The organism is Arthrobacter sp. (assembly GCF_031179985.1).
Classification (GTDB): domain Bacteria; phylum Actinomycetota; class Actinomycetes; order Actinomycetales; family Micrococcaceae; genus Arthrobacter.
This window is the reverse complement of sequence record NZ_JAPSHJ010000003.1, coordinates 113,190-159,070: the sequence shown is the minus strand read 5'-3', so window position 1 is coordinate 159,070 and position 45,881 is coordinate 113,190. Positions and strand designations below refer to the sequence as shown.

Sequence of the window (45,881 nt, the reverse complement as noted above, 5' to 3'; positions counted from 1 at the left end):
CGCTTGAAGGGCAGCTGGATCAAGGAAAAAAGCTAGGGATGCTCAATCTTGCCGCTTCGCCTTGAGCCCGCCGTGCTCAGGGCCCGCAGGACGCACGTTTCTCCCCGCACCCGAGCTGGAACGCCGGTACGTTGGCAGATGTGAGTATTTTCTTGGTGGGAGGCGGCCCCGACACATTACGTACCGCTGCTGTTTTGGCACAATTTGCTGCCGAAACAGGCCGGAAGACCGGACTGAATAGGGTGCCGCGGGTTGCAGTGGTGCTGTTCGACCATGAAGGAAGCGGTGCCCATTTTCTACCCTCGTATGTAGATCCACTAAGAAGTAGAGCCAGTTGCCTCATCGCAGAGAGTTACATCCGAGCTGATCAACCGGTGGATCCTGCACTGTTTGCCGATGTCGATGCAATCGTTGTGGGCGGGGGGCTGACGCCCGCCTACTTACAGGGGCTGAAGGGTGCGGCGAAAGAAATTCGTCGAGCCGTGGCATCGGGTGTGCCCTACCTGGGATTCTCTGCTGGAGCAATGATCGCCCCGGACTACGCGTTGATCGGCGGATACAGAAGCCACGGTACTGAAGTCTGCCCGCAGGAATGGTCAGAGGGCTTGGAAGAGCTGACTTTTCGTCCTGGCTTGGGTCTGGTTCCCTTTGCTGTAGATGTTCACGCAGCTCAGGGAGGCACCTTGGGGAGAGCTGTTGCGGCAGTCCATCACGGCCTTGCGGACTCGGTGATGGCAATCGATGAAGATACGGCTCTTGTTGTGAATCCTGCAGAACGGACCAAACCGAAAGTCATAGGGTCCGGCAGTTGCTGGACCATCGTCAAGAGTGACGGGAAGACAACAGCGTCCATTGCCGGATCTTGACCACACCGGTTGACAGCGGTACCCGCCTCAGGGGCTCGTTTCCACCTTTTTCGATTCCCGTGAAACCTTTCCTAAGTTGCCGGACAATACAGGGCATGGGAAGTTCTGAGTCCGGCGAAGCGGCCTTGTGGCTGCGAAGCCTGAATGGCGACGGCGAAGCCTTCGGAAGGGTGTTCGATCGGCATCGTGGCCGGGTCTTTCGCCATGCCTACCGCCTCTGCGGGGAACGGCACGATGCTGAGGACGTGATGTCCGCAGCGTTCCTGGAACTTTGGCGGCGCCGGGACAGCGTGCGTCTTGTTGAGGGATCAGTTCTTCCCTGGTTGCTGGTCACGACGACGAACCTGGCACGCAACAGTAAACGTTCGGTTTTCCGCTACCGCAGGCTCCTCAATTCGCTCCCCAGGACCGAGGACGTTTCCCAGGTGACAGGCGAATCTGTTTTCCTGGACGCCATGGAGAGTGACGTGGCAAATGCCCTTCGGACCCTGAATGCCTTGGACATGCAGCTGGTGAGCCTTGTGGTCTTTGAGGACTACACCCTCGCAGCTGCCGCAGCCGTGCTGAACCTGACACCAGGAGCAGCCAAGACGCGTATGCACCGGGCACGCCAGCGGATGAAGAAGGCCATCGTGAGAGAAGGCAAACCTGTGCCCGCTGCGGAGTTGGAAGGAGAGCTGTCATGAGGCAACCAGAGTTGGATGATCGGTTCAGCGACGCGCTGCGGGCGGAACTGGTGTCCCGCGTTCAGCAAACAGCCTCCCGGCCCGAGAGACGCGCCCGCACCTGGGCTGCGGTCGGGGTAGCAGCCGGGGTCCTGTTGCTCGGCGGCTTGGGGGCCGGGGCTGCAGGGCTGTTTGCGCCATCCGGCCAAGAGCAGGCCAGCCCTCAGAGTTCCGTGCTCGCCTCCTACAAGCCCGAGGACACTTTGGCAGCTTTCCGTGGCCAAACCCCTGAAGGAGCCCCCGGCCAAATCGTTGGCCGCCAAGCACGGGACTCCAATCGGCTGCCAACCACTGAGGCGCTCGCCAGCGTGAGCGGCGTGGTTGTTAAGGGAACCGTGGCGGGGATCCGGGAAGGAAGGACGGACACGAACGCCATTGGCTCGATCGTCGTGGTTGTAGATATCGAAAACGTCGTCCAAGGAGAAATGCCTAAGGGCAATGACGGAAGGGTCTACGTTGAACTGCCCGTCATAGGGTATCCACAGCCGTCCGACTACGCTAAAGCGTTGCCCGACGGCGCCGTCGTCGTCGCGTATTTATTGCCGGCCCCGAATTCTCATCCCCCCGCTGGCCTTCCTGAAGGGCAGGCTTCGTTCGTTCCGGCAGGGCAGCAAGGCTTCGCCCTTCAGGTAGGGGACCACGACATCGTGTGGCCCCTGACAGGTGCACGAGAGCCGGGGGAGATTACCGAAACGCTCCCTGGTGGGACGTTGGTTGGATAGCCCGGCCGATAGGTTTGGTCTGTGAAGAACCCCCGAGAACTGGAAATTGAATCCCTGCCGTTTACTCTCATGGGTGAAGGGCCGCAATCACAGGTTGCCCCGCTCCTTCAAGGAGGGATGCTCACACTGACTGCTGATGCGGGTGCAGACATGTTCCTTGACCCCGCCGGATCCGCAGGCACAGCTGATGCGGAAAGATATGTCTCGCCGGTACAGGGCGACTTCCGGCTCAGCGCGTTCGTAAGCCCCGTGTTTGTGAGTGACTTCGACTCCGGAGTCCTGATTGGCTACCTGGATCCGTTGAACTGGTTCAAGATCTGCGCGGAGCTGGACCCGAGCGGAACAACCAGAGTTGTCTCGGTGGTGACCCGCGACGGTAAGTCCGACGACTGCGACAGTTGGCCCATCGACAGGGCCGGGACCTACCTGCGGATCTCCCGTCTTGGCGCGGCGTTCGCGCTCCACGCTTCCGTCGACGGAGAACGGTGGAACATGGTCCGGTACTTCGCCATGGGGGACCCGGCACCCGAGTCGGTGAAAATCGGGTTTGCGGCGCAATCCCCGTCAGGAGAAGGCACGACGGCAACATTCAGCCATATCGCCTTCGATGCCAAGACGCTCACTCAGGTGAGGGACGGCTCCTAGCCAACTCCGGAAGCGGCGTTACCTGATTCCCTGGATCGATGAGTTCCGCGAGATGGCTGGAGGCACCGTTTGAGTGGTTATCAAGGACTTGCCGCACCTGCATGTGGCAGCTGAATCCGTCGGTCAGGATGGGTGTTCCGTCGGACGTTCCCTTCAGAGCCGGGGCGAGTGACTGTTCGGCGACTGCCATGCTTACGTCGTAGTGCTGTGCTTCGAAGCCGAAGTTTCCTGCGACGCCGCAGCAGCCCGTGGCTTCCTTGACCGTGGTGATGCCCAGCGCGGCCAACGCGTTGGCCTGGGTTCCGGAACCGAAGACGGCGTACTCATGGCAGTGGGTCTGGACGGTTACCGCGGCCGGGACCGACGCCGGTTGCCAGCCTGTTTTAGTCTGCTCTATGACCGCTGTGGCAAAGCTCTGGATACGCTTTGCCACGCGGTGTGCCGCTTCTGTTGGAACCAGTTCCGGCAGGTCTTTGCGGAGGGCAGCCGCACAGCTGGGTTCGATGACAACGATGGGCCTGTCGGTTCCGTCGTCCAGTGCCTCTGCCGTCCGCGTGAGCATCTTGCGGGCTGTGTCCAGCTGACCTGTTGAAATCCAGGTGAGGCCGCAGCACATGTCCGCGCTGCACTCCACGGTCCGCCGGGCGTCTTCGAGGACGCGCTTGGCTGCACCGGCGACTGAAGGGCGAAAACCCCGGGTGAAGCTGTCGATGAACAGTACTGTATCGGCCGGAGCCTTTTCGGTACCGCGGGCAGGTTCGTACGCGATCTCCTTGAGCAACTGTGCCCGGGAGGCGAAGTCCGGCATCCTGCGATGGGTGGTGATGCCGGAGATCCGAGCAATGAGTGGCCGCAGCGGTGATGCAAGGGCGGCGTTAACCAAGGGAGCGATCCGGCTGGTTATTTTGAGCCAGGTGGGCAACCAGCCCAGGGTGTAGTGGGCTATGGGCCGTAAACGGCCTTCGTAGTAATGATCGAAGAATTCGGATTTGTACGTGGCCATGTCCACGCCGGCAGGACAATCGGTGGAGCAGGCCTTGCAGGAGAGGCACAAGTCCAGGGAATCCCGGACGTCTTCTGATTTCCAGCCTTCCTTAGCGCTGGCCGATCCGCTGATCATGTCCTGGAGAACGCGCGCCCGTGCCCGGGTGGAGTCCTTTTCGTCCCGTGTCGCTCGATAGCTGGGGCACATCACCCCTCCGCCCGAAGTGGTCCTGCACCTTCCGACGCCAATGCAGGTCTGGACGGCGTCCGTGAACCCCTCCCGGCCTGAGTCTGCCGGTTCCAAGGCAAAGGACGTCCGGAAACCGCGGGCAGGGGCGGCTGCAAGGGCAAGGTCGGCCATTACTGGAGCAGGGTCAGTGATGATGCCCGGATTGAGGACCCCGTCCGGGTCCCAGACCGCTTTGTAGCGGGCGAAGGCTTGCAGCGCTGCCGGGCTGTACATGATGGGGAGAAGCGCGGAGCGGGCCCGGCCGTCGCCGTGTTCGCCGGATAGGGATCCGCCGTGGCGGGTTACAAGGTCAGCAGCCGCGCGCAGGAATTTATCCATAACCGCCCTCCCGGACTCGGTCCGGGGGTCAAAGGTGATTCGGACGTGGGTGCAGCCGGCGCCAAAATGGCCATACATCACGCCCCGGAGCTGATGCTCGTCAAGAAGCCGGGTGAAGTCGCCAAGGTAGGCCGCCAGATTTTCCGGCGCGACGGCGGCGTCCTCCCAGCCTGCCCAGGACTGGACACCGCCGGCGAGTCGCGAGGACAGACCTGCACCGTCTTCCCGGACACGCCAAAGGTTGGCCCTGTCCACGGGATCGGATACCACAACGCCGTCAACCACGTTGCCCCGCTGCTTCAGCGTCTGCAGCAGATCTTCGGCCTGGGCCCGAACGTCGGCGGGATCGCTGCCGTCCAGATCCACATACAGATAGGCCGTACCATCAGGCAAAGCACCGACGGAGTCCGGACCGCGCCGCTCACGCATGGTCTGCACAATGGCGTCGTCGATGCCTTCGACAGCTGCGGGGTTGAACCGGAGGATCTCCGGCACATCGGTTGCGGCAGCGACGACGTCGCGGTATCCAAGGCAGACAAGCAGCGCGGCGGCAGGCACGTCTACCAGCTTCACTGTGGCGGAGACGATGACAGCGCACGTACCCTCGCTTCCGGCGAGGGCCTTGGCGGCATCAAAGCCGTTCTCGGGAAGGAGGTTGGCCAGCTGGTAGCCGGAGACCTGCCGCGCGATGCGCCCGAACTCCGTGCGGAGGAGCCCCAGGCTCCCATCCCGCAGTTGGGTCAGGCCGGCATCGATGCGCGCAGCTTCGGCGACGGCGCCCTCGTCGGCCTGGTCAATGGGACGCACCCCGCCAGGGCCGGCAGTCACAAGATGCCCTGACGCCGTCACCAGGTCCACCGAAACGACGTGGTCTACGGTCCGGCCGTATCTGACGGAGTGGTTTCCACAGGCGTCGTTACCAATGGCTCCGGCCACTGTCACCCTGCCCATGCTTGACGGATCGGGGGCAAAAGTCAGGGCTCCGCCGGTAGCGGCCTGCACTTGTTTTTGCAACGTGGTCAGAACCATGCCCGGCTCGACGGTGACTGTCCGGGCCTCGCGGTCCAGCTGCAGAAGCCTGGACATGTGGCGGGAGAAGTCAATAACGACGCCGCTTCCGATGGCGTTTCCTGCCATGCTGGTTCCGCCGCCCCGGCTGGTGAGCGGGATGCCGTGGCGCCGGCAGGCGCGGATGACTGCAGCGACATCCTGGCTGGAGCGGGGAAAGGCCACAGCCATGGGGCGCACCTTGTAGTTGGACGCGTCATAGGAGTACTCCGACAGCCTGCGGCTGCTGATATCCACCTCGACGCCGTCCGTGGTCAGGTCTCGCACGAGGCTGTCAGTTCCGGCACGGTTCATCTGGTTCAGCTTTCGATTCGGCGGGGCGGACCAGGTGGCGGGGCTTTACTCGCTTTATGCTTCCTGTCGAACCAGTTTACGGATTAATAAAGCCACGAGTCTGCGATTATAGGTAAGGCATTGTTTCTTCAAGTGAAAGAAGTGCGCGATGGACCTGGCAACAGTGGACGACCTCGAGTTCTTTGAACAGATTTCCCGTTCGAGGAGCCTGACTGAAGCGGCGAGATTCTGGGGAATGTCTCTGCCCTCGATCAGCAGACGGCTGACGCAGTTGGAATCGCGGCTGGGAGTCCAGTTGGTCCGCAGGAGCACGCGCAAACTCAGCCTCACTCCGGAAGGAGAGCACTATGCGGCGGGGGTGCTGGCGATCCTTCAGCAGAAAACGGATCTTGAGGAAGGAATGTCACCACAACACGGCGAGCTCCGCGGCCGGATTGCTGTGCACTCCACAGTCGGCCTCGGCCGCATCCATATTGCCCCGCTGCTGGGTGCGTTTATTCGTGACCACCCGGGCGTTTCAGTCGACCTGCAGATGTCGGCGCTTCCGCTCAACATCGCCGTGAGCCCCTTTGACATCGGGATCCGTGTAGGCAGTCTGGAGGATTCCCGGCTCAAATTCACCCGCCTCGCTGAAAGCCGGAGGGTGGTCTGCGCTTCGCCGCAGTATCTCGAAACCCACGGGAGCCCACAGACAACTGCCGACCTTGAACAGCACAATTGCATCGTCCTGCGGCAGGACAACAGTGACTACGCTGTGTGGCGCTTTGGGGCAGACGGCCGGGAACACAACGTCCGGGTGAAGGGCAATATGGTCAGCGACGACGGCGAAGTGGTTGCCGGCTGGTGCCTCCAGGGACTCGGGTTGACGATGCGCTCCACCTGGCATGTGAACCCGATGCTTCGCCAAGGGCTGCTGCAGCAGGTTCTTGCAGATGTACCAACCCCTGCGGCGGACATTCACGCCGTGTACCCGGCCGCCGTGCATACTCCCCGTCGCGTTACCGCCCTTATAGAGCACTTGCGGAGTGGGCTCGCGGAACACCTGGAAGACGACGACGGCGACTACCGGCCTTCGTGACCGATGCACCTGCCGCCAGGCTCACTCAGTCGTTTCGATGAGTTCCTTGATCCGGCGGAGGCTGTTCTCGATCATGCTCGGATCGGGCGAGGTGTCCATAGCAGGAATGTCCAGATGAAGAGTCAGTTTTGTGCCGCCTCCATCGACGGGATCCAATGTCGCCCGGGAATGGATTTCCAGCGGCCCGTTGGGCGTTTGATCAACAATGAGAGCACCGAAGGCGCGTGCGGGCTCGAACTCCACTATGTCCATCACGCCTTCGATGGGAGGGCCCATACGGGTCTGGCGGCGTCGTATTTGAGTGCCGACGCCGATAGGTCCGTCGGAAACCTGCTGCAGTTCCATATGTGGATCCCATCGTGGATGGTTGTGCACATGGTTCACCGCGAAGAACTCAAACACAACATCTGGAGGCCTGTTGATGACAGTCGAGAGCACTAGTTTCATGACTGGTCCTGTTGACTCCGGCAAGGGTGGACAAGCGCAGTCTATGCCTCGCGTCCTCCAGGCACCACCGCTATACGACTGCCTCCGACTCCTTCAGCCCGGCAAGCAGCTCTTCGACAGTCGGGGGATTTGCGCCGGCCCTGCGGACAGTGATGGCGGCAGCCTTGGATGCGGTACGTCCCAGAGATTCCAGGACCTCGGACGAAAGCCCGTCCACGCCCCGTGACAGCAGCCCGTAAATCAGCGCCGCCATATAGGAATCACCGGCACCAATGGTGTCCGCCACTACGGAGGGCACCGATGGAACGTGGAGCTGGGTTGTCGGGGTTGCCAGAAGCGAACCTTCCGAACCCTTCGTAATGACAGCCAGCCCGGCGCCGAGCTGCAGGATCCGTGCCGCAGCTTCCTCCAGCTGTTTGCGCGGGTAGAGCCACAGCGCGTCCTCATCGCTGAGCTTGACGACGTCGGTCAGGGGAACCAGTTCCTCGAACAGGGCGGTCGCTTCGGCCTGACTGCCCAGCAAGGCCGGGCGGATGTTGGGGTCGTAGGTGATCACGCATTCCCGGTGGGCCTGCTCCAGCAAGGACCGCACGGAGGCTGCCCCGGGGGCCAGGAAAGTGGCGATGGAACCGGTGTGGATCACCTTGGGGAGATATGAAGGCGGAACGGGCTGCAGCTCCCAGCTGATGTCGAACTCGTAGCGGGCCGAGCCGTCTGCGGCGAGCGTCGCGGTCGCAGACGCCGTGCGGCCCGGATGCTTGGAACCGGGCAGCAGTGCGACTCCTGCCCTCCCGAGGTGCCGTTCGATCGCAGAGCCACGTTCGTCGTCGCCGATTGACGTGAGCAGTGCAGTACTGATTCCGAGACGTCCCAGCCCGTAAGCCACATTCGCCGGAGACCCGCCCGGGTGCTCCACCGTTCCTCCGGAAGAGGCGACGACATCAATCAGGGCTTCGCCGATAACAACGACGTCGGAGTGTGCTGCGGCCCCTGCAGGGCTGGGGGAGCTGGGCATGAGGAGGCCTTTCGTGGAGCCGTCCGCGGACCTGTGGCAGGTCCGCGGACGGAGTGCAGGACGAGATGGGTGGACTCGGGGCTGCCGCCGGAATCAGGCGGTGGCTGCGCCGGTCATGATGGCGACGGCGTCAGTCATGGTGTGTGACTCGGGCGTAATGGTTGCCGCGCATTTTCCGAGGCGCTGGATATGGATCCTGTCAGCCACGTCGAACACGTGCGGCATGTTGTGGCTGATCAGAATTACCGGCAGCCCCCTGTCCCGCAGGTCCCTGACGAGCTGGAGCACCTGGTTGGACTCCCGGACGCCGAGTGCCGCCGTCGGCTCATCCAACACCACTACCTTGGAGCCAAAGGCCGCAGCCCTTGCCACCGCAACAGCCTGCCGCTGACCGCCGGAAAGGTTCTCCACGGGCACAGTGACATCCTGAAGTGTGGAGATTCCCAAGCGGGTGAGCTCCTCTTTGGCCTTGCGCCGCATGCCCTTGGTATCCAGCATCCGGAAGATCGTGCCCAGAGGACCGGGCAACCGCTCCTCCCGGCCCAGGAACAGGTTGGAAGCGACATCCAGCGCCGGCGATACTGCCAGGTTCTGGTACACCGTTTCGATCCCATGCGCACGGGCATCCTGCGGGCGTTTGAAATGAACAGACTGACCGGAAACCGTCAGTTCGCCCGAATCCGGGATTTCCGCACCCGTAAGGCACTTGATGAGTGTCGATTTTCCCGCGCCGTTATCGCCAATGATGGCCAGGACTTCACCGGGGTAGAGGTCCAAACTTACGCCGTCCAGGCCCACCACCTTGCCGAAGGTCTTGACGAGGTTCCTTGCCTGCATGATTGGCTGGCGCACTTTGGTGCCGGTGCTCTCGAGATCTGCGGCCGTCATGATTTCACCTTTCGGATCCACTGGTCGATGGACACTGCGACGATGATGAGGACGCCCACAGCCAGTGTTTGGTAGAGCACATCCAGCCCGGCGAGGGACAGACCATTGCGGAAAACACCCACAATGAGTGCCCCGAGGAGCGATCCCCAGACGGAGCCACGCCCGCCGAACAGGCTCGTTCCACCGATAACGACGGCGGTAATGGAGTCCAGGTTCAGGTCCACGCCGCCGTTGGGGCTGGCGGCGTTGGTCCGGCCGATCTGGATCCAGGCACCGACAGCCAGAATGGCCCCGGCTGCCAGATAAACGCTCATGAGGACGCGGTTCACGGGGATACCGGCCAGACGGGCAGCCTCCTTGTCGTCACCCACGGCATAGACGTGCCTGCCCCAGGCCGTCTTGCCAAGGATGAAGGCCATGGCCACGTAGAGGAGCAGCATCATGACGACGCCGGTGGAGATCCGGACCTGGCCCACCGGGAAAGTGCTGCCCATCCAGGTCAGCAAGTCAGGCATGCTGGAGCCGCGGACAGTTGAGCCACCTGAATACAGGAGAGTCAGCGCGATGAAAATGTTCAGGGTTCCCAGCGTCACGATGAACGGCGGGAGCCGGAATCTGGTGACCAGGAAGCCGTTGAGAGCTCCTGCGCCGAGTCCCACCACGAGCCCTATCAGAAGGGCCAAGGGGGCTGGCATTCCGCTGCCGACGGAGATCTGCGCAACCACCATCGAGGCGAGAATCATGACTGCACCGACCGAGAGGTCAATTCCTGCCGTCAGGATGATCAGGGTCTGCGCGATGGCGAGTGTTCCCACCACCGAGACCTGCTGGGTGATCAATGACAGGTTCTCAACCCGGAGGAACCGGTCATTGAGAAGCCCGAAGACGACCACTGCAATGAGCAGGACAATTGCCGGACTGAGGGCGGGGTAGCGGTGGAGGACGTTCCTGACCCGGCTGAGCGGGGTCTGGCGGTCCAGGAACTCCTCGGCCAGATCAGCGCTCCCCGTGGCAGGGGGTCCTGCGGTCTGCTGCTGTGTCATGCTTACTTGCCCCAGCAGATATCGGCGGCAGCGGCGGTGGTGATGCTCTTGACGCCGTCGGCGGGCTTGTCCGTAACCAGCTCAACACCGGTGTTGTAGAAGTCCAGGCCTTCCGAGTTGGCCGGCTTCTTGCCGGTCTTGGCAATCTCCACAATGGCCTTGACGCCGAGTTCCGCCATCTTCACCGGGTACTGCTGGGCTGTCGCGCCGATAACGCCGGACTTGACGTTGTCCACGCCGCTGCAACCGCCGTCGACCGAGACCACCAGCACGTCCTTTTCCTTGCCGGCTGACTTGAGCGCTTCGAAGGCCCCGGCAGCTGCAGGTTCGTTGATGGTGTAAACAACGTTGACGTTCGGGTTCTTGGCCAGCAGTGTTTCCATGGCCGTGCGGCCACCGTCTTCTGCACCCTGCGAAGCCTGGTTTCCGACGATTTCGTACTCGCCGCCCTTGCCGCCGGTGTACTTGCCGGTCTTGGCCTCGTCGCCGTTCTTCTTGGCGTCTGCCGTGTCCACCCCGAGGCCGGACAGGAAGCCCTGATCACGGTTGTAGTCAACAGAAACAACCTTGTCGTCAAAGAGGTCGAGCAGCGCGATGGTGGCTTTCTTGCCGCCGAGCTGGGCGGCGGTCCACTTTCCGATCAGCTCGCCGGCGGCGAAGTTGTCGGTGGCGAAGGTGATGTCTGCAGCATCTGCCGGGTCCGGCGGAGTGTCCAGGGCGATGACGAACAGCCCCGCGTCCTTGGCCTTCTTCAGCGCGTCAACAACCGAGGGGCCATTCGGGGTGATGAGGATGCCCTTGTCGCCCTTGGAGATGGCGTTTTCGATGGCCTGGATCTGGGTTTCCTCGTCGCCGTCGGCCTTGCCTGCGGCAAGCTTGAGGTCAACGCCTTCTGCTGCGGCTGCTTCTTTGGCGCCGTCCTGCATGGAGACGAAGAAGGGGTTGCTGGTGGTCTTGACGATCAGCGATACGCCGATCTTCTCAGCGGAACCGTCAGTGGAAGTGGCTGTTGAGCTCCCTCCGCAGGCACTAAGGCTAAGGGTGGCGAGCGTCAGGACAGCGCCTGCGGCAAGCGTACGGATGGCTGCTGAACGCGGAGCTTTGGAACTCAACATTGAATCTCCTGGGTTTGAGGCGTGTAGTCATGACAACGTTGTCAGCCATCATGTAATCAGGATCACAGGGTAGAGTCAAGGGAAAGTCGATGATGAAGGACGAGGTTGTGACAACGATGTCTAATCGTTACCAGGCTGAAGTGGGAAAGAGCCGGCCCACGATGCGACACGTTGCGGCGCTGGCCGGCGTCGGAATAAAGACTGTCTCGCGCGTCATGAATAACGAGCCGGGTGTCTCCGAGGCCACCCGGCTGCGCGTCGTCGGTGCGTCCCAGCAGCTGAACTATCAGTTGGACATGGCCGCAGGAAGTTTGCGCAGGTCCGGACGGCAGACGCTCTCGGTGGGGCTGCTGCTGCCGAGCGTCTCCAACCCCTTCAGCAGTGAGATCCACCGGGCCATGGAAGATGCCTTGTCAGTGCGGGGCATCGCTGTATTCGCCGCCAGCCTGGACGATGATCCTGAACGCGAAAAGGCCCTGGTGGCGGCCTTCCTGGGCCGGCGCGTGGACGGGTTGGTGCTGACGCCCATCGCCCGGAGCCAGGCCTACGTTATTCCGGAACACTCCAGGGACCTGCCCACCGTCTTCATTGACCGTGAACCCGTCGGGGTCGAGGCGGACGCTGTGGTTACGGACAACGCTGCCGGAGCCGCAAAGGCAGCAGCCCATCTGATCAGCCGGGGGCACCGGAAACTTGCTTATCTCGGAGACCGGACGGACATCCAGACTGCACGCGAACGTCGTCGGGGATTTCTTGAGTCTCTGGCCGCGGCGGGCATCGCGACGTCCGCCGTTCCCATCCGCGAGGGCCTCCACGACGAGGAGTCTGCCCGGCAGGCAACACGTGGGCTACTTGGTTCTGATGATCCCCCCACCGCCATTTTCTCGAGCCAGAACCTCGTCACTTTCGGGGCGATGCGCGGGTTGAAGGAGCTGAACGCCAATAAGAGGATCGCCTTGGTCGGGTTCGACGATTTCGCGCTGGCGGACATGATGGACCCCGGAATCACGGTGGTTGCACAGCACCCGGAAAGGATCGGGAAACTGGCTGCGGAAAGAATTCTGGCCCGTATCGACGGCGACCAGTCGGCTCCGCAAACCTATGTGGTGCCCTCGGAACTTATTGTTCGGGGGTCCGGCGAACTCGCCCCTCCGGGCTTACCGGCCCCGCATCTCTGACAAATCAACCTTGCCTCACCCTGCAACCTCCAAGGAGTACATGATGACCAAAACCCTCTATGCCGAGTTCACCGTAAAATCCGGAAGCGAGGTGCGGGTGGCGGAAATGATGCGCGAACTCACCGAAAAAGTCCGGCAGGAACCCGGCAACCAGCTCTTCCTGCCGTACACCCGGCAAACGAATCCACGTGAATACTTCGTCTTTGAGGTTTATGCGGACGATGCCGCGTTCCAGGAGCACATCACCGCAGACTACGGTGCAAAGTTCAACGGAGAGCTCGCTTCACACATCGAGGAGGACGGCTCCGTGCTGACCTGGCTGGACGCTGTGGACTGACCGCACTTGTAGGTGTGCAAACCCATGCCTATTGGATTGTTCACCGGCTGTTCGGCGGAAAGGCAGCGGGCCGAACATTGTTAGGGTGGATGGATGAAACGTTCCCTTGCCCTGCTGTCCATGATCCCGCTTCTAGTCCTCGCTGCCGGCTGCGGCCAGGTGCAGGAAGCGGCCCAGAATGCCGCCAGCTCCGCAGTAACGGAAGTTGCCAGCGCTGCCGCTGACCAGGTGAAGGGGCAGGTGTGCGCAGTCATCGAGGACGGAGTTGTCAGCGTTGAGGACAAGAAGCTGCTCGTCGGCCTGGTCGCTGGGGCAGAGACCGCCGGAGTGCCAGCCGAAATCACAGACCCCATGAAGCAGATCGCCGAGGCCGGCGAGGAAGTTCCCGCAGCCTCCGTCAGTGAGCTGAAGAAGGCCTGCGCGGCCTAGTCCGAGAGAACGCTGGGCACCTGCGCCGCCAGTCAAAGCGAAAGGGAGGGGCTGGGATCCGAAGTCTGGATCCCGGCGCCTCCCTTTGTGTTGGATTGGCTATCTGACTGAAGTCAGTTCGGCTTTTCCAAGACTTCAGCAATGTCGTTGTGATGCTGCGATTGAAGGCGTGCCGCCTTGTCGTGGCTGCGGCCCAGGACGGCGGTGGCGATGGCGTTGCCAAGGATGTTGGTGGCTGTCCGGCCCATGTCCAGGAGTTGATCAATCACCAGGAGCACGGCGATACCGCCAGCGGGGATACCGAAGGCAGGTACGACGGCGGCCACGATAACCAACGAGCCCGGGCCATGCCTTTTGCTGCTCAGCAACAGCATGGCGGTCATGGCAATCTGCTGACCAAGGTCCATGTCAATGCCGTAGGCATTGAGGAGGAACACGGACGCGAATGTCATGTACACATGGAGCCGTCAACGTTGAAGGAGTATCCCAGCGGGAGGACGAACTCCGTCGTGCTCTTATCGACACCAAATTTCGTCAGCCCTTCGATGAGCTTGGGGAGCGCCGCCTCACTGCTGGAGGTAGCGAACGCGATAACCATGGGCTCCCGGACGGCACGTATCAGGCGGAAGGCTGCTTCCCAAGGAAGGCCACAGCTACGGCAATCATGATCACCCAGTGGGACTTTGAGCATGACTTCCATCAGTGTTGGTGATGAATGCCTGGTAATCCATGGGTTTTGACTCAATGCCGCCATCTCCCGTGGGAACCAGGCCTAATCCGTCGCCGACATTGAGAGCGTGGGCCGTGACGAAACCGCACGTGCCACCAGGGCCGATGCAATGACGAACCACAGCAGCGAGCGTGCAATATATTGCATACCAAGGTCAAGCGGTATGTAATATACTGGATACAGACCCGCTACCTTAGAAATGACTCCAATGAAGACTCGAATTGGCGCCCGCATCTCACCGCCGGCACCCTTCTTCTCTCTGCCTCCACTTGCGGCTCCTGGGTTGAAGGCCACCTTGCGCCAGCGCTGCGTCGTGGGGATCCTTGGAGGGATGGGTCCTGAAGCGACGGCGGATTTCTACCTCAAATTGGTGCACGCCACCCCCGCCACGCGCGATCAGGAGCATCTTCAGGTCCTGATCTGGTCCGACCCCACGATTCCTGACAGGACAGACGCGCTGTTGACGCACGGTGAGGATCCAACACCGGCCCTCATTGCCGGGGCCAGGCTGCTGAAAGAGGCCGGGGCCAGGATGCTTGCCGTTCCCTGCAACACGGCTCATGCCTTCCTCGCAGCCGTGCAGGCAGAGGTCGATATCCCCATCGTTCACATGATTGAAGAGACGGCAAAGTACGTCCGGCAGCTCTCACCAACCGTTCAAAAGGTGGGACTGCTGTCCACGACAGGAACCCAGAAGGCCGGCCTCTACCAATCCTGGCTCGACAGGGAGGGCATTTCGGTCATCACGCCCGCTGCTGACTGCCAGGAGAATCTGGTGATGGCCCCCATTCGCGCCGTCAAAGCGGGAAACACCAGCGCAGCCCGGCCACTATTCATCCAAGCTGCGCGGGGTCTTATCCACGCGGGGGCCCAGGCAATTATCGCCGGATGCACGGAGGTTCCCGTTGGCCTGTCGGCCGACGATATCCCGGTGCCGTTCATCGATCCCGCGGAAGTTCTCGCCGTCACGGTGGTCCGCCTTGTCATTGCTGAGCGGTGACGCAGAGTACTGTGTCCAATATGCCGCTAGTCCACACCAGCACCGTTGACCGACCGAAGATGAGCGACGCAGCTTATGACCGGCTCCGGGATGCCATTGTCCGGGGTGAGCTCGCCCCCGGCGAGAAAATCAAAGACTCCGATCTGGCAGAAATGCTTGGGCTCAGCAGGACCCCGGTGCGCGAAGCCCTCACCCGGCTCGTTGAAAGTGGGCTCATAGAGGCCAAGCCGGGTGTTTACACAAGAGTCTCGACGCTGAATCAAGACGACATTGCGGCAAACCTTGCCGTTCTCAAGGCACTCGATTCCCTGGCCATGGAATCGGCGGTTCCACGGCTGACGGACCGTGACCTCCACGTGATGCGCCAGGCCAACAAGAACTTTGCCGCCGCTGTGAAAAAACAGGACGTCTCCAAGGCCCTGGCCGCGGACGACGCGTTCCATAGTGTGATCATCGATGCCGCCGGAAACCCTGTCATCAAACGCATCATCGAACAGCTCCACCCGCAACTCCACAGAATCCTTTACCGGAAGTTCTCCGGCCTCCTGGGCGGGGAGGAAACCATCAATCACCACAACCAACTCATCCTCGTCTGTGAACAAGGCGACGCCGAAGCGGCGGCCACCATGTCAGGGGAGCACTGGTCACACCTCAGCGATCTCATCAGGGGACTCTTCGCTTCCAACGAGCTTTCCGGGTAGCTCCGTCCACGCCTTCCCTTGAAGACGTGGACGGAAGACACCGGGCTGAAACGTCAGACGGCCGTCATGACGTGGGTGACGTGGTCATACCGGAACGTCACCGGTCCGCCGTCGTGGTTCAAGGCGATGTTGGCGCCGGCGGGCGCTCCGCCAGCCCCATAGTTCACGTCCCAGGACCGGTTGAGCGCAGCCTTGAACTCGTAACTTCCCGCGGGAAGATCGGGAACAACCAGCTTCCACACCAGATCAGCCGGATCCAAAGCCAACTGGGCCTGGTCGCAGCCGGGCATCCAGTCCTCGGGGCACCCCAGTTCAGAATCGAGGCTTCCGGCCACGGCCACAGCGCCGGGCTGCTGCGAGGCGTAGACGGCGCTGATGATGTGTGTGCTGTGGTCATAGCGGAACGTGACGGCACCACCTGGATGCTCCAGCACGATGTTGGCACCGTTGAGGCCGCCGCCCGCACCGTAGTTCTCATCCCAGGTGCCGTTCAGCGCGGCCTTGTAATGGTAAGTTCCCGCGGGCAGGGACGGAATGGTGAGGCGCCAGACCTTGTCGGCAGGGTCAAGAGTCATGAACGCCGCCCCACAATCGGCCTGCCAGTCCTCGGCGCAGCCCATTGCCGAGTTGAGGTCGCCGGCCACGGTGACCGAATCGGGTTGCGGGATCTCGCCGACCACTACGGTCCGGACGTCGCTGGTCACTGTTCCGGCGCCGGCTACGTCCATGGTGGCCCGGTACCTCAGCTCGGTTCCGTCTGCCAGCCCCAAGGCCGCGATGTCATCGAACACCGTGTAGACGGGGGAGGAGCTGTCGCTGCCGATGGCCGTCCAGTCCCCACCGTCGATGCTCCGCTCAAATTCCACCACATGGTCGGCCTTTTCTGGGCTGGCGACGGCGCTGACTTCAACTCTCCCCTGGACGCTGCTTCCGGCCGCGGGCCTTTGCATGCTCAGGGCCGCAGCAGGAACAGTGCCGCTCTTCGCTTCGCTTGTAGACGAGTGGCCTCCGTTGTCCAGCACCACGGCGCGGTACTCCACGACGGTTCCGGTCTCCAGCGCCGCGACGTCATGGAACACCTGATACGGGGCGGTGTCATCGGTGCCGATCCGCTCCCATCCGACGTCGGACTTCCGTGCTTCGAAGGTGACTTCATAGAACGAGGAACCGTCGACGTCGGCCGCCACCTGAAGGCGCCCGTTGTCGCCTTCGGCGGGTTTTGGCTCCTGGAGGACGACGCCGGGAGCCGCCTTTGAGTGCGGAATGCGGCCTGAGGACTGGTACACCACCGCGGACAGCGGCGGAACGGTGACACTGAGCTCTCCGTTGGAGCCGGTCTTGGACTCTGCGGCGGCCTCTCCATAAATCTTCGTGAAGGTGCGCTTGCCAACGTATGTAGGAACGTTGGCCGTCTGGGGATGCTCGCTGTTGTTCAGGGCCACGACATATTCGCGCTGATCCTCGGCATCGATCCGGGAGAACGCGTAGATGCCCGGGCCATCGGAGGCATAGCGGTGCTGGTGTGCGCCGTCGCGGAGTGCCGGATGTTCCGTGGTCAGGGCAGCGAGTTCGCTGATTTTGCCGTACAGGGGGTGTGAGGTGTTGAAGTTGTCGGTGCTGTGGGTGGCGTCGGTGCCCAGGAGGTCGTCGTCAAGGTACTCGGGGACCTTGCTGGCGAACAGTGTCTGCCGGGCATCCTGGTCTCCACCGGGGCCCGTGAAGCCCTGTTCGTCGCCGTAGTAGATCACCGGGTTGCCGCGCGAGAAGTACATCAGCTCGTGCGCGAGGCTGTCGCGGGCAACTTTTTCGGCGTCGTCCGAACCCGGGTTGTCAGCACTGATGAAGCTGCCGATCCTGCCCATGTCGTGGTTTCCAAGGAACGTGGGCAGCTGATAGACGTTGGAGTCGGCGTCCGTGTACCAGTCGTCGCCGGCGAAGAAGCTTTCCAATTGTGCTGCGTCCTGGCTGCGTGAAGCGAAGTTGCGGGCAGCTTCCTGGAAGGGAAAATCGAGGACTGCCTGCATTTTGTTCCGGGTAGTGAACTGGGAGGTGAAGCTCTTGGTGGTATCGAATACCTCGCCGAACATGAAGAACTCGTCTTTGCCTTGTTCCTTGGCGTAGGCGAGCACATCCGGACCGAAATCCTGCCAGAACTCGTCATTGACGTGCTTCATGGTGTCGATTCGGAAGCCGTCCACGCCGAAGTCACGGATCCACGTCTTGTAGATCTCCTTCATACCGTTCACCACCGTGGGGTGTTCTGTAAACAGATCGTCCAGGCCGAAGAAGTCGCCATAGTAGGCGTCCTCCCCGGCGAAGGTGGTGTCACCCCTGTTGTGGTACAGCGTGGGATCGTTGAGCCACGCCGGGACCTTCAGGTCTTGCTCCCCGGCCTGGAGCTCGGGGGTGTAGGGAAATGAAGTGGCCGGATCCAGTTCCGGAAACTCCCCGGTTCCGGCGTAATCCCGGTCATCGAACTCCGCCCCGGCGGCGTTGACGTACGGCTCCACGTCCTTGGAGACGTACGCTGTGCGGTCGCCTTCCTCGTAGCCGATGACGTCTGCAGTGTGGTTGGTGATGATGTCGAAGTAGACCTTCATGCCCCGGGCATGGGCGTCGTCGATCAGAGCTTTCAGTTCGGCGTTGGTGCCCAGATGCGGATCAATCTGGGTGAAGTCCGTTATCCAGTAGCCGTGATATCCGGCCGATTTGTCCTCTGGCTGCACGGCCTTGTTCTTGAAGCTGGGGGTTAGCCAGATTGAGGTTGTGCCAAGCCCTTCGATGTAGTCAATCTGTTCCCGTAGGCCCTGGAGGTCCCCGCCGTTGTAGAAGCCCTTCTTGGTCGGTTCGAACCCGGACACCATCGGGTCCGGACCAAGGCCGCCGTCGTCGTTCTGGGTATTCCCGTTGCTGAAGCGGTCCGCCATCACGAAGTAGAACCGTTCGTCTGTTACCGGCGCCCTGAGGGAGTGGATCCCCGACGGCGACTGCGGATCCTCGGATTTCGGCCCGGCATGCGCTGTGCTCATGCCGGCAGCAGCAGTAGCGGCAGCCACGAGGAAGGTCATCCCTGTACGGAAGGCTATGCCCGTCCCTTGCTCGGATACTCGGTTTGGTCTGGGCTGCAAGAAGGGCAGGGAGCGGGAAAACACAATAGGGATCCTTCCGGTTAGCGGCGCTGCTGCGGCGAAGGGCAGAGTGAGACGATGTCATTATGGAGACCGGCTACTGAGAGCCAACTCACACTGTAAGCGCTTGCACCGACAATTTCCAGCAATTCCCCAGACGGTTGTGGGAGCCCCTATATTCTGGCGCTCAATTCTCAGCGGTGCGGCCAGCCGGGGATATCCGGCTGACCGCAGTGCCCAGCCGGTCTCACGCGGAAGACACTCGCGTGCCGTGGCTTATAGGAAGTTTTTAGATGTTCTTGCCGGGATCTACAGCCGGACCCTCGTCGCTGGAGGTGCCCAGGTTGGCGGTTTCCGGATGGGTACTGTGAGCGGGGATGCTGGTTTCGGTGACTGTGCCGCCGTCGGACTTGTGCCCGTTCGAACCGCCGGACTTCCCGTCATCCCGGTGCATGGCCGAACTGATGACCGTCCCCGCCCGCCTGGCTGCTTCCGTCAATTGGTCAGTGACCTCCGGCGCCTTTTCCTTAACTGCCTCGGTGGCCGCCGAAACTTTGTCCTGGACGGGCTTGCTGTCCCAGATACTTGCGGCCCGCGCCTTGATTTTTTCGTAGGCGGCGCGCCCTGAGCGTGAACCGAGAACGTATCCCGCGGCCATCCCTGTTCCGAAGAGAAGCTTTTTCTTCATGATGTACTCCTGCTCTGTGAGAAGGTTTTTTGTACCTGGCCCCAGCGGCTGCTATCAGCCATGCCGAGCCTTAGCGAGAAAACCGGCCCCAGGATGGTTCCTGGAGCCGGTTTCAGGCCGCACCGTGATTAGCGGTGCGAGCGCTTGGTGATCATGCCGTAGACCAGCAGTACGATGAGCGCACCACCGATGGCCAGCAGCCACGTCTGCAAGGAGAAGAACTCCTGGAGGCCGGTGCCGAAGATCATTCCGCCGATCCAGCCGCCGAGGATGGCCCCAACAACACCCAGCAGCAGCGTGATGAAGATGCCACCACCCTGACGCCCGGGGAGGACTGCCTTAGCGATGGCGCCGGCAATAAGGCCCAGAATCAGAAATGCGAAAAAACCCATTTTATCGTTCCTTCTTCTTAAGGAGGCACCCGGGTTGCCGGGTGCGCTTCATCCTTCTCCCCAATAGTAATCATGCTTAGTATTTTTTTGCCAGTCAGGCTGCCTTAGTGGCCCTGGATATCAGAGTCCACGCCCGCGTCAGGCCCGGCGTCCAGTGTTGCAATAGCCTCGAAATCCCGGTCATCGAGTTCGAAGTCGAATACCTCGAAATTTTCGCGGATACGCTGCGGATGCGCCGATTTTGGGATCGCCACCAGCCCCTGCTGAACGTGCCAACGGAGCACCACCTGCCCGGGAGTTTTGCCATGTTTTTCCGAAATGCGTGCCAGCACAGGCGCGTGAAGGAGTTCGCTGCTGGCGCCAAGGGGGCTGTAAGCGACCGCCTGGATCCCCTGCCGCGCGTTGTAGGACCGTTCGAAGGTCCTGGGGATCGCAGGATTGATTTGAAGTTGGTTGACGGCAGGTACAACCGTTGTTTCGCTGAGGAGAATATCAAGATGCGTAGGCTTGAAATTTGAGACTCCAATGGAGCGGGCTTTCCCCGTCGCCTGAAGCATTTCGAACGTCTTCCAAGTGGAGACGAACTCACCGCGTCGAGGGAGCGGCCAGTGGATGAGGAGAAGGTCCACAGAGTCCATGCCCAGCCGTTCCAGTGAACCCTCCAATCCTTCAACGGCCCGCTCTTGTCCTTGGAATTCGCCGTCGAGTTTTGTGGTCACGTAGATCTCGGAGCGGTCGATTCCGCTTCTGCGAATACCTTCGCCGACTCCCGCCTCGTTGCCGTACTTCACCGCAGTATCAATGTGCCGGTAACCGGCCTCCACGGCGGACACGACGGCGTCGGCCACCTCCTCGTCATTCAGCGGCCAGGTGCCGAACCCCAACTGGGGGATTTTGGATCCATCATTGAGCTCAATCAGGGGTGAAAGTGACATTTGAGCAGTCTCTCCTATGGCATCGCTTTTGCACACCCCCGGTTCCTTCCGGGAACCGGGGGTGAATAAACGAACCTGCGCTTCGCTGCCTACCTGCCCAGCATCTTCAGAATTGATGAAGCGTGATGTGTCAGTGTCCTCCGGGCGCTCTCCGACACGTGATCAGTCTGTTTCCGCTGGTCCAGGAAGGCTACAAATCTTTCGACTGCCGGTCCCGCCTGCTCTTCATCGCCCCGGGCAACAGCCGCTACGGCAGTTTGAAGAACTGCTGAGAGCTGCTTGGCGACGGGCCCGCTCACTTCACCGGATCCAACGAGGGCTTGGAGCCGGGACTGCAGGCCGGTGACGCTTCCCGGAGTCCACAGTGAGGGCAACGGAACCTTCGTGAAGTCCATGTCGGACGCGAAGTAGAACCCGGTGTAGGAAGGCTGGTTGTAGGTGGTGTTCTGCCGTGCCACCTCCGCGCGGTACTGAGCATCGTGCATCAGCGTGTACAACTTGTGCTGGGTGACCTCGGTGCTGAGATACATCCGGATGGCTGAACTGTCTGCTGTGCGGACCAGCAGTTCCTCGCGCCAGTCACCCAGAACGTCCGCAACGAGGGACGGGGTACCTTTGGTTCCGTTGTTGGTGCGTGTGCCGACGGCGCTGAGCAAAGTCCCGCGCTTCCAGTCCACAATCGAGGGGGTCTGGTCGCCGGAGCCGTTGATGATTTGCGTTGTCATGTCCGCGGCCCACTTGATGCTCATGTTGGTGCCCGGAGTGGCAGTCGGGGACAGCTTATCGCCGTCGGCCGACTGCATCCCGATAGCCCAGTTTTCGATGCCTCGGACGGCGGGATCGACGTCGCCGATCATGCCACGCCCCGTGTCCTTCCCCGAGTAGGCGCCGAAAAGCACCTCTCCTGTAGCGGCATCTCGCATGGCATAGCCGTAGGGCGCCCAGGAAGCGCCTTCGTGGACGGTGAAGATTTCCTTGCCGGGCCTGTCCGGATCAATGTCGGTGACGTGCATCGCGTCACCGTGGCCGAGGCGTGCCTGTTCCCCGGGCGCTGCACTTCCCGCCGGGAGCTGGTCGAAGGAGCTGTAGAGCAGCGAGCCGTCGTCGTCGATGGTTGCGGAGCCGTAGACGATCTCCTGTTTGCCGTCTCCATCCACGTCGGAGGCGCTCAGCGAGTGGAACCCCTGCGTGGTCAGTTTGCCGTATTCCGGATCGGTGCCGTCGCGGCCGTGAGGGGAATCATTGAAGGGATTCGTCATGGGAGTCCAGCCGCTGTCAATGTTCCAGACTTCACTGATGTTCCGGCCGTCCCAGGTGTAGCTGGCGAGGGTAGTGCGGGTGTAGTACCCGCGGGCAAAAACAGCTGCCGGCTTCTTACCATCGAGATAGGCAACGCCGGCCAGGAAACGGTCCACCCTGTTGCCGGGTTCAATCCGGCCCATGGCGTAATCGCCCCACATCAGGCCGTCGTCGTGGCGGTCCGGTTTGTACGCCACTGTCTGCAGTTCTTTGCCTGTGGCACCGTCGAAGACCGTCAGATATTCCGGACCGGACACGATAAAGCCTTCAAAGGCCCGCAGGTTGTTCCGGGAGCTGCGGGACGGGGCGTAGACGTCCATGAAGTAGTCGGTCAGGGCTTCAGCGTCGGATTCGGAGAGCGGGTACTGGTATTTGGGTGTCGTCCCGAAGGCTTCCTCAAGCGTTGAGGGCCAGTTGCCAGCCTTCACTTCGGGATGTTCCGTCCAGTTCTGGAACGTTTCAACCATATGCCGGTAGTAGTCCTCAGCACTCATGCGATAGTCGTCGGCATGCGAGTAGCCGGCCTCCTGATCTGCCTTGGGAAGCGAGATGAATTGTTCTTCCTTGACCGCTCCATCCGTGAAGGACACGGTCTTGGTGCCCGGGGCGGTTTTGAACATCATCTCGGAGCGGCCGTCGCCGTCGAAGTCGTTCACCAGCAGCTGCGTGTAGTGGGCGCCGGAGCGGATGTTGACGCCCAGATCGATCCGGTGAAGGAGCGTTCCGTCGGCCGTGTAGGTGTCCACGTAGGTGGCTCCTGTGTAGCCCACCTGTGAGACGTCCTTGGAATTGGAGGGGTCCCATTTGACGACGTACTCATACTGCCCGTCGCCATTGACGTCGCCCACACTCATGTCATTGGCGGAGTAGGTGTAAACCTCGCCTTTGGGCGTTGTTCCATTCGCCGGCTTCTTCAGCGGAAGGTCTTTGAAGTTGCCGGCCCAGGGCGTGACGTCCTCGCTGCGGTCTACTTCGTGGCCTGCACTGATGGCTGCAACCGAGTATTGAGAGGTGGCTGTTCCTGCAGGATCAAGGAAGTTGGTGCTGTCGGTGACGGTGGCAATTTTTTGGCCGTCCCGGTGTACGGCGAAGTCCGTTCCGGTCAGGCCTGTTGGGGACGCGCTGCTTGCTTCGTGGCCGAGGAGCCGCCAACTGAGGAAGACTCCCTCTGAGGTGCCGGCAGCTACCAGGCCGCGGTCCAGGTAGTCCAGTTGCACTCCGGAAGTGGCACGTCCGGAAGGTTCGACGGCGTTGGCGGGCACTCCTGTACAGCCCAAGGCCAAGGCGCTTGCGGCGGCAAGGACAGACAGATACCGCTTGGATATTTTGCTCGGATTCATCAGTGAATCCTTTCAATTACGAAATGGGAAAACGCTTCCCCAGTACCGTAATGGCGGCCGCGCCGCGGGTCAAGGGTTGCACTCGACCTGTCCACCCCGCCTGCTCCTGCTCCTGACGCTCCAGCCCAGTTACTTCATCTCAGAAGCCAATTTCGACGGCGGTTTGGTTGCGACACGCCTTGTGGGCGCTGGTAAGTGGGCGGGAAGGTCCTACGCGGTGGACGGGGTCCTGGGCCGGCGCTTTGGCTCGGGACTATGCACACGTCTGACCGACGTGGTTCTACCACAAGCAGGGGAGGTGTCAGCCCCAGCAGAGACAGAAGGGATGGCCGGCGGGATCCGCGTAGACCTGGAAGCCCTTCCTGCCGGCCGCTCTGGGGATCGCCCCCATCCTGGCGCCCCTGGCCGCGCTGGGCCTGGGCTTGATCATGGCCGGAGCCATCATCACCCACGCGCGACGCAAGGAATCGCAGATGGTGATCGTCAACGTCGTCCTGCTGATTCTGGCAGGCGCAGTTGCCTGGGGTCGGTTCGGCCCTTACGCTTTCTCCGCGTAGGCGCGCTCCCGGGAGCCCGCACCCGAGGCTGAGCCTAAGTCGTCGCTCGGCGACTAGCCCTCTGATTTACCAGGCGTAGTCTTCCGGGGCAGTACGGTGCCCCGGGAAAATGTCGTCGAGCCGCTTGATGGCATCAGCGTCGAGCTTCACGTCCAAAGACCGGAGAGCGGCGTCCAACTGTTCCTGCGTGCGCGGACCCACGATCGGGGCCGTCACCGCGGGTTGATGCAGGAGCCACGCGAGCGCCACGTCACCGGGTTCGTGGCCAAGGTCGTCAGCAAGATCCTCATACTGCTGGATCTTGTCCCGGTGTTTTGCAAGGGCCAGGGCCGCGCGTCCCTGGGTGCGGCGGACGCCGTCGTTCTCCTTCTTAAGTACGCCACCGAGCAGACCGCCTTGAAGCGGAGACCAGGGAATCAGTCCCAGCCCGTATTGCTGTGCAGCGGGTATTACTTCCAGTTCCACCGCTCGCGTGAGCAGGTTGTAAATGGATTGTTCGCTGACAAGTCCTGTGTAGTTGCGGCGGGCAGCGGATTCCTGCGCCTGGGCAATGTGCCAGCCGGCGAAATTGCTGCTGCCGGCATACAGGATCTTGCCCTGTTGGACGGCGACTTCCATGGCCTGCCAGATCTCGTCCCAAGGCGTGTCCCGGTCAATGTGATGGAACTGGTAAATGTCGATGTAATCGGTCTGCAGCCGCTTGAGGCTCGCGTCAAGGGCCCGGCGGATATTCAGGGCGGACAGCCTGGATTCATTGGGCCGATCGGTCATGGTGCCGTAGAGCTTTGTGGCGAGCACAGTCCTTTCACGCCGCTCGCCGCCCTGAGCGAACCAGCGGCCGATGATCTCCTCCGTCCAGCCTCGATGCTCAGCCCCGCCGTAGACGTTGGCGGTGTCGAAAAAATTGATCCCGGATTCAATCGCGGAGTCCATGATGGCATGGGCGGCGACTTCTTCGGTCTGCGGGCCGAAGTTCATGGTTCCGAGGCACAGGCGCGAGACGTTCAGGCCTGAACGGCCAAGGTGGGTGTACTGCATAGTCAGTTCCTTACATTTGCGTGAAGGCTGCGACGGCGGGATCGGAGCCAATGCGTGCCCCCGACTCCAAAGCCGTGATGGATTCCATTTCCGCCTGCGTGAGCTGGATGGACGTGGCAGCAAGGTTCTCGCGCATCCTGGCCGAGTTGGCGGACTTTGGGATAACAACCGTGCCTTGGGCGAGGTGCCACGCAAGGATGATCTGGGCGGGCGTGGCCCCATGGCTGGTTGCCCGTTCTCTCACCGTTGCGGCGTCAAGGTCTGTTCCCTGGCCCAGCGGGCTGTAGGCCTCAACGGCGATTCCCAATGAGCTGCACTTTGCTGCCAGATCCCGCTGCTGGTACGTGGGGTGGAGTTCGATCTGATTGAGGGCGGGAACCACTTCGGCATGCTCAAGGAGCGTGTCCACATGGGGTGACAGGAAGTTGGAGATGCCAATGGCCCGCGCCTGGTTGTTGGCATAGAGCTTTTCCATGGCCTGCCAGGCTTTGACGAAGAGTCCCTGGGAAGGAACCGGCCAGTGGATGAGGTAGAGATCCACGTAATCAAGGCCAAGTGCCCTGAGGCTGTTGTGGAACGCTGAAAGAGCTTGTCCCTGCTCTCCGTTCCGGAGCTTCGTGGTGACAAAGAGTTCTTCGCGCGGAACGCCTGAGGCTGCTATCGCCGCACCGACGCCGGCCTCGTTGCGGTAGGCGGCAGCGGTGTCGATGTGCCGGTAGCCCGCTTCCAGGGCATCCTCCACCACTCGCTGCGTCTCCTCAGGCGGGACCTGGAACACTCCAAATCCAAGTTGCGGGACCCTGACTCCGTTATTGAGGGCGATGTCCGGGATGAGGTTTTCCCTGGATTCCGCGCTGTTTGAAAATTCTGACATTGTTGGGCTCTTTCCGATGGACGGCGGTCTGAGAAAGCGTTTTCGCTGAGGCTCTGTATTGAGCCTAGGCAATTTCTGGTGCCGTGTCAGTAGGGGTGGTTCAGTTTTTCAAAGAGCAGCGGACCGGTTATGACGGGCCACCAAGTCCTGCTTCGGCTTCCGAATAGGCCCTCCATGGAACTGCCGATAGTATTCAGTTACCTATGGGATGGGGGAGCTATGGGGATTCGGTCTTGGGTGGAACGAAAGAGGCGTGTTGTTGCCTCGGCGACCACGTTTTCGACATTGGCGGTGGTTGCCGCAGCAGCTGTCATCTATCCGGGATTTACAGTCACCCAGGTTGACCTGAATGACGGCGGTGTGTGGGTCACCAACACCAGCAAGAACCTCGTGGGCCATTTGAACTTCCAGTCCAAGCTGTTGGATGGGGGCCTGATGGCCGCCAGTCCCGACTTTGACGTCCTGCAGAACGCCGGCACTGTGTTCCTCTCGGACCACAGCAAATCCACTCTCAGCCCCGTCAGCGTCACTGACGTGGTTCTGGGGCAGCCCCAGGCACTGCCCACCCCTGTGGCCGTGAGTTTCGGCCAGAAAGCAATTGCGCTCGCGAACCAGGAAAACGGCAGGCTCTGGGTTACTGACAGCAATGCCCTCGGCTCCTTCGACCCAGCCTCGTCGGAGCCTGTGCTGACAGACGCCAAAGGAGTGGTTGCCACCGTAGGTGCCAACGACGTTGTTTACGCGGCTAACCCGGCCAAGGGCGAGCTCACCACACTGCAGCTGGATAGCGCCGGAGCCATCGCCTCCGAGAAATCCGTCGAGTATGCCCTGCTCCGCAACATCCAGAACGCCCAGATCGCGGCAGTGGGGGACAAGCCAGTGGTACTGGACCCCGCAACCGGTTCCCTGTACCTGCCCGGTGGCAAGAAAGTGGCCCTGCCCGATCCCGCGGGCGCCAGGATCCAGCAGAGCGGCGCCGACGCGTCCTTCGTTGCCGTGGCCACTTCCAAAGCCCTCATCAAACAACCACTGGACGGCTCTGCGGCCATCGTCACGGACCTCGGCGCCACTGGAAATGCTGCCGCCCCGGTGCGTTTGGGCTCTTGTCTCTACGCCGCGTGGGCAGGGTCGCAAAAATACGTCCGCGACTGTGACAACCCCAACGACAACGCCCGCCAGGACATTCCGACGACCGGTGCCCGCGCAGACTTCGTGTTCCGCGTCAACCGCAATGTGGTGGTTCTCAACGACGTCTACTCCGGCGACGTCTGGCTGGTGACCGAGAACATGCGCCTCGTTTCCAACTGGGACGATGTGATCCCGCCACCGGACAAATCGGACGATCAGGACGAGAACGCAGCGGACAACAACCCGGTGAACACCCTGCCGGACCGCACGAAGGAAAACCGGCCTCCCACTGCCGTGGATGACCAGTTCGGCGTCCGCCCCGGCCGGACCACACTGCTGCCGCTCCTGGATAACGATTCCGACCCCGACGGCGATGTTCTCACCGCCCGTTTGCAGGGCGAGCCTCCCGCCGTCGGCTCTTTGCAGGCCGTCTACAACGGAACGGGAATGCAGGTGACCGTTCCAGCGGATGCCAGCGGGGCAGCGTCGTTCCAATACCAGGCCAACGACGGTCGCGGCGGAACGGCAACGGCCAGGGTCACGCTCACCGTCAAGGACCGGGCCACCAATGAAGGCCCCACGCAGAAGCGTGTACCCACCATCCTGCTGGAGCAGGGCAAGAGCATCAGCCAAAACGTTCTCACCGACTGGATAGACCCCGACGGCGACGACCTCCTGCTGTTGGCGGCAACCGCCTCCAGCGAGGGGGACCAGGTTCGGGTCCGTCCCGATGGGCAGCTCACCTTCCAGGACGTGGGCACCAGCCTGGGCCGGAAAGAAGTCGTACTGGTGGTATCGGACGGCCAGGCTCAGACGGAGGGCAAGTTGATCGTGGACGTCCGGGCCAAGGGCAGCCTCCCGCCTAAAGCCAACGCGGACCACGCTGCCGGCATTGCCGGACAGGATCTGGTGGTCTCTCCGCTGGGTAACGATGTTGACCCTGCAGGCGGCACCCTCCGCCTCACCCGGGTGGACACTCCTGCTGACCTCAGTGTCACGCCGGACTACCAGTCAGGCACCTTCCGCTTCCGTGCCGCAAACCCTGGAACGTACTACCTCACCTACCTTGTCACGAACGGGCCCGAGAGCTCCGCGGGGCTCATCCGCATAGAAATCAGTTCTGCCGGCGCAAGCGCCGAGCCGCCGGTGGCAGTGGCAGACCTTGCCCTGCTTCCGGTGGGCGGCGAGGTGCTCATAGATGCCCTGGCCAACGACTCTGATCCAGCGGGCGGCGTACTTGTCATCCAATCGGTCAGCCAGCCAAAGAGCACCGCCATCGGCATCGCAGTGCTGGACCACCACATCCTGCGCATCACTGATGTCCGCGGCCTTACCTCACCTACCAGCTTCACCTACACGGTCTCCAACGGAACAGCCAGCGCGACCGGTGAGGTGACAGTGGTGCCTGTGCCGGCACCCAGCAAGCTCCTGCCGCCGGTGGCCACGGCCGATGAAATCACCGTCCGCGCCAACGACGTCGCCACTATCAGCGTCCTGGCCAACGACAGCCACCCCAACGGCTCCAAGCTGAAGCTCAACCCCGTCCTGATCCAGGGCGTGGACCCGGCCCAGGGGCTGCTCGCAGTCTCGGGCGACGTGTTGCGATTCAAGGCCGGCCCCACCGCCATGACCGTCCACGCCATCTACGCCGTGACGGGACCGGACGGCCAGGAAGACTCCGCCCAGGTGACTATCCACATCCGCGGCGGCGGGGCGGAACAGAACTCGCGCCCGCTCCCGCAGAAGGTCACCGCCCGGGTCATCGCAGGTAAGACTTCACGCATCAGTATTCCGTTGGACGGCATCGACCCGGACGGCGACTCCGTGACGCTGATCGGCCTGGAGCAGGCTCCAGGCAAGGGCACCGCCATGGTGGGCGCCACCTGGATCGAGTACACCGCCTCGCAAAAGGCCTCCGGCCAGGACCTGTTCTCCTACGTGGTGGAGGACCGTTTCGGTGCCCGCTCCACAGCGTCGGTGGTGGTGGGCATTGCCCCTGCCTCCGGCAGCAACCAGAACCCGGTAGCGGTGGAGGACACAGTCACGGTGCTGCCGGGACGCCACATTGCAGCCGACGTGCTCTCTAACGATGCCGACCCCGACGGCGACCCGGTGAGCCTAGCGAATGGTGGGCTGGAGGCCGCCGCTGAACTGGCTGCTGAGGTCAAGGACGGCCGCGTCCAACTGACCTCCCCCGCTGCGCCGGGAACGGTTATTGTCTACTACGGCATCACGGACGGGCGAGGTGGCGCCGCCGTCGGAACCCTTAAGGTGGTGGTCCGCAGCGATGCTCCCCAACTGCCACCCATCGCCCGTGACGACCGCGTGACCTTCGCCGAGACGCTGGGCAAGACCGTGGTGGATGTCCCGGTCCTAAAGAACGATGAGGACGCTGACGGTGTGGCCGGCGAGTTGGCAATCAGCTTCCCGCAACCCGCCCCCACAGCACGGGTGTCCGGTACCGGAACGGTCTCGGTGACGCTCGGCGATGAAGCCCAGATCATCCCGTACACGGTCACAGACGTGGACAAACTTTCCTCCACGGCCTTCATTATGCTCCCCGGACTGAAGGACCAAGGCCCGGCCCTGAGGAGCAGCGCCCCGCTGGAAGTGGTCAGCGGCCAGCTGCTCACCATGAACCTGCAGGAACTGGTAGTGGTGCGCGCGGGCAAGACTCCGCGCATCACCCAGGACACGAAGGTCCGGGCAGTGGCCTCCAATGGCGCGCCGCTGGTCAAGGACGGGACAACACTGGTGTTCACCTCTGCGGACGATTATTCCGGCCCGGCCGCCGTGAGTTTTGAAGTGACCGACGGGGCCAGCGTTGACGATCCGGATGGCCGGGTGGCAATGCTTACGTTGAGCATCCGTGTGCTCCCGGACCCCGCCCGGAATCACGCCCCTGTCTTTCCTGGCAGCAGCCTGGAAACCGCAGTGGGCGAGGAAGCTGTCCTGGACCTCCGTCAGGTGGCCAGCGACGTGGACGAGGCGGACAAGGATAAACTTGCCTTCGCCCTGTCCGGGTCATCTCCCGCGGGCATCAAGGTTGCCCTGGACGGCGGCACCCTGAAGGTAACGGCCGACGACGTTGCCACCAAGGGCGCTACCCTCACCCTGGCTCTTACTGTCACTGACGGACGCAGTGCCCCGGTTGGCGGCACCGTCACAGTCCAGGTGGTGGCGTCCAAGCGTCCCCTTGCCGGAGTGAATGACGACGTGGTGGCCAGCGCCCGCGCAGGCCAGGCCGAGCGCGTGAATGTGCTGGAGAACGACAGCAATCCGTTCCCCGAGTCGCCGCTGAAGATCCTCAGCGCCACAGTGGAAACCGGCACCGGTAGGGCCACCGTGGAAGGTGATGCGGTGACAGTGACGCCAGCGGACAACTTTGTTGGCACCATGGTTGTGCGCTACCGGGTTCAGGACAAGACCCAGGATGCCGAACGCGAAGTTGATGGCCGCGTCCGGCTGACCGTCAAGGACAAGCCCGACGCTCCTGCCACGCCGACCGTGAGTGAAGTGCGGGACCGGACAGTGGTCCTGAACTGGTCCCCGCCGGCCAACAACGGTTCGCCCATAACCGGTTACAAAGTGTCCGGAAGCAGTGGCTTCTCCCAGCAATGCCCGGCAACCACGTGCACCCTCAGCGGGCTCACCAACAACGTTGAATACACCTTCACAGTGGTTGCCACCAACGAGGTTGGAGACTCCGCGGCGTCGCCGGCCTCCGCTCCCGCCCGCCCTGACGCGAAGCCAGACGCCCCGGCCCCGCCCACCCTGGTGTTCGGAGACAAGGAGCTCGCGGTCAAGTGGGCTGTGCCCAACAGCCCCGGCTCGCCGGTCGAGTCCTACAACCTGGAGATTTCACCCGCACCCCCGGGCGGGAACGTCCGGGTCAGCAACATCGCAGGCACGTCATTTCAGTGGACTGGACTGCAGAACGGTACCCCCTACCAAGTGCGGGTCCAGGCTTCCAACAAGGCGCCGGATCCGTCGGACTGGAGCGCGTATTCAGCCAGCGGGATCCCGGCGGGTCTGCCCGGAGCGCCGGGCAAGCCCAGCGCCACGCGTTCCACTTCGGGTGGATCGGAGTCCATCATGACCGTCAGTTGGGCCGCGGCACCGGAGAACGGCGCGGCTATCGACACGTACACAGTGACCGCCGAACAGGGTGGCGCGGTGGTCTCGAGCAAGACTGTGTCCGGCAGTCAGCTGGGCGTGGCGATGACGGTGGGCAACTCGGACACGGACTACTCGTTCAGGGTGGTGGCCCAAAACAAGGCGGGCAGCTCCGCGGCCAGCCCGCCATCGGATCCCAAGCGTGCGTTTGGCGCCCCCGGGGCTGTGCCAGCAGTGCAGGCGGATCCATTGGACAACGCCGTGCAGCTGACCTTCCAGCCCGCAGACGGAAACGGGGCCACGCCCACGTACCAATACCAGGTCAATGGCGGCGGCTTCCTGACGCTCCCGGCAGACAAGGTGGTCCGGAGCGGGGTGCCTAACAACGGGAACTACACCATCGGTGTGCGGGCCGTGAACAGCTTGGACGGTGCCACTCACGAAGGTCCGGTAACCAACTCCAACGCGGTGGCGCCCTACGGAAAACCGTTCGGGGCCAGCGTCAACGCGGTAACCGTGGCGACGTCGGTCCGTTTCGACATTGGTTCCGTGGCTAACAACGGCCGTTCCGTCGTTGGCTTGGACTATCAGACCTCCGACGGAAAATCCGGGACTCTAGGCGCCGGCGGCGGGTCAGTCACGGCAGGTAACGGCTATGACCAGTCCGTTTCGATAACGGTGACCACAGTGGACGACTTGGGGCAGCGCACCGCGGTGAACGCATCAGGCCAGACGGCCCCCGCGAAGTACATGACCGTGCAGAACGGTCCCAAGAGTCCTGGGACTTGCGAATGGCCGACCAACAGCACTACGGCATCTGATACTCGAGCGAACTGTGCCGCAGGCGGTGGTCAGTTCGTCGAGGAGGGAACCAAGGTCCAGCTCCAATGCGTGACGAACGGTGCGCCGTACAGGATCTATGACGGCAACACCGGCCAGGACACGGGCACTACCAGCACGGTTTGGTACAAGGTCATCAACAATCTCTGGATCCGTCCCAGTGACGGTCCCGTCGACTCGGGAATCCCTCCCTGCTGAGGCTTGTTTGAGGCTTTGCTGCTCCTGAGCAGCGGGCCCAACGACCAGGAACCTTCCCAGCCCGTCCGAAAGATGCGATTCATGCCGAACATCCCGTCCGCCGCAGCCGGCCTTGGCCGTACCCTCCTGGCTGCCCGGCCGCCGGCCTTTCAGCTGGTCACTGTGCTGGGCTGGCAGGTCCTGGCTGCAGGCCTGGGCTTCTGGCTCATCGGCGCCGTCCTCGGGTGGGAGGAAACGATCACCGCGGCCGCCGTTGCCTTCGTACTGCTGGTGATGGCGGCGGCGTTTGTGATCGGCAGCACGTCCTACGGAGTGGTCATGGACCTCGCCAAGACCAGGGTGGAGGTGGGGGAAATGGCTGTGGGCAGCATCTCCGTGTCCAACACCTCGGACCGCGCGCTGCTTCCGGCGTCGATCGAACTGCCGGTAGGCGCAGGCACGGCATCCTTCGCTGTGCCGCGACTCAAGCCGGACGATGTACACGAGGACCTCTTCACCATCCCCACAGCTGTCCGCTCCGTGATCACCGTTGGGCCGGTCCGGTCCGTCCGTGCCGACCCGTTGCGGCTGCTGAGCCGCCACGTCACCCTTACCGACGCAACGGACCTCTACGTCCATCCCCGTACGGTGTCCCTGTCAGGGTCAGCCGAGGGGCTCATCCGAGACCTTGAAGGCCTGCCAACCACCAACCTCTCCAACGCTGACGTGTCCTTCCACGCCCTGCGCGACTACGTTCCGGGCGATGACAGGCGCCACATCCACTGGAAAACCACGGCGCGCACAGGCAAGCTCATGGTCCGCCAGTTCGAGGAGACCAGGCGCTCCCATTTGGCCATGGCGCTCTCCACCAACCTCGACGAATATGTCTCAGAGGAAGACCTGGAACTGGCTATCTCGGCCGCCGCGTCCATCGGCAAGCAGGCCATCCGCGAGCAGCGCGAGGTGAGCATGCTTACCCAGGACGGCCGCCTCCGCACGGACACGGCCCGGATCCTGTTGGACGGCATGACCCGCCTCGCGGGGGAGAGCTCCCGGGTGACTGCCACCGACGTCGCGCGTCTCACCGGCGATGCCGTCCCCAACGCTTCCGTTATGTTCTTTGTGGTGGGTACGGCCGTGACATCCGCACAGCTACGGACGGCCGCGGCGTCAGCGCCTCCAGGCGTACGCTGCTTCGCCGTCCGCTGCCACACGGGCGCCGCCCTGGACCGCCGCGCCATCGGGGACCTGACGGTCCTGACACTCGGAGAGCTTACCGAGCTGCCCCGCTTGCTGGTCAAGGCAGTGGCATGACCGGGACCTCACGGCGGGCCCCGGGACGTGTACCCGCCGTCTGGCCGACCTACCTATGGGCGGATGCTGCGGCCCTCGGGGCCTTGCTGGCCGTGGGGGTGCTCGGTCTCCACTCCACTTTCGCCGGAGACTGGCACTTCCTGCTCGCTGGCCTCGGCGGCATTGCCGTGGGCCTGGTCCTCGCGGCCGTGGCCGCCCGGCACAGGCTGGGCGTGCTGCTCACCATGGCACTGGCCGTGCTCGCGTATCTGGTCTTCGGAAGCGCCCTGGCGGCTCCCGGCCAAGCGATCGCCGGCGTGCTGCCCTCACTGGAATCATTGCGGGTTATCCTGGCGGGCGTGGTGCTCAGCTGGAAGCAGCTCCTCACCAGCGCTGCTCCGGTGGGGGTGGGGAACGGACTGCTGGTGGTCCCTTTCCTGGGCGCCTATGTTGGTGCCCTCCTTGCCGGAACCATGGCCTGGCGGCTACGAAATCCTGCCTGGGCCGTCCTGCCCGCGGCGGCTTTGTTCTTGCTGGCCACGGCCATGGGCACTCACCAAACATCGTTCGCTGCGGTCCGCGGGATGCTGTTTGTGGCCATTGCAGTGGCCTGGCTGGCGTTTCGCCGGCACGCCACAGCCGCGCCCACCGCCGTCGTGCGTCACGAGGCCTCGCCCTCCTTGGCGTCTTCGGGAGTCCGGCTGCACCGCGGCCTCTCCGGGGTGTTGATCCTTGCCGTGGCCGGTGCCGTGGCGCTGGCAGCGTCTCCGGTGCTGAGCGCCTCCTCCACGCGCCTGATCCTGCGCGATGCTGTGGTTCCACCCTTGGACCTGCGCGACTACGCCAGCCCGTTGGCCACCTTCCGGGACTATGTGAAGAACCAGAAGGAGACAAAGCTCCTGGCGGTGACAGGACTCCCCGCAGGGGCGCGGATCCGGCTGGCCACGCTGGACTCCTACGACGGCGTGGTGTTCGACGTCTACGGCAGCGGCTCCAGCAACTTTTCTCCCATCAGCAATGCCGCGGCCATCGGGTCTGCACGGATCCAAAGCGCCGGGCCTGCCGCAAGCAGCACCGCCAACCAGGCCGGTACCACGCCGGTGCAGGTGACCGTGGAAGCCTACAAGGGGGTCTGGCTGCCCTCCAGCGGGAACCTTCAGAGTGTGGACTTCGGCGGCGCGAGGGCCAGTCAGCTGGACGACTCGTTGTTCTTCAACGCGGCAACGGACACTGCCATCACCACGGCCAGGCTCCAGGGCGGGGACACCTACCACCTGGGGGTAGCGTACCCATCGCTGCCCACGGACTCAGAACTGGCCCAGGCGGAGTTTGCCGCGGTGGTCCTTCCCCCGGTTGAAAGCGTTCCGCAGATAGTGGCGGCCAAGGCCAACGAGATTGTCGGCGACTCATCACTGCCCATCGAGCGGGTCCGCAAACTGGAGGCTGCCCTCTCCAAGCAGGGCGCGTTCAGCCATGGACTGGACGGCGAGGTGCGGAGCATGTCCGGGCACGGCGCCCAGCGCATTGCATCAATGCTCAATGCCAAGCAGATGGTGGGCGATGACGAACAGTACGCCGTGGCCATGGCACTCATGGCCCGCGAACTGGGCATTCCAGCGCGCGTGGTCATGGGCTTCTACCCGGACCCGAAAGAACCGCAGCAATCCGGCACTGTTGAGATCACCGGGAACGACGTGCACGCGTGGGTCGAGGTGGCCTTCGCAGGAGCGGGCTGGGTGCCTTTCAACCCGACGCCTTCCGAGGACAACGTGCCCATCCCACCCGACCCGGAACCCCGGTCCAAGCCACAACCTCAGGTCCTGCAGCCGCCCCCGCCGCCCCAGCCTCCTGTGGAACTGCCGCCCGACTCCGCCCCTGATGCCCAGGATGCCGAGCAGAACGAGCAGGGCTTCTGGGGCTTCCTGGGGCCCATCCTCCTGGCGATTGGCCTTGGCCTGATCCCCGTGGCCGTCCTTCTCCTTCCGTTGCTGCTCATCGCCTGGCTAAAGTTGCGGCGCCGGAAGCGCCGGGCATCGGGCGGATCGGCAGCAGACCGCATCAGCGGCGGCTGGAGCGAGATCATGAGCACGGCTACAGATCTGGGCACAAGAGTTCCTGCTGGTGCCACTCGCCGTGAAAACGCCGCCAACCTCGCCGAAGCGTTCCCGGCCACCAGTTCCACCACAATGCTGCTGGCGCACCGGGCCGACAAAGCGATCTTCGCCGCAGGGGACCCCACCGACGAGGACATTCGGGCGTTTTGGACGGACGTGGACTCTTCCCTGCAGCAGATGACCGGCTCCGTGGGTTTCTGGCAGCGGCAGCGGGCGAAGTTCTCATTACGGTCCCTGGCCGAGGGCGGGGTGCGTTCACAACTGCGCGCGCTGTTGGCCTCACTGTGGCATTCCGGGAGGGACACCTGACTTGGCTGATACGCGATTACTGCTGGAGGAATTGACATGAGTGCAAAACGTGGGCTGGCTGCGCCTCCGGCCATCGAAGGCTACAAGTACGTCCAGCCCCTCGGCTCCGGCGGTTTCGCCGATGTGTACCTGTACGAACAGGACCGGCCGCGGCGCAGGGTTGCAGTCAAGGTTCTGACCTCGGACCTGAAGACCGAGGGCGCGCGCAGCCGGTTCGAGTCCGAGGCGAACCTGATGGCGCAGCTGTCAACGCACCCCTTCATCGTTACGATCTACGAAGCCAACGTCACAGCTTCCGGACATTCCTACCTGGCCATGGAGTATTGCTCCAAGCCGAATCTGGATGCCAGGCTACGGCGGCAACGCTTCAGCGTGGACGATGCATTGGCCGTGGGCATCCAGGTGGCTTCCGCCGTCGAAACCGCCCACCGGGCGGGCATCGTCCACCGGGACATCAAGCCGGCCAACATTTTGGTGACCGACTACAACCGGCCCGCGCTGACCGACTTTGGTATTTCGGGCACCACAGACTCGGCCGCTGAGGAGGAGGGCGGAATGTCCATCCCGTGGTCCCCGCCAGAGGCCTTCCGGGGCACGGATGCCGACGGCGTGATGGTGGACGTCTGGGCGCTGGGTGCCACGATCTATACTTTGCTTGCCGGCCACTCGCCGTTCGCGTTGCCCGGCGGCGTCAACTCGCCTCGCGAACTCATGTCTCGGATCGCCTCCAGACCACTACCCAACCTGGGCCGGATCGACGTCCCGCAGTCGCTGCAACTTGTGTTGGCTACGGCCATGGCCAAGCAGCCCGAGTCCAGGTATCCCTCAGCCCACGCGCTTGCCCTGGCGCTGCAGCGTGTCCAGGCGGAGCTTAGCCTCTCTGTGACACGGTTTGAAGTGCTCGACGACGGCCACGACGCGGATCATCCCGGCGACAACGCCTCCGAAGATGCAACCCGGATACGCGGCGTGGTTTCCATCGACCCGCGCCCCAATGGACCAACGGGTTCCACGATGCCAGAATCCACGCTGCCAGGATCCGGCCAGGACACGACCGTTGCCCGCGGGGCCCAGGTGACTTCGGCCGTCCCGCTGTCCCCGGCGTCGCTGCCGGCTGCCCCGTCTCCCGGGGCTGCGACTGCCGCCCGGATCGGATGGGACCGCCCGGCGCCAATGACGCCGTTGCCGGTGGAGGACACACAACTCCGCCCGGCTGAGCCCGATTCGGTGCCCGAAGCTGCTGTTGAGCCGGACTCCCGGGGTGGTCGCAAGTGGCTGCTACTGGCAGCCGGGGGAGTGCTTGCGGCTGCCGCTGTGACAGCTGTGCTGCTGGTCAACGGCGTCGGCACCACACCCAGTGCACCACAGAGCACCCCCGGGCTGGACGGACCGCTGGATGCCGTTGGCCCGGGTAGCGTGGTCCCGGCACCCTCCAAGCTGGCCGGAACAAAGACAGGCGGCAGCGTCACTTTCACGTGGGAAAACCCGGCCCCGGCAGAAGGGGATGTGTATATGTGGCGCCCTGTTTCTGTTATGGAGTCGGGCGAGTACACCACCTCCAGCCAAGCCCAAGCCGTGCTGGCCGCCAGCCCGGACGCCCAAACCTGCGTAGAAGTGGTGATCCGTCGCAGCAACGGCCAGGGAACGCCGGAACCTGCTAAGGCCTGCGTGCCCTGACCGTTGAGCGGCCTGACTCAACCGACGGGCGCCAGCACCTTTGAGCGCCGCGCCGGTGCTGCAGCGACTGCAAGGGCGGCAATGGCAACAACACCACTGAGGATCAGGCCGGGGCGGTACTGCGCGAGCATCTCAGCAGCAGTGGCGTCCCGGCCGCTCCCGTGCCCGCTGATGACGGCGGTGGTGACGGCGAGTACCAGCGCTGCACCAACCTGGGTGCTGGTCTGAATGAGGCCGGCCGCCAGCCCCTGCTCCGAGTTGCGGATACCTGCCGTCGCCTGGACGTTGATGGAGGGGAATGCCAGGGCAAAGCCGACACCAAGCAGAAGGATGGAAGGAAGGATGTCTACTGCGTAGTTCGGCGTAGTTCCGACCCGCAGGAACAGGATGTAACCCAGAGTCAGGGCAGCCAGGCCAACCACAATCAGCCGGGGGGCACCGAACCTGTCAATGAATTTGTCAGCAAACGGCGCCGTGGCGACCACCAGGAGTCCGGCAGGCAGGAGTGCCAGTGCCATGCTTAGCGGGCTCCAGCCGAGGACCGACTGCAGGAACAGGGTCACGATGAACTGGAAGCTGAGGTAGGAGCCAAAGAGGCCTACAGCGCTGAGGTTGGCACGAGCCACCCATCCTTCCTTCAAAATGCTGAAGCGGATAAGAGGATGGGCAACTCTCTTTTCGATCACTGCGAAGGCTGTCAGTATCGCGGCGGAAATTGCGAACCCGGCGATAGTTGCCACAGATCCCCATCCCCGCTCCGGTGCCGATACCAAGGTGTACACGAGGCCCAGCATGCCCAAAGCCAGGGTCACCGCGCCCCAAATATCGTGGCCACTGTCCTGTTCCTGATCTGCCGGGTTGTCCTTCGGGATGAATTTGAGGCCCAAAAGAACGACGGCGATAGCGACCGGTACCGAGACCAGGAACGTCCAGCGCCAGCTCATGGTGGTCATAAGTCCGCCGACCACCAAGCCCAGTGAGAATCCGCTGGCGCCGAACGTGGAGAAGATGGACAGGGCGCGGTTACGCTCCCGCCCTTCCGCGAAGTTGGTGGTGATGATGGAAAAACCTGTAGGTGCTGTGAAGGCCGCAGCCAGTCCCTTGATGAAGCGGGTAGCGATCAGGAGCGTGGGATCATCCACAAGTCCGCCCAGCAGGGATGCCGCGGCGAAGACTGTGAGGGCAATGAGGAAGATACGACGGCGGCCCAGCAGGTCGGCCAGCCGGCCGCCCAGGAGCAGGAGACTTCCGTAACCCAGTACATACGCCGAGACGATCCACTGCAGGGAGTCGGTGCCGAGGTTGAGTTCCTGGCCAATTGAGGGCAATGCGACGCCCACCATGGAGACGTCAAGGCCGTCGAGGGCCAGCACCGTGCAGAGAACCAAAAGCAGCATCCATTGTGCACGGTTCCAGCGGACAGGGCCGGGCCGTTCTCCGGCGGATCTTTCAAGAGTGGAAAGTGAAGTCATAACCGTCAATCTATATGACGTGTCATCTAATGACAAGGAATATTATGACGTGGACATTATTTGCCGGATCTACTAGGATGAGGCCATGGAAATGGCACAGGATCGTGAGCTGGTGGAGCAATGGCGCGACATTCAGAGCGCCTACTTCCGCACGGCCGGAGCCATCGACCGCGAGCTTGAGGCGAAGTTCAACATCGGGCTCAATGAGTTCGAGATCCTGGATCTTGTGGCCGACAACGCTGATGCCTGCCGTATGAAGCAGCTGGGGCAACGCACTCCCATGACCCAAAGCGCGTTGTCTAAAGTAGTTGACCGCCTGCAGAAAGCGGGCCTGATAAGCCGGCAATCCTGCGAGGATGACAGGCGGTCACTGTTCCTCGAACTTACTGACGCCGGCCGCGCCTTGCATGCGGATGCCGCCGTCGCTCACCGGACCCTGCTCCAGGAGAACCTGAGCCAGCCCAGTTAACGAAGCAGCCCCCGCAGTTTGTGAAGTGCTCCGCGGGGGCTGGATTATGGCCGGCGAATACCGGCAGTTGCCTAGCGCTCCAAGCGGAATCCGAGCTTGATGGTCACTTGCCAATCGGCAACAGCGCCGTTTTCGAGGTGGCCCCTGATTTCTTTGACCTCAAACCAGTCCATGTTGCGCAATGTCTTGGCAGCCTCGGCGAGGCCGTTGCGGACGGCATCATCGACGCCTTCAGTGGATGTTCCGACAATTTCAGAAATGCTATAGGTGTGGTTAGGCAACGTAGCTCCTCGTGATCCTCGTCGATGCCCGGGCCGGCCGGGCCGTCTCTGCAGAGTATCGGACAGAGGCGAGTCCAGCTAGGCCTAGGCCGGGGTTGCCTGGGCCTCAAGGACGTACGTTTTCAGATCGTTGAGGGTTTGCTCCATGTGGGCATCCATCGCGTCCCGGGACTGCATGGGGTCGCGGGTCTCAAGGGCATTGGCGATGTTCTGATGGTGGTCGATTGCGTGGGCCTGGATCTCAGGTACACGCGACGTCTGCGTCCGTCTCTTTTGGAGCACGCGGTGCAGGGGTTCAAAAAGCACGGCCACAAAGACGTTTTCCGAGGCTTGAAGAATCAGGTCGTGGAAGGCCAGATCGGCTTCCACGAAGGCTGCGACGTCGTTAATCTTGTGGGCGGCGCGCATGGCGGCAACATGGCGGTGAAGGGTTTGGACATCGATATCGCTGATACGCACTGCCGCCAGTTCACAGGCCCCGGATTCGAGCATCCGGCGAAGTTCGATCAGTTGGACGGCGGCTGCAGCATCATCCACGCCTTCTGATGCAGCTCGCAACACAGCCTCCAGGGAGGACCAGCGGCTCAAGGGGTTCACGAACGTTCCCCTCCCGCGTTCCACACTGAGGATCCGTTGGGCTTCCAGGGTCTTCATGGCTTCGCGTACCGTCATCCGGCTCACTTCATGCTTCGCGCTGAGCTCGAGTTCGCCGGGCACGCTGGTGCCTGGCGGGAACTCGCCGGCGATAATCCGGTCCAGAAGCTCGTCTGCCACCATCTCGACGAGTGATTTCCGTGCCATCGTTGCCCCCTTGCGGCCTTTCCCAACGTAGTGGTCAAGCCTACTTGCGTATTTTATGTGCCTTATGCCACACTATCAGCAGATGCAAGATGTCTGACATCTTACAAATGTCCCAACAGTAGCGACTACTCACACAATGGAGTGCAAAGTGCCCTTTGAAGCAGATGTACTGGCCGCCTACCCGGCAGAGGTGCAGATTCCCGCTCAGCTGGTTGCCGAAGCTGTGGCGGCTTCCGCTGCTGTCACTCTGCAGGTGCTGGTAGTGCTCGACGACGATCCAACAGGCACGCAGTCTGTCTCGGACCTTCCCGTACTGACGCGGTGGGATGCCCCTGATTTCACCTGGGCTTTCGCTCAGGGCAAGCCCGCGGTCTACGTCCTCACCAACACCCGCAGTCTGGACCCTGCCGAGGCTGCTGCCCGGAACCAAGAGATCGTCAGCAATGCCCTCCTCGCAGCGGATAAGAGCGAATTCCCCCTCCGCGTGGGCTTTGTCAGCCGCGGAGATTCCACCCTGCGCGGACATTTCCCCCTGGAACCCGACACCATCGCCGCTACGCTCGCAGCTGTCAGCGGCGAGGTTACCGACGGCGTCGTGATCGTTCCGGCTTTCCCGGATGCAGGCCGCGTGACCATTGGCGGAGTGCACTACATGCGCGGCACCGGTACCGAAGCAGGGCAGCTGACCCCTGTTTCAGAGACCGAGTTTGCCAAGGACGCCAGCTTTGGATTCGCCAACTCCGAGCTCGCTGAGTACGTGGCCGAGAAATCGCAGGGCCGCTATCCGGCCAGCTCCGTCATTGTCCTGGACCTGAACATCATCAGAGCCGCCGGTCCCGACGGTGATCCCCAGGTTTCCGCGAAAGCCATCGCCGACGCGATCGCGCCGGCCAGCGGATTGACGCCCATCGTGGCGGATATCGTGACTGAAAATGACCTCCGCGCGCTGGCCTTGGGACTGGAAGAGGCCGAACGCCGCGGCAAGAAGCTCCTCTACCGGGTTGGCCCGCCCTTTGTGCGTGCCCGGATCGGGCAGGAGATCCGCAGCGAACTCAGCGGTGAGGAAGCGTACGCCGGCAACAGCCCATCCCTTGCCGGCGGACTGATTGTGGTCGGCTCGCACGTCGGCGTCACCACCCGCCAGCTCAAAGTCCTCACCGACCAGCACAGTTCGGCAAAGATCGTGGAAGTCGACGTCGAAAGGCTCCTTGGGGACGAAGCCGGAGCATATCTTGACGCCACTGTCGGCGACGTTGTGGGGGCACTCCGCCAGGGCGACGTCATTGTCCACACGAGCCGCCTGCTCATCAAGGCGGACGACGCCGCCGACAGCCTGAGGATCGCGCGGACCGTTTCCGCCGCGGTCGTCGCTCTCGTGAACCGAACCCTCAAAACTTTTCCGCCGCGCTTCGTGATCGCCAAGGGTGGCATCACCTCCTCGGACGTCGCCGCCCACGGGCTGGAAATCCGACATGCAATGGTGCGCGGCCCTATGCTCCCGGGCATCGTCAGCCTCTGGGAACCGGTGGACGGACCTGCCAAGGGCATCCCGTACATCGTGTTCGCCGGCAACGTAGGCGATGACCAGTCCCTGGCCCAGGTCACCCGCAAACTCAGTAACACCATTCAATCCCCACCTGCCCCCTGACCGCTGCACCTCAGTCCGAGATAACTAGATTCAACGGAGAACACCATGAGCGACCATTACACCGTCACCGTCCTTGGCCTCGGAGCCATGGGCCTGCCAATGGCCACCCGCCTCGCATCGGAACTGACCGTCCACGGCTTCGACATCGCGGAGGCGCGCCTGCAGCTCGCTGCCGAGGCCGGAGTCCACACCTTCGCAACGGCCAAGGAAGCTGCACAGGAAACCGATGCCCTGCTGCTCGCCGTCCGCAACGGCGAACAGCTCAATGACGTTCTCTTCGGCGAGAACGGCGTGGCCTCCGTGCTGAAGCCGGGCGCCGTCGTGATCCTGACCAGCACCGTCGGCACTGAAGCCATTCCTGCAACTGTCGAACGGCTTGCCGAATTCGGCGTGGCGCTGGTAGACGCGCCCCTCTCCGGCGGCCCCAAGCGTGCCGGCGAGGGCGATCTGCTGATCGTAGTGGGCGCCGACCCCGCAGCCTACGAAGCTGCCCGCCCGGTCCTGGAACTCCTCGCCTCAACCTTGACTGTTGTCGGTGACAAGCCAGGTGACGGCCAGGCCCTCAAGACCGTCAACCAGCTGCTCTGCGGAGTGCACATCGCAGCCGCCGCCGAGGCCATGGCTCTGGCCGATGCCCTTGGCCTGGACCAGGCCAAGACCCTGGCGGCACTCGAGGCCGGGGCAGCGGGCTCCTTTATGCTTTCCAACCGCGGCCCCCGCATCCTTGAGGCCTACACCGAGGAAGGTGCCGAAGTGCTCAGCCGCCTGGACATTTTCGTCAAGGACATGGGCATCGTGGGCAAGGCCACCCGCGCCGCTGGACTCGCAGCTCCCGTCGCCGCCGCTGCAGAACAGCTGTACCTCCTGGGCCAGGCCCAAGGCCTCGCCGCCGCGGATGATTCTGCCGTCATCAAAGTTGTCGCGCCCACCAAGCGCACTGTCTAGGTCCAAGACCCAAAGGTCCTGACCCCCTAAGATCCGGCGAGGGCGGTCCCCCTCCGCCGTCGCTGTTTACCCATCAGCACGTCCCCGTATCCCCACCGCCAGTCTGGAAGTAGGCTGGCTTGTCAAAGGAGACACACCATGAGCGCACTCGCTCTCCTGGCCATAGCAGTAGCAGGCGTTGTCCTGCTGCTCGTGGCCGTGATCAAGTTCAAGATCCCAGCCTTCCTGGCGTTGCTGGTAGTCAGCGTCGCTGTGGCGCTGGTAGCCGGAATCCCGCTGCAGGACATCGTCAAGACGGTCACGGAAGGCATGGGCGGAACACTCGGATCCGTCGCGATCCTGGTAGGCCTCGGCGCAATGCTGGGCAAGATGATCGAAATTTCAGGCGGTGCACAGGCCCTGGCCGGCAAGTTCACCTCCCTGCTTGGTCCACGCCGAGTGATTGCTGCGCTCACTGCGGCAGCTTTCCTGCTGGCAATACCGGTCTTCTTCGACGTGGGATTCATCATCCTGATCCCCATCATCTACGGCTTCTCCAAGGCAGCCGGCGTCAACCCGGTCAAGATCGGCCTCCCCGTGGGCGCCATCATGTTGGCCATCCACGTTGTTGTCCCGCCGCATCCGGGGGTAGTGGGCGGTGCCGGAATCCTCAAGGCCGACATCGGTTGGGTCACCATCATCGGTTTGTTGATCTGCATCCCCGTCGGTGTCTTGGGCTACTTCGTTGCCCGCAAACTGAACCGGCGCGAATTCACGATGCTGCCGGCCACCGCCGAGCAGTTCCGCCTCTTCGGTTCCGGCAAATCCGAGGTGGAACAGGATGCAGCAGGTGGCGGCTCCAATGTTGCGACGAAGACACAGGTCAAAGCACCTCCGAGCCCTGCCATGATCATCACCTTGATCGTCCTCCCCATCCTCATGATCATGGTGGGCACGGTAGGGGCAGTTATCCTGCCCAAGGACAGCTTCGCGTCAAGCCTTGTCGCCTTTATCGGCGCCCCGCTTATCGCTCTGCTGACGGCCTTGGGCATGGCCTACTATTTCCTGGGCATCCGCCGCGGTTGGTCTTCACAGCACACCGGTGAAGTCATGGACTCAGCCTTGGCCCCCACCGCTATCGTTATCCTCGTCACCGGCGCCGGAGGCGTCTTCGGTAAGGTCCTGACTGTCTCCGGCATCGGCAAGGCACTCGCCGAAGGGCTGCAGACAGCCGGTCTTCCGGTAATCCTGATGGCCTTCATCCTGGCTGCCATCCTTCGCGCTTCCCAGGGCTCAGCCACGGTTGCGATCATCACGACATCGGGACTACTGGCAGCCTCGGTCGCCGACGGCGGATTCTCACCGTTGCAGACCGCGCTGATTCTCCTTGCCATCGGCTTTGGAGCCTTCGGCCTGAGCCATGTGAACGACTCAGGCTTCTGGATTGTCACCCGATACCTCGGGTTGTCGGTGGCCGACGGACTCAGGACCTGGACAGTGCTCACCACCATTCTTGGGCTCGCAGGCTTCGTCCTCACTTACCTGGTATGGATCCTGGTGGGAGGTCTTAGCGTCTGATGCGCACTCGACTCGATCACCTGGTTGTTTCAGCGTTGCAGAAGGGCGCAGCAATTCCCGCTTTCACCTGCTACGACTTCACCACGGCGCTGGCAGTGGTGGCCGCGGCCGAGGAGGCAGGACACGGAACCATTCTGCTGGTGGCACCCAGGACCGCTGCCACAACGGACGGCCTTCGGCTGATCTCGGCCCTGAGAGGTGTTGCTGACTCAGCTGCGGTACCGGTGGCTGTCCAGCTGGACCACGCCCAGGACATCCAGGTGATCGTCGACGCCGTCAAGGCAGGGGCGGATTCCGTCCTTGTGGACGGTTCAGCACTTCCATACGAGGACAATATCGCGCTGGTCCGGGAGGTCCGGGCGGTCCTGAATGCCCAGGGCCGGGCCGAGGTCGTCATCGAAGCAGAACTTGGCGGACTCGCCGGGGACGAGGACAGGGCGTTTGGAGTCGAAGACTCACCCGCCGCAAACACGATGGCCGGGCTCACAGACTCCGCTCAGGTGGAGGACTTCGTGGCCCGCACGGGAGCCCAACTCCTGGCTGTCGCCGTCGGGAACGTCCATGGAAAGTACATCGGCGAACCGGAACTGCGCTGGGATGTGCTGCAGGACATTGCCGTACGCACCCACTTACCGCTCGTGCTGCACGGCGCGTCAGGCATTCCCGCTGAGGAACTGGTGAAGGCTTCTGCCATGAAGGTGGGCAAGGTGAACTTCAACACGGAACTCCGCACGGGGGTGCTTGCAACGCTGGAAGCCAATACCAGTGATTATCGGGCGGACGGAGAGAACCTCCAAGGCCTGCTTAGGCTTTGGAACCAGTCTGCCAAGCACTTCGCGGCCGGAACGCTGGCGACGCTGACGCGTTGAGATCCGCCTCGCCGGCAGACTTGGAAATCAAAAGCGGACAATCAAATAGGTGAGGGAGGCTAGGATCAGCTAAATGATCCTGGCCTCCCTTATCTTCGCGA

General features: G+C 62.7%; 37 protein-coding genes and 1 pseudogene (1 of these 38 only partly in view). 21 read left to right on the top strand and 17 right to left on the bottom strand.

All coding sequences use genetic code 11. The features are described from left to right. Positions 1-140: 140 nt before the first annotated feature. From RIN13_RS02820 to RIN13_RS02805, 4 genes are all read left to right on the top strand, one after another. Positions 141-866: a Type 1 glutamine amidotransferase-like domain-containing protein gene (locus tag RIN13_RS02820; protein ID WP_309105808.1), complete on the top strand. Its 726-nt coding sequence runs from the start codon at positions 141-143 to the stop codon at positions 864-866. Positions 867-961: 95 nt separating this feature from the next. Next, positions 962-1,552 carry a sigma-70 family RNA polymerase sigma factor gene (locus RIN13_RS02815; RefSeq protein ID WP_309105807.1) on the top strand — a complete coding sequence of 197 codons (591 nt, stop codon included), beginning with the start codon at positions 962-964 and terminating at the stop codon, positions 1,550-1,552. Continuing rightward, the gene (locus RIN13_RS02810; RefSeq protein WP_309105806.1) at positions 1,549-2,313 is read left to right on the top strand and encodes a hypothetical protein; all 765 of its coding nucleotides are present in this window, start codon (positions 1,549-1,551) and stop codon (positions 2,311-2,313) included. Before RIN13_RS02815 ends, RIN13_RS02810 begins: the two co-directional genes overlap by 4 nt. Before the next feature lie 21 nt (positions 2,314-2,334). Continuing rightward, on the top strand, positions 2,335-2,958 hold the full coding sequence (locus tag RIN13_RS02805) for a DUF1349 domain-containing protein (protein WP_309105805.1): 624 nt from the start codon (positions 2,335-2,337) through the stop codon (positions 2,956-2,958). Here RIN13_RS02805 and RIN13_RS02800 read toward each other — a convergent pair. After that, a complete protein-coding gene (locus tag RIN13_RS02800) occupies positions 2,933-5,872 on the bottom strand; it encodes an FAD-binding and (Fe-S)-binding domain-containing protein (protein WP_309105804.1) in 2,940 nt (979 codons plus the stop codon). The genes RIN13_RS02805 and RIN13_RS02800 overlap by 26 nt on opposite strands. A 148-nt stretch (positions 5,873-6,020) precedes the next feature. On the opposite strand from RIN13_RS02800, the gene RIN13_RS02795 reads away from it, so the two are divergent. Next, a complete protein-coding gene (locus RIN13_RS02795; RefSeq protein ID WP_309105803.1) occupies positions 6,021-6,950 on the top strand; it encodes a LysR family transcriptional regulator in 930 nt (309 codons plus the stop codon). Positions 6,951-6,971: 21 nt separating this feature from the next. Here the strand turns inward: RIN13_RS02795 and RIN13_RS02790 are convergent, their stop codons facing one another. From RIN13_RS02790 to RIN13_RS02770, 5 genes are all read right to left on the bottom strand, one after another. Further along, complete coding sequence (locus RIN13_RS02790) at positions 6,972-7,397, bottom strand: SRPBCC family protein (RefSeq protein ID WP_309105802.1); 426 nt, start codon at positions 7,395-7,397, stop codon at positions 6,972-6,974. A gap of 70 nt (positions 7,398-7,467) precedes the next feature. Beyond that, complete coding sequence (locus RIN13_RS02785; protein WP_309105801.1) at positions 7,468-8,412, bottom strand: carbohydrate kinase; 945 nt, start codon at positions 8,410-8,412, stop codon at positions 7,468-7,470. Positions 8,413-8,505: 93 nt separating this feature from the next. Continuing rightward, positions 8,506-9,300: an ATP-binding cassette domain-containing protein gene (locus RIN13_RS02780; protein ID WP_309105800.1), complete on the bottom strand. Its 795-nt coding sequence runs from the start codon at positions 9,298-9,300 to the stop codon at positions 8,506-8,508. Next, positions 9,297-10,343 (bottom strand): ABC transporter permease, encoded by a 1,047-nt coding sequence (locus RIN13_RS02775; protein ID WP_309105799.1) that lies wholly within the window; start codon positions 10,341-10,343, stop codon positions 9,297-9,299. Before RIN13_RS02775 ends, RIN13_RS02780 begins: the two co-directional genes overlap by 4 nt. A 2-nt stretch (positions 10,344-10,345) precedes the next feature. Continuing rightward, positions 10,346-11,458, bottom strand: coding sequence for a substrate-binding domain-containing protein (locus RIN13_RS02770; protein ID WP_309105798.1), 1,113 nt, complete (start codon positions 11,456-11,458; stop codon positions 10,346-10,348). 161 nt (positions 11,459-11,619) lie between these two features. Between RIN13_RS02770 and RIN13_RS02765 the strand changes: the two genes are divergently transcribed. From RIN13_RS02765 to RIN13_RS02755, 3 genes are all read left to right on the top strand, one after another. Next, positions 11,620-12,636 (top strand): LacI family DNA-binding transcriptional regulator, encoded by a 1,017-nt coding sequence (locus RIN13_RS02765; protein WP_309105848.1) that lies wholly within the window; start codon positions 11,620-11,622, stop codon positions 12,634-12,636. A gap of 40 nt (positions 12,637-12,676) precedes the next feature. After that, positions 12,677-12,973 (top strand): putative quinol monooxygenase, encoded by a 297-nt coding sequence (locus RIN13_RS02760; protein ID WP_375164651.1) that lies wholly within the window; start codon positions 12,677-12,679, stop codon positions 12,971-12,973. 93 nt (positions 12,974-13,066) lie between these two features. Further along, positions 13,067-13,402, top strand: coding sequence for a hypothetical protein (locus tag RIN13_RS02755; protein ID WP_309105797.1), 336 nt, complete (start codon positions 13,067-13,069; stop codon positions 13,400-13,402). 113 nt (positions 13,403-13,515) lie between these two features. Here RIN13_RS02755 and RIN13_RS02750 read toward each other — a convergent pair. After that, positions 13,516-14,000: pseudogene (locus tag RIN13_RS02750) on the bottom strand (dicarboxylate/amino acid:cation symporter). Between the two features lie 340 nt (positions 14,001-14,340). Between RIN13_RS02750 and RIN13_RS02745 the strand changes: the two are divergent. Next, a complete protein-coding gene (locus RIN13_RS02745) occupies positions 14,341-15,132 on the top strand; it encodes an amino acid racemase (protein WP_309105796.1) in 792 nt (263 codons plus the stop codon). Positions 15,133-15,191: 59 nt separating this feature from the next. Next, complete coding sequence (locus RIN13_RS02740) at positions 15,192-15,833, top strand: GntR family transcriptional regulator (RefSeq protein ID WP_309105795.1); 642 nt, start codon at positions 15,192-15,194, stop codon at positions 15,831-15,833. A gap of 53 nt (positions 15,834-15,886) precedes the next feature. Here the strand turns inward: RIN13_RS02740 and RIN13_RS02735 are convergent, their stop codons facing one another. The 5 genes from RIN13_RS02735 to RIN13_RS02715 all read right to left on the bottom strand — a co-directional run bounded on the left by RIN13_RS02735 (position 15,887) and on the right by RIN13_RS02715 (position 23,615). Next, the gene (locus RIN13_RS02735) at positions 15,887-18,901 is read right to left on the bottom strand and encodes an alpha-amylase family glycosyl hydrolase (RefSeq protein ID WP_375164650.1); all 3,015 of its coding nucleotides are present in this window, start codon (positions 18,899-18,901) and stop codon (positions 15,887-15,889) included. A gap of 349 nt (positions 18,902-19,250) precedes the next feature. Then, positions 19,251-19,649 carry a YtxH domain-containing protein gene (locus RIN13_RS02730; protein ID WP_309105794.1) on the bottom strand — a complete coding sequence of 133 codons (399 nt, stop codon included), beginning with the start codon at positions 19,647-19,649 and terminating at the stop codon, positions 19,251-19,253. Positions 19,650-19,777: 128 nt separating this feature from the next. After that, positions 19,778-20,041, bottom strand: a complete 264-nt coding sequence (locus RIN13_RS02725; RefSeq protein WP_309105793.1) for a GlsB/YeaQ/YmgE family stress response membrane protein — start codon at positions 20,039-20,041, stop codon at positions 19,778-19,780. 104 nt (positions 20,042-20,145) lie between these two features. Beyond that, on the bottom strand, positions 20,146-20,976 hold the full coding sequence (locus RIN13_RS02720) for an aldo/keto reductase (RefSeq protein WP_309105792.1): 831 nt from the start codon (positions 20,974-20,976) through the stop codon (positions 20,146-20,148). 89 nt (positions 20,977-21,065) lie between these two features. After that, complete coding sequence (locus tag RIN13_RS02715) at positions 21,066-23,615, bottom strand: rhamnogalacturonan lyase (RefSeq protein WP_309105791.1); 2,550 nt, start codon at positions 23,613-23,615, stop codon at positions 21,066-21,068. Positions 23,616-24,043: 428 nt separating this feature from the next. Between RIN13_RS02715 and RIN13_RS02710 the strand changes: the two genes are divergently transcribed. Beyond that, positions 24,044-24,172 (top strand): hypothetical protein, encoded by a 129-nt coding sequence (locus RIN13_RS02710; protein WP_375164648.1) that lies wholly within the window; start codon positions 24,044-24,046, stop codon positions 24,170-24,172. 66 nt (positions 24,173-24,238) lie between these two features. Here the strand turns inward: RIN13_RS02710 and RIN13_RS02705 are convergent, their stop codons facing one another. Both RIN13_RS02705 and RIN13_RS02700 read right to left on the bottom strand, forming a co-directional pair. Then, a complete protein-coding gene (locus RIN13_RS02705; protein WP_309105790.1) occupies positions 24,239-25,210 on the bottom strand; it encodes an aldo/keto reductase in 972 nt (323 codons plus the stop codon). A gap of 10 nt (positions 25,211-25,220) precedes the next feature. Beyond that, on the bottom strand, positions 25,221-26,084 hold the full coding sequence (locus tag RIN13_RS02700; protein ID WP_309105789.1) for an aldo/keto reductase: 864 nt from the start codon (positions 26,082-26,084) through the stop codon (positions 25,221-25,223). A 237-nt stretch (positions 26,085-26,321) separates the two neighbouring features. Between RIN13_RS02700 and RIN13_RS02695 the strand changes: the two genes are divergently transcribed. From RIN13_RS02695 to RIN13_RS02680, 4 genes are all read left to right on the top strand, one after another. Then, on the top strand, positions 26,322-32,366 hold the full coding sequence (locus tag RIN13_RS02695; RefSeq protein WP_309105788.1) for an Ig-like domain-containing protein: 6,045 nt from the start codon (positions 26,322-26,324) through the stop codon (positions 32,364-32,366). An 81-nt stretch (positions 32,367-32,447) separates the two neighbouring features. Then, the gene (locus RIN13_RS02690) at positions 32,448-33,659 is read left to right on the top strand and encodes a DUF58 domain-containing protein (protein ID WP_309105787.1); all 1,212 of its coding nucleotides are present in this window, start codon (positions 32,448-32,450) and stop codon (positions 33,657-33,659) included. Then, on the top strand, positions 33,656-36,061 hold the full coding sequence (locus tag RIN13_RS02685) for a transglutaminase-like domain-containing protein (RefSeq protein WP_309105786.1): 2,406 nt from the start codon (positions 33,656-33,658) through the stop codon (positions 36,059-36,061). The genes RIN13_RS02690 and RIN13_RS02685 overlap by 4 nt, the downstream gene beginning before the upstream one ends. Positions 36,062-36,097: 36 nt before the next feature. Continuing rightward, positions 36,098-37,738 (top strand): protein kinase, encoded by a 1,641-nt coding sequence (locus RIN13_RS02680; RefSeq protein ID WP_309105785.1) that lies wholly within the window; start codon positions 36,098-36,100, stop codon positions 37,736-37,738. A gap of 17 nt (positions 37,739-37,755) precedes the next feature. Here RIN13_RS02680 and RIN13_RS02675 read toward each other — a convergent pair whose 3' ends face one another. Beyond that, complete coding sequence (locus RIN13_RS02675; RefSeq protein ID WP_309105784.1) at positions 37,756-39,210, bottom strand: MFS transporter; 1,455 nt, start codon at positions 39,208-39,210, stop codon at positions 37,756-37,758. An 85-nt stretch (positions 39,211-39,295) separates the two neighbouring features. On the opposite strand from RIN13_RS02675, the gene RIN13_RS02670 reads away from it, so the two are divergent. Then, entirely contained in the window at positions 39,296-39,679 is a 384-nt protein-coding gene (locus RIN13_RS02670) for a MarR family transcriptional regulator (protein WP_309105783.1), read from the top strand. Positions 39,680-39,750: 71 nt separating this feature from the next. Here the strand turns inward: RIN13_RS02670 and RIN13_RS02665 are convergent, their stop codons facing one another. Both RIN13_RS02665 and RIN13_RS02660 read right to left on the bottom strand, forming a co-directional pair. Further along, positions 39,751-39,960: a dodecin gene (locus RIN13_RS02665; protein WP_309105782.1), complete on the bottom strand. Its 210-nt coding sequence runs from the start codon at positions 39,958-39,960 to the stop codon at positions 39,751-39,753. Between the two features lie 84 nt (positions 39,961-40,044). Next, the gene (locus RIN13_RS02660; RefSeq protein WP_309105781.1) at positions 40,045-40,761 is read right to left on the bottom strand and encodes a FadR/GntR family transcriptional regulator; all 717 of its coding nucleotides are present in this window, start codon (positions 40,759-40,761) and stop codon (positions 40,045-40,047) included. A 148-nt stretch (positions 40,762-40,909) separates the two neighbouring features. Between RIN13_RS02660 and RIN13_RS02655 the strand changes: the two genes are divergently transcribed. From RIN13_RS02655 to RIN13_RS02635, 5 genes are all read left to right on the top strand, one after another. Further along, positions 40,910-42,409, top strand: coding sequence for a four-carbon acid sugar kinase family protein (locus tag RIN13_RS02655; RefSeq protein ID WP_309105780.1), 1,500 nt, complete (start codon positions 40,910-40,912; stop codon positions 42,407-42,409). A gap of 45 nt (positions 42,410-42,454) precedes the next feature. Continuing rightward, positions 42,455-43,354 carry an NAD(P)-dependent oxidoreductase gene (locus tag RIN13_RS02650; RefSeq protein WP_309105779.1) on the top strand — a complete coding sequence of 300 codons (900 nt, stop codon included), beginning with the start codon at positions 42,455-42,457 and terminating at the stop codon, positions 43,352-43,354. A gap of 138 nt (positions 43,355-43,492) precedes the next feature. After that, a complete protein-coding gene (locus RIN13_RS02645) occupies positions 43,493-44,911 on the top strand; it encodes a GntP family transporter (RefSeq protein WP_309105778.1) in 1,419 nt (472 codons plus the stop codon). After that, a complete protein-coding gene (locus RIN13_RS02640) occupies positions 44,911-45,780 on the top strand; it encodes a class II fructose-bisphosphate aldolase (protein ID WP_309105777.1) in 870 nt (289 codons plus the stop codon). The genes RIN13_RS02645 and RIN13_RS02640 overlap by 1 nt, the downstream gene beginning before the upstream one ends. Before the next feature lie 73 nt (positions 45,781-45,853). Then, positions 45,854-45,881: the 5' end (the start) of a DUF1304 domain-containing protein gene (locus RIN13_RS02635; RefSeq protein ID WP_309105776.1), read on the top strand. Its footprint extends 365 nt past the window's final position; only the first 28 of its 393 coding nucleotides appear in the window; the start codon lies at positions 45,854-45,856; its stop codon lies off the right edge, out of view.

What these genes read in the sequence shown, in the direction of transcription:
- RIN13_RS02815 (WP_309105807.1), top strand. Translation starts at nt 962, where the DNA reads ATGGGAAGTTCTGAGTCCGGCGAAGCGGCCTTGTGGCTGCGAAGCCTG.
- RIN13_RS02810 (WP_309105806.1), top strand. Translation starts at nt 1,549, where the DNA reads ATGAGGCAACCAGAGTTGGATGATCGGTTCAGCGACGCGCTGCGGGCG.
- RIN13_RS02800 (WP_309105804.1), bottom strand. Translation starts at nt 5,872, where the DNA reads ATGAACCGTGCCGGAACTGACAGCCTCGTGCGAGACCTGACCACGGAC.
- RIN13_RS02795 (WP_309105803.1), top strand. Translation starts at nt 6,021, where the DNA reads ATGGACCTGGCAACAGTGGACGACCTCGAGTTCTTTGAACAGATTTCC.
- RIN13_RS02790 (WP_309105802.1), bottom strand. Translation starts at nt 7,397, where the DNA reads ATGAAACTAGTGCTCTCGACTGTCATCAACAGGCCTCCAGATGTTGTG.
- RIN13_RS02785 (WP_309105801.1), bottom strand. Translation starts at nt 8,412, where the DNA reads ATGCCCAGCTCCCCCAGCCCTGCAGGGGCCGCAGCACACTCCGACGTC.
- RIN13_RS02780 (WP_309105800.1), bottom strand. Translation starts at nt 9,300, where the DNA reads ATGACGGCCGCAGATCTCGAGAGCACCGGCACCAAAGTGCGCCAGCCA.
- RIN13_RS02775 (WP_309105799.1), bottom strand. Translation starts at nt 10,343, where the DNA reads ATGACACAGCAGCAGACCGCAGGACCCCCTGCCACGGGGAGCGCTGAT.
- RIN13_RS02770 (WP_309105798.1), bottom strand. Translation starts at nt 11,458, where the DNA reads ATGTTGAGTTCCAAAGCTCCGCGTTCAGCAGCCATCCGTACGCTTGCC.
- RIN13_RS02765 (WP_309105848.1), top strand. Translation starts at nt 11,620, where the DNA reads ATGCGACACGTTGCGGCGCTGGCCGGCGTCGGAATAAAGACTGTCTCG.
- RIN13_RS02760 (WP_375164651.1), top strand. Translation starts at nt 12,677, where the DNA reads ATGATGACCAAAACCCTCTATGCCGAGTTCACCGTAAAATCCGGAAGC.
- RIN13_RS02755 (WP_309105797.1), top strand. Translation starts at nt 13,067, where the DNA reads ATGAAACGTTCCCTTGCCCTGCTGTCCATGATCCCGCTTCTAGTCCTC.
- RIN13_RS02745 (WP_309105796.1), top strand. Translation starts at nt 14,341, where the DNA reads ATGAAGACTCGAATTGGCGCCCGCATCTCACCGCCGGCACCCTTCTTC.
- RIN13_RS02740 (WP_309105795.1), top strand. Translation starts at nt 15,192, where the DNA reads ATGAGCGACGCAGCTTATGACCGGCTCCGGGATGCCATTGTCCGGGGT.
- RIN13_RS02735 (WP_375164650.1), bottom strand. Translation starts at nt 18,901, where the DNA reads ATGACCTTCCTCGTGGCTGCCGCTACTGCTGCTGCCGGCATGAGCACA.
- RIN13_RS02730 (WP_309105794.1), bottom strand. Translation starts at nt 19,649, where the DNA reads ATGAAGAAAAAGCTTCTCTTCGGAACAGGGATGGCCGCGGGATACGTT.
- RIN13_RS02725 (WP_309105793.1), bottom strand. Translation starts at nt 20,041, where the DNA reads ATGGGTTTTTTCGCATTTCTGATTCTGGGCCTTATTGCCGGCGCCATC.
- RIN13_RS02720 (WP_309105792.1), bottom strand. Translation starts at nt 20,976, where the DNA reads ATGTCACTTTCACCCCTGATTGAGCTCAATGATGGATCCAAAATCCCC.
- RIN13_RS02715 (WP_309105791.1), bottom strand. Translation starts at nt 23,615, where the DNA reads ATGAATCCGAGCAAAATATCCAAGCGGTATCTGTCTGTCCTTGCCGCC.
- RIN13_RS02710 (WP_375164648.1), top strand. Translation starts at nt 24,044, where the DNA reads ATGGCCGGAGCCATCATCACCCACGCGCGACGCAAGGAATCGCAGATG.
- RIN13_RS02705 (WP_309105790.1), bottom strand. Translation starts at nt 25,210, where the DNA reads ATGCAGTACACCCACCTTGGCCGTTCAGGCCTGAACGTCTCGCGCCTG.
- RIN13_RS02700 (WP_309105789.1), bottom strand. Translation starts at nt 26,084, where the DNA reads ATGTCAGAATTTTCAAACAGCGCGGAATCCAGGGAAAACCTCATCCCG.
- RIN13_RS02690 (WP_309105787.1), top strand. Translation starts at nt 32,448, where the DNA reads ATGCCGAACATCCCGTCCGCCGCAGCCGGCCTTGGCCGTACCCTCCTG.
- RIN13_RS02685 (WP_309105786.1), top strand. Translation starts at nt 33,656, where the DNA reads ATGACCGGGACCTCACGGCGGGCCCCGGGACGTGTACCCGCCGTCTGG.
- RIN13_RS02680 (WP_309105785.1), top strand. Translation starts at nt 36,098, where the DNA reads ATGAGTGCAAAACGTGGGCTGGCTGCGCCTCCGGCCATCGAAGGCTAC.
- RIN13_RS02675 (WP_309105784.1), bottom strand. Translation starts at nt 39,210, where the DNA reads ATGACTTCACTTTCCACTCTTGAAAGATCCGCCGGAGAACGGCCCGGC.
- RIN13_RS02670 (WP_309105783.1), top strand. Translation starts at nt 39,296, where the DNA reads ATGGAAATGGCACAGGATCGTGAGCTGGTGGAGCAATGGCGCGACATT.
- RIN13_RS02660 (WP_309105781.1), bottom strand. Translation starts at nt 40,761, where the DNA reads ATGGCACGGAAATCACTCGTCGAGATGGTGGCAGACGAGCTTCTGGAC.
- RIN13_RS02650 (WP_309105779.1), top strand. Translation starts at nt 42,455, where the DNA reads ATGAGCGACCATTACACCGTCACCGTCCTTGGCCTCGGAGCCATGGGC.
- RIN13_RS02645 (WP_309105778.1), top strand. Translation starts at nt 43,493, where the DNA reads ATGAGCGCACTCGCTCTCCTGGCCATAGCAGTAGCAGGCGTTGTCCTG.
- RIN13_RS02640 (WP_309105777.1), top strand. Translation starts at nt 44,911, where the DNA reads ATGCGCACTCGACTCGATCACCTGGTTGTTTCAGCGTTGCAGAAGGGC.